The sequence below is a fragment of the Pseudarthrobacter sp. MOO14 genome (assembly GCF_058267675.1).
This window is the reverse complement of sequence record NZ_CM177849.1, coordinates 1647349-1705019: the sequence shown is the minus strand read 5'-3', so window position 1 is coordinate 1705019 and position 57671 is coordinate 1647349. Positions and strand designations below refer to the sequence as shown.

The following is a 57671-nucleotide window of genomic DNA, read 5'->3' as shown; positions in this document are numbered from 1 at the left end:
GCCCGCTTTTGCCGGCCAGCCACGGTTCGCCGTCGCAGACCAGGTGGTGACGGACTGGCCGCACCGTTACCTCGCGGCGGAAGCAGCCGCCGGCCGCCTGGACAGCCGCGCCGTGGCGGCCGTCTTGACCCATGACCCCAAGTTCGATCTTCCGCTGCTGGAGGCCGCGCTGGCCCTGGACCTCGCCTACGTGGGCGCCATGGGATCGCGCCGCAGCCACCTCCAGCGGGTCGAGGAACTCCTCAGCGCCGGGGTCCTGCCGGAACGGATTGCCCGGCTGCACTCACCCATCGGACTGGACCTCGGCGCCACTACCCCCGCCGAGGTGGCGGTCTCCGTCACCGCCGAGCTCATCGCCGCGCGCAGCCGTGACGCCACGTGCGCGCCGCTGCGCGACACCACCGGCACCATCCACCACCGCGCGCCGGCGCCGGCGCCCACAGACCTTACCCCGCAGGAGATCGCATGGACATGAACACCATCGAGGCGGTGGTCCGCACCACCGACCCCGCAGATTGGCGAGACGGCGACGCCTGGCTGGCCGGCGGAACGGTCCTCTTCTCCTACGGCAGTTACGCCTTTGGGCCTCAACCCCTCAAGCGGCTGCTGGACCTCGGCTCAGCCGGCTGGACTCCCATAACCGTCAGTGACGACGGCATCGACCTCGCCGCCACCTGCACCATTGCCGAGCTGTACACCCTGCCGGCCGGCGCCGGCGCGGACGGCCGCGGCTGGCCGGGGCTGGACCTGGTCCGGGCCTGCTGCGATTCCTTCGTGGCTTCGTTCAAGGTGTGGAACATGTCCACGGTGGGCGGCAACCTGTGCACGTCCCTGCCCGCCGGGCCCGTCATCTCGCTCTGCGCCGGACTGGACGGCGTTGCCACGGTCCTCGCACCAGGCGGCGGCAGCCGCACCGTTCCCGTGGCGGACTTCGTGACCGGTGACGCCACCAACTGCCTGGCACCGGGCGAGCTGCTTCGCAGCGTCCACCTCCCGGCGTCGGCCCTTTCTTCCCGGGTGGCGTTCCGCCGGCTGTCGCTGAGCAACCTGGGCCGGTCCGGGGCGCTCCTGATCGGACGGCTCGACGCCGCTACCTCCCTGGTCCTGACCGTTACCGCGGCCACCAAGCGGCCCGTGCAGCTCCGGTTCGACGGCCTGCCCGATGCCGACCGGCTGGCAGCTGCCTTGGACGACGCCATTCCCGCGGACCATTACCACGACGACATCCATGGCCTGCCCGCCTGGCGCCGGGACATGACCTACCGATTGGCCGAGGAAATCCGCGCCGAGCTCGCTGCGCCGGCGGGAACGCCCGGGCTGCCCGTGTCCGGTGACTTCTGGCCGCCCCGGAGCGATTCCGCTCCCGTTTCCACAGCACTTCCGAAAGGGGCCTGAGCATGGCCATCGAGATCAACGGCACCGCGTCCGGGGCGGCTCCGCGCCCCGGCCAATGCCTGCGGACGTTCCTGCGGGAGCAGGGCAACACCGGCGTCAAGAAGGGCTGCGACGGCGGCGACTGCGGCGCGTGCACGGTACATGTGGACGGCACGCCCGTTCACAGCTGCATCTATCCCGCCGTCCGGGCCGAGGGGCGCTCGGTGACCACCATTGAGGGGCTGGCCGGTACCGCCGGCGGCCCCCTGCATCCGGTGCAGCAGCAGTTCATGGAGCGGCAGGGGTTTCAGTGCGGCTTCTGCACGGCCGGCATGGTGATGACGGCGGCCTCGTTCGACGACGCCCAAAAGGACAACCTGCCCCGGAACCTCAAAGGCAACCTCTGCCGGTGCACGGGCTACCGCGCCATCGCCGACGCCGTCTGCGGGCACCCCGGGCACCCTGATCCCGGGGGGCCGGGCTCCGGCATCGCAGGGGAGGGGCAACCGGATCCTGCGCCGGGCCGGCTGGGTGACGACGTCCCGGCTCCAGCCAGCCGCGCCGTAGTCACGGGCGCTGCCCGCTACACCCTGGACCTGCCCAAAGAGGAGCAGCAAGGGCTGCTGCACCTGAAGATCCTCCGTTCCCCGCACCCGCACGCCCGGGTGCTTTCCATCGCCAAGGACGCAGCGCTGAACGTGCCAGGCGTGGTGGCGGTCTTCACCTCCGAGGACGCCCCGGAGCAGCTGTTCTCCACCGCCCAGCACGAACTCTTCACTGACGACCCGGACGATACCAGGGTGCTCGATGACGTGGTGCGGTTCATCGGGCAGCGGGTGGCCGCCGTCGTGGCTGAATCGGTGGCCGCCGCGGAAGCCGGTGTCCGCGCACTCCAGGTGGAATATGAGGAACTTCCCGCCGTCTTCTCGCCGCAGGAAGCGCTGCTGCCTGGTGCCCCCCTGGTCCACGGAGACAAGGATGCCGTGAAAGCGCGCATCTCCCGCCCGGAGCGGAACGTGGTGGCTGAACTGCACTCGGAACTGGGCGACGTCGCCGGCGGCTTCGCGGGCGCCGACTTCATCCACGAACAGGCCTATCAGACCCAGAGGGTCCAGCACGTCGCCCTGGAAACCCATGCGGCCATCGCCACCGTAGACGACGACGGGCGGCTGCAGGTCCGCACCTCCAGCCAGGTCCCGTTCCTGGTCCGCCGCACGCTGTGCCGGGTGTTCGGGCTCGAAGAGGACCGCGTGCACGTGGTGGCCGGACGCGTGGGCGGCGGATTCGGCGGCAAGCAGGAAGTCCTCACCGAGGACCTCGTGGCGCTCGCGGCCCTGAAACTGAAGCGGCCGGTCCAGCTGGAACTGACCCGCACGGAACAGTTCACCGCCACCACAACCCGGCACCCCTTCACCATCAAGCTGAAAGCCGGTGCCGCCAAGGACGGCCGGCTGACAGCCCTGCAACTGGACGTGGTGACCAACACCGGCGCCTATGGCAACCACGGCCCGGGCGTCATGTTCCATGGTTGCGGTGAATCGCTGGCGGTCTACAAGTGCGCCAACAAGAAGGTGGACGCCCAGTCGGTCTACACCAACACCGTCCCGGCCGGCGCGTTCCGCGGCTACGGCCTCAGCCAGATGATTTTTGCGATCGAGTCCGCGATGGATGAGCTGGCCGCCGGGATCGGGATGGATCCGCTCGAGTTCCGCCGCCGGAACATGGTCCGGGAAGGGGACCACATGCTGTCCACGCAGCCCCAGCCGGAGGAGGACGTCCACTACGGAAGCTACGGGTTGGACCAGTGCCTGGACTTGGTCCGGGACGCCCTGGACCGGGGCAGCGAACGCTACCGGCAGGCAGGGCTTGAGGACCTCGGGCCGGACTGGATGGTGGGCGAAGGCGCGGCGCTCTCCATGATCGATACCGTCCCGCCGCGTGGCCACTTTGCCCATGCCCGGCTCCGGCTCCTGCCGGACGGAACGTACCAGGCCGACGTCGGGACCGCCGAGTTCGGAAACGGGACCACCACGGTGCATGCCCAGCTTGCCGCCACGGCGTTGTCCACGGAGGCATCCCGGGTGGCGGTGCGGCAATCGGACACGGACCTGGTGGAGCACGACACGGGCGCGTTCGGTTCGGCCGGAACCGTGGTGGCCGGCAAGGCCACCCTTGAAGCTGCCGAAGAGCTGGCCGTCCGGATCCGGGCGTTCGCGGCCGGCATCCGCCAAACGCAGGCCTCCGCGTGCGTCCTCGACGGCGACGCCGTGGTGGTCGACGGAACCCGCGTGGCACTTGCTGAGCTGGCGCAGGCCGCCGAGGAAGCCGGCGTCGACCTCGCCGCCGAGGGACGCTGGGGCGGCACGCCGCGTTCGGTTGCCTTCAACGTGCACGGGTTCCGGGTGGCGGTGAACCGCGGCACCGGCGAGCTGAAAATCCTGCAGAGCGTCCAGGCGGCCGACGCCGGCGTGGTGGTCAACCCGCGACAGTGCCGTGGACAGATCGAAGGCGGGATCGCCCAGGCCATTGGTGCCACGCTTTACGAGGAAGTGGTGGTGAACGACGACGGCAAGGTCACCACGGACATCCTGCGTCAGTACCACATTCCGACCTTTGCGGACGTGCCGCGCAGCGAGGTGTACTTCGCGGACACCAATGACACGCTGGGGCCGCTGGGCGCCAAATCGATGAGCGAGAGTCCGTTCAACCCCGTGGCCCCGGCGCTCGCCAACGCCATCAGGAACGCCACCGGAGTCCGCTTCGCGCAGCTTCCCATCGCCCGGGACCGGATCTACCTGGGGCTGAAGGAAGCAGGCCTCGTTCCGGCTGAGGCGGGTGCGGTGCGGTAATCCAGGTGTAGCCTGTGGCCATGACGGGCGAGACAGCCATGGATGCGGGCCGGGACGGAGGCATGCCGGGCCCCGCGCCCGCCGCCACGGCCGCGGCGGACACCGTGGTCGACCGGCTGTTCTTTACGTTCAGCGGCCTCAGCTCGATCTGGTTTGCCGTGCTGCTCCTGCAGTCGAGCCTGGAATGGCCGCACATCTGGGTCCTGGTGGTCTTCTGGGCAGCGCTTGCCTACGTGGTGCTTCCCCGCCTGCACCGCATCCTCACCAGGATCTACCTGCCCGACTACTTCATTGGCCGTTCGCGCACCAGCGACGGATTGCTTGGGGACCCGGTCAACGTGGCCCTGCTTGGCCGGGAGGCCCAAATCCATGCAGCCATGCGGCAGGCCCGATGGACGCTCGCCGATCCGGTGACCTTCGCCTCAAGCTGCCGCATCATCACTTCCACGCTGACCAGGCGCAGCTATGACGAGGCGCCGGTGAGTCCACTGTTCCTTTTTGGCCGCCAGCAGGATTTCGCCTACCAGCAGGAGGTGGACGGCAACCCAGGCAAACGCCACCACATCCGCTTTTGGAAGGTACCCCCGGGCTGGCTGCTTCCCGGGGGCATCCCGGTGGACTGGCTCGCCGCCGGGACCTACGACAGGGCCGTGGGACTTTCCCTGTTCACGCTGCAGGTAACGCACAAAATCGCCCCAGGCATCGACGAGGAACGGGACTACCTGGTGGGGTCCATCCAAGCGGCTGCGCCGGAAGCGGCCGTGACGATCATCAAGGACTTCTCCACCGGCTACCACTCCAGGAACGGGGGAGGGGACAACATCATGACCGACGGCGACCTGCCCATTGTGGACCTCACCCGGATACCGGCGGCTGATCCTGGACCGGGCCGGGCGCAGGCTGCGAAGGAGCGGCGGCCACTGCCCACTCTCTTCGGGGCAGTCCTGGTCACATGCAGGGGATTCGCCGCCCTCTTCCTGGCTTTCCTGCTCCTGGCCGCCGCATCCGACGAGGCCCTGGCGCCTCCGCTCCTGGGCGGTTCCGCCGGCGACCTGGACGTGTCCGGGGCACTGCTTCCCGGGGCCATCGTCATGGGGGTCTTCGCCCTCGCTGAGTTCCTCCTTGCATGGTTCATCTCCCGGGGCGGAAACCGCGCCCGGGTAACTGCCATGACACTGGGGAGCCTTTCCATCATCACCCAATTCGCCACCACTGCCTCGGGCGGACCGCCCATCACGCTGGGCACCACGCTGGTCAGCTTGTCGCTGGACATCCTGCTGATCCTCGCACTCTCCAGCGAACGGTCCAGGACCTTCGCCCGGCGGCGGACGGGCGCCCTGGGGCACCCCGGGTCTTTGGGCGGCGTACCGGTGCCGGGCAGCTAAATTCCTTCGGAGGATTCACCCAGCTTTACGCCAAACCCATATAGTCAGGGGATGGAACAGCGGATTTTAGGTAAGACCGGACGGAACGTCTCCATCGTGGGGCTGGGCACCTGGCAGCTCGGCGCGGACTGGGGCACCGTGGACCCGGCACAGGCCCAGGCCATCCTCGCCGCCTCCGTGGAGGCAGGCGTCACCTTCTTTGACACGGCCGATGTCTATGGCGACGGAAAGAGCGAGCAGGCCATCGGGAAGTTCCTCGCGGACAACCCGGGGCACGGCGTCACCGTTGCCACCAAGATGGGCCGCCGGATGGAGCAGCGGCCGGAAAACTATTCACTGGCCAATTTCCGCCAGTGGGTGGACCGCTCACGGAAGAACCTGGGCACCGAAACCCTCGACCTGGTCCAGCTGCACTGCCCGCCAAGTGCCGTCTACAGCAACAACGAGGTGTATGACGCGCTGGACACGCTGGTCGCCGAAGGCGCCATCCGCAACTACGGTGTCAGCGTGGAACGAACGGACGAGGCGCTGGAGGCGATCCGCCACGAAGGGACCGCATCGGTACAGATCATCCTGAACGCCTTCCGGCTCAAGCCGCTGGATGAAGTCCTCCCCGCGGCCAAGGCTGCCGGCGTGGGCATCATCGCCCGGGTGCCGCTCGCTTCCGGGCTGCTGTCCGGAAAGTACTCGAAGGACACCACCTTCGCGGAGAACGACCACCGGAACTACAACCGCCACGGCGAAGCGTTCGACGTGGGAGAGACCTTCTCCGGCGTCGACTTTGAGCTGGGCCTGAAGGCCGTGGCGGAGTTCGAGCAACTGGTGCCCGCCGGGGCCACCACGGCACAGGCCGCCATCGCCTGGATTGCGGCGCAGGACGGCGTCAGCTCCGTCATTCCCGGCGCGCGCAACGTGGAGCAGGCCCAGGGCAACGCCGCCGCTGCCGGTGTAAGTGTTGGCAAGGAGTTCGACGACGGGGTCCGCTGGATCTACGACCACTACTTCCGCGAGGCCATCCACCCCCGCTGGTAATACCTGTCCGCAGGTATCGGCGTGCGTTCCGGCAGCGGCATCAAGGAGTTCGTGGCGCGGCTGGCAGCCGCGGAAACCGGACCGGCCTGCACCAACTTCTTCTCCGACGCGGTGCAGGAGAATGCGCTGCGCCGCCGGAACCTGGAGATTTACCTGCAGGAAATGCGGGACCGGCAGCCCGGCGTGCTGTTGCTGGGGGAGGCGCCGGGTTTCAGGGGCATGCGCATTACCGGCGTGCCGTTTACCAACCGGACCATCCTGGAAGGGCCGCCTAACAGCTTTGGGCTCTTTGGCCCGGGCAAGGGGTACGTTGTGCCGCCCGAAGCTGCTGGGGTAGCTGCCGAGCCAACGGCAACGGTGCTGTGGCAGGTCCTGGAAGAAGTAGATTTCCTCCCACTGCTGTGGAGTGCCTTCCCCTGGCACCCGCACCAACCCGGAAAGCCGTGCTCCAACCGCACGCCCAAGCCGTCCGAAACCAAACTCGGCACGCCCTTCTGGCAGGAACTGGCCGGATTGTTTGGGATCAGCTCCATCGTTGCGGTGGGCAACGTGGCCCAGCACAGCCTGCAACGCAGCGGGGTGGCTGCGCCCAAGATCAGGCATCCGGCCCACGGCGGCCGCTCGGGCTTCAAACAAGGGCTGGAGGAATTGCTCGCCGCTGGTGGTTGAGGGCACCGGTGGTTGAGCTTGCCGAAACCGGGAGCCGGTGGTTTGGTTTGTCGAAACTTAATCTGCCTTCTTTGGGTGACCGGTTGTCGTGGCCGGCCCCTAAATCTCGGACCTTAAATGTCGTACCCCCTTGTGATGATGGGTTTATGGGGAAAGCGGCGGTGGTGGGGGCGTTGGCGGATATTCGTGCTGCCCTTGCGGTGTTGGTTGCCGAGGTGGACGGAGCGGGAGCCGAGCCGTTTTCGGTTGCTGATCCGTTGGCTGGGTTGGCGGATGGTTGCCTTGATGTTCTGGTCGGTGTCCGTGAGGTGGAGGCCCGGGTCGCTGGTTTGAGGGCGCGGGCTGCGGTGGCGTTTGCGGATGCTGCGGGTGTTGTGGCGGGGCCGGGGGTGCCGGTGGTGGCGCAGGAGATGGCGGTCGCGGCGGAGGTTGGGTGTGTGCTGGCGCTGGGTCCGCGGGCTGCGTCTTCGTTCCTGGCCACCTCGCAGGCTGTGGTCAAGGGGTTGCCGTTGACCTTGTCGGCGTTGCAGGCGGGGGTGATCTCCTGGCAGCACGCCACGGTGATGGCCGATGAAACGGCCGGGCTGGATGCTGCGGGGGCGGCGGGGTTGGAGGCCCATTTCCTGGACCCTGATGCACCGGATCCGGTGCGGGGGTGTGCGGTGGGGGAGTTGCCGGCGCACCGGTTCCGGGCCAAGGCCAGGGTTTGGCGGGAACGCCGCCATGCCGGGAGCATCGAGAAACGTCACGCCAAGGGGGTGGTGGACCGGCGGGTGGAGTTCCGGCCGGACCGGGACGGGATGGCCTGGCTCGCCGCGTATCTGCCCGCGGACCAGGCGGCAGCGGGGTGGAACCGGCTGACCGCTGTGGCCCGGGGCGTGCAGGGACCCGGCGAGGCCAGGACCCTCACCCAGCTCCGGGCCGATGTGTTTGCCGCAGCGGTCCTTACCAGCGGGCTCGCTCCCGGCAGCGCCACGGGGGGCGGTACCGGGGGCGGTGCTGAGGGCGTGGGCGGGGAGTTCGATGCCGGGACCGGGGGCGGCGGCGGGAACGGGTTTGCTGCCTTGAACCGGGTCGGGTCTGGGGCTGGTTTGTCATCTTGGGTCCGGGCGCAGGTGTTGGTGACGGTGCCGGTGTTTTCGTTGCTGGGGTTGACGGATGAGGCGGCGGTGCTGGATGGGTATGGGCCGATTCCGGCTTCGATGGCGCGCCGGTTGGTCGCTGAGGGGGCGGGCTCGTTTTACCGGGTGCTCGTGGATCCGCGGGACGGGGCACCGTTGGAGATTGGCCGGAAGAGTTACCGGGTGGGCAAGGCGATGCGGAACTGGCTCCGGCTCCGGGATGGTAAGTGCCCGTTCCCGGGCTGCAGCAACAGCTCACTGGACACGGAGGCCGATCACATCCTGGCCTGGGCCAACGGCGGGACCACCGGAATCAGCAACCTGGGACAGCCCTGCCCGAAACACCACCGCCTCCGGCACACCACCGGCTGGAAACCCACCCCGGCCAGCAAAACCGAACCACCGGGCTGGACCTCACCGGCCGGCCGCCAGTACCACAGCGAACACCAGGACTGGGAACCCACAAAGTGGCCCCATGGATGCCTTGGGGGTGCCGCAGACATTGTCCGCCACCGCGGATCTCCTTGGGAGGATGCCTTGGAGGGGTTCCTGAGCGCCCATTCCTGAGTACCTGGGTGTTTACCGGAGAAGGCGGAGCTGGTTCGGGGTGTCGATATCCTCGCCGCTGGACTGGTCACTGCAATCCACTTCATCTACGAGTTCCGGATGGATACGGAGGAAGATGCGCGCGCCGGCGTCACCGGTCACCGTTGCGGCCACCGAGGCCCGCAGCGACCCGTCGATGAGCAGTGGATGCCCGCGGCGCAGTTCCAATGACTGCCCTCCGTTGCCGCCGTGGCCGGCACTGCCATCCGGGCTGTGGGTGTCCGGCGAGCCGCCGAGCGGGCTGCCGGCGTCCGGAAGGCCACCGAGCTGGCCGCCGTCGGACTCAGGACCGCGGTAGGCTGCAGCCGTGATCCGACCCGGACGGTGGGCGGCCAACAGCCGCCGTACGATCTCAGGGGTCAGCCCTGGCTGGTCCACGAGGGCAATGAGCAGGTGGTCTTCAGGATCCGCGGTGTTGTTACCCAGCAAGAACGAGCTGCCCATGCCGGACTGCCATTCCGGATTGACCACCACGCGGCAGCAAGCGAGGGCGGCGGCAGCCTGCACCTCGGATGCTCCTGCGCCAACGACAACTACCACCTCCCGGCAGCCGCCCTTCAGCAGCTTGCCGGCGAGCACCTCCACCAGGGGCCGCCCCCGGTATGGAAGCAGGGCCTTTGGGCCCAGCCCCAGGCGGGTGCCCGCCCCCGCGGCAAGCAACACCCCCGTCACCCCCACGCCCGGCCCTCCGGATTCCTCAATGTTCTCCATAGCTGCACCCTAGCCAACGCCAAAGCAGTCGGGGCAGCTTCCCCCGGAAACTGCCCCGACTGCCGCCGACGTGGACTTAGGCGTCCCCGCCAGCCCCGCCGGTAGTGCCGGCGTTGACGTCCAGGAGCTTGTACCGGTCCATGGCGTATGACGGGGCGCCCTCCTCAACTTCCCCACGTGCCGCGAGCATCTGCAGCGCTTTGACCACGATGGAGTGGGTGTCGTTTTTGAAGTAGCGGCGGGCTGCTGCGCGGGTGTCGGAGAAGCCGAAGCCGTCGGCGCCGAGGGTGGCGAATTCGTTGGGGACGAATTGCCGGATCTGGTCGGGGATGGCTTTCATGTAGTCGGTGACGGCGACGATGGGGCCGGTGGCGCCTTCGAGTTGCTGGGTGACGAACGGGGTGCGGGCGGGTTGGCCGGGGTTGAGGAAGGCTTCTTCTTCGGCGGCGAGGCCGTCGCGGCGCAGTTCGTTCCAGGAGGTGACGGACCAGACGTCGGCGGAGACGTTCCAGTCGTCGGCGAGGATGCGTTGGGCGTCGATGGCCCAGGGCACGGAGACGCCGGAGGCGAGGATCTGGGTGCGGGGGCTGTTTTCGTTCAGTCCTGCGGCCTTCGCTGGGTTGAGCAGGTAGATGCCCTTGATGAGGCCTTCGATGTCGAGGTTTTCGGGTTCGGCGGGTTGGACGATGGGTTCGTTGTACACGGTGAGGTAGTACATGAGGTTTTTGTCCGTGGAGTCCGGCCCGTACATGCGTTCGAGGCCGGAGCGGATGATGTGTCCGATTTCGTAGCCGTAGGCGGGGTCGTAGGTGAGGACGGCGGGGTTGGTGGAGGCCAGGAGGGGGGAGTGGCCGTCGGCGTGTTGGAGTCCTTCGCCGGTGAGGGTGGTCCGTCCTGCGGTGGCGCCGATGATGAAGCCGCGGGTCATTTGGTCTGCTGCGGCCCAGAAGGCGTCGCCGGTGCGTTGGAAGCCGAACATGGAGTAGAACACGTAGACCGGGACCAGCGGCACGCCGTGGGTGGCGTAGGCGGTTCCGGCGGCGGTGAAGGCTGCCACGGCGCCGGCTTCGTTGATGCCGGGGTGGATCAGCTGGCCGGCGGGGGACTCTTTGTAGGCCAGGACGAGGTCGCGGTCCACGGAGAGGTAGTTCTGGCCGCCCGGGTTGTAGATCTTCGCGGTCGGGAAGAACGCGTCCATCCCAAACGTCCGGGATTCATCCGGCACGATGGGCACAATCCGGTCCCCGAACTTCTTGTCGCGGAGCAAATCCTTCAGCAGGCGCACGAATGCCATGGTGGTGGCAGCCTGCTGCTTGCCCGAACCGCGCATGGCAACCTCGTAGGACTTCGGCTCAGGCAGTTCAACCGCCTCATGACGGGAACGGCGCTCCGGAACGGACCCTCCCAGCGCCCTGCGCCGCTCCATCAGGTAGGCAATCTCCGGGGCATCGGGGCCAGGGTGGAAGTAGGGAGGGCGGTAGGGGTCGGCATCCAGTTGTTCATCCGAAATGGGAATGCGCAGGTAATCCCTGAAGTCCTTGAGGTCCTCGACCTTCAGTTTCTTCATCTGGTGCGTGGCATTCCGCCCCTCAAACCGTGGTCCGAGTCCGTAGCCTTTGACGGTGTGGGCGAGGATGACGGTGGGTTTGCCCTTGAATTCGGTGGCGGCTTTGTAGGCGGCGTAGACCTTACGGTAGTCGTGTCCGCCGCGTTTGAGGTTCCAGATCTGGTCGTCGGTGAGGTCCGCGACGAGGTCTTTGGTTTGCGGGGTTTTACCGAAGAAGTGTTCGCGGACGAAGCCGCCGGATTCGGCTTTGTAGGTCTGGTAGTCGCCGTCGACGGTTTCGTTCATGATTTTCACGAGTGAGCCGTCGGTGTCGCGGGTGAGCAGGTCATCCCATTCCCGGCCCCAGACGACCTTGATGACGTTCCAGCCCGCGCCGCGGAAGAACGCTTCGAGTTCCTGCATGATCTTCCCGTTGCCCCGGACCGGGCCGTCGAGGCGCTGGAGGTTGCAGTTGATCACGAAGTTCAGGTTGTCCAGGTTCTCGTTCGCGGCGAGCTGGAGCAGTCCGCGGGACTCGGGCTCGTCCATTTCCCCGTCGCCCAGGAACGCCCAGACCTGCTGGTCCGAGGTGTCTTTCAGGCCCCGGTTGTGCAGGTAGCGGTTGTTCTGGGCCTGGTAGATCGCGTTCATCGGCCCGATGCCCATGGACACGGTGGGGAATTCCCAGAAGTCCGGCATCAGCCGCGGGTGCGGGTAGGAGGACAGGGCGTGGCCGGCGCGGGACTTTTCCTGCCGGAACCCGTCGAGGTCTTCCTCGGAGAGGCGTCCTTCCATGAACGCCCGGGCGTACATGCCGGGGGAGGCATGGCCCTGGAAGAAGACCTGGTCCCCGCCGCCGGGGTGGTCCTTGCCGCGGAAGAAGTGGTTGAACCCGACCTCGTACAGGGTCGCGGCCCCGGCGTAGGTGGAGATATGCCCGCCAACACCGATCTCGGGCCGCTGCGCCCGGTGCACCATGACTGCGGCGTTCCACCGCATGTACGCCCGGTACCGGCGCTCGAATTCCTCGTTGCCCGGGAACTCCGCTTCCTGGTCCACCGGGATGGTGTTCACGTAATCGGTGGTGGTCACCATCGGCACCCCGACGCTCTGCGCGCCCGCGCGCTGCAGCAGGCTCCGCATGATGTATTGGGCACGCTCAGTGCCCTGTTCCCTGATCAACGCATCCAGGGACTCAACCCACTCGGCAGTCTCTTCCGGATCACGATCAGGCAGCTGGTTAGTCAACCCGCTGAGGATATGGGAGGTATCTTCTCCTGCAGCCATGGCAGCCTCTTTTCATCGTTGAACGCATCTGCGCATGTTTTCGTATTGTGAGAAAACATTATTGCAGTATGAGATTACTGAGGCAGGCCCGGCGGGTCAACGCGACGGCCATCACCTCGCCCTGGATGTCGCCTATCGGCGGCAACCGACCATTTGTGACCGTAGTGCGGTGGCTGCGACGCTTGACCGCCCGTGACCTGGGTCATACTCTTATTTCACTATTCAATATCTCACTTCCGCAATGTGGAATAACAGCAACGACCTCCGGTCGGACTCACCACTCGGAATCGGCCCAAGAATTGAGACCCCCATGCGAACCCCACCATCGGCGGGCGTGGACGCGGACAAGGACCTGACAAAGTCGTCAGCCGGTACTGTCCACCCGTCTGGCACTATCGAAGCCCTCTGCGATTCCGCCAGCGCGGCGTCAGGCACGAGCATCAGCCCCACCCTGTACAACACTGACCTTGCCCCGACCAAGCGCGCCGGCCGCAGCTGGACCAGCTACAGCATCTTTACCCTCTGGGCCAACGACGTGCACAGCCTGGGCAACTACGCATTCGCCATCGGACTCTTCGCCCTTGGGCTGGGTGGATGGCAGATCCTCCTTGCCCTGGGCATCGGGGCTGCACTGCTGTTCGGGCTCCTTACCCTGTCAGGATTCATGGGCGTCAAGACCGGTGTGCCTTTTCCGGTCATGAGCCGGATCAGCTTCGGTATCCGCGGGGCACAGATCGCCAGCCTCCTCCGCGGGGCCGTTGCGGTCGCCTGGTTCGGTATCCAGACGTACCTCGCATCGGTGGTCTTCCGCGTGATGCTCACAGCCATGTTCCCCTCACTTGCAGAGCTGGACAAGGACTCGATCCTGGGCCTGTCCACGCTCGGGTGGATGGCATTCGTGACGCTCTGGGTGGTCCAACTGGTGATCGTCAGCTTCGGCATGGAAATGATCCGCAAGTACGAGGCTTTCGCCGGTCCGGTCATCCTGGCCACCATGGCAGCAATGGCCGTCTGGATTTTCGTGGAAGCCGGAGGCAGCATCGCCTGGGCTTCCAATAAGGCCCTGGAAGGCCCGGAAATGTGGCTCACCATCTTTGCCGGCGGCGCGCTGTGGGTCTCCATCTACGGCACTTTCGTCCTCAACTTCTGCGACTTCACCCGCTCAGCGGTGTCGAAGAAGGCAGTGGTACGTGGCAACTTCTGGGGCATCCCCATCAACATGCTCGTCTTCGGCGCGATCGTGGTGGTCATGGCCGGTGGACAGTTCAAGATCAACGGGACCATCATCAAAAGCCCGTCGGACATCGTCCAGACCATTCCCAACACGCTGTTCCTGGTCCTGGCCTGCCTTGCGCTGCTGATCCTGACCATCGCCGTGAACCTCATGGCCAACTTCGTGGCCCCCGTCTACGCCCTGACCAACCTGTTCCCCAAGAAACTGAACTTCCGCAAGGCGACAATGGTCTCCGCCAGCATCGGCCTGGTAATCCTGCCCTGGAACCTCTACAACAATCCGCTGGTCATCGTGTACTTCCTCGGCGGACTCGGGGCGTTGCTCGGCCCGCTGTTCGGCGTGGTCATGGCTGACTACTGGCTGATCAGGCGAGGGAAGGTCAACGTGCCGGAGCTCTACACGGCATCGCCGCAGGGCGCGTACTTCTACAAGAAGGGCGTCAACCCCCGCGCGATCATCGCCATGGTACCGGCAGCCGTCCTTGCCCTGCTGATCGCCTTCGTTCCCGGCCTGGCCGCGGCGGCACCCTTTGCCTGGTTCTTCGCCGCAGGCATCGCCGCCGCGCTGTACTTCTTCATTGCCGACCGCAACCAAGTGCTGGTGGACCACGACGGCGAGGCCATCGCCGTCGCCAGCACCCACTGAATCCAGCACCCACTGACCCCAGCACCCGGCAAGGGCTGCCACCACCCTGCCGACTAAGGAACTTTCCCATGCGCATCCTCGTCGCGAATGTGAACACCACCCACTCAATGACCGACTCCATCGCGGCCTCCGCACGTGCCGTGGCTTCCCCGGGCACCGAAATCGTTGGCCTCACGCCGCGGTTCGGCGCCGACTCCTGCGAAGGAAACTTCGAGAGCTACCTGGCCGCCATCGCCGTTATGGACGCCGTCACCTCCTACCCCGGGCCGTTCGACGCCGTTATCCAGGCCGGCTACGGGGAACACGGCCGGGAGGGGCTGCAGGAACTGCTGGATGTTCCGGTGGTCGACATCACGGAGGCCGCCGCAAGCACAGCGATGTTCCTCGGCCACAAGTACTCGGTGGTCACTACCCTGGACCGCACGGTTCCGCTCATTGAGGACCGGTTGAAGCTGGCCGGCCTGGATGCCAGGTGCGCGTCGGTCCGTGCCAGCGGCATGGCCGTCCTGGAACTTGAAGAGGAACCGGAACGGGCCGTGGAAGCCATTATCAACGAGGCGCTGCTGGCCGTTACCCGGGACAAAGCGGAAGTGATTGTGCTCGGCTGCGGCGGCATGGCAGGCCTGGACGAGCAGATCCGGCAGCGGGCCGGCGTCCCCGTGGTGGACGGTGTGGCCTCGGCAGTGACCATCGCCGAATCGTTGGTGCGCATGCGCCTGTCCACCTCCAAAGTGCGGACCTTCGCTGCACCGCGGCCAAAGACCGTCATAGGCTGGCCGCTGCACCAGCCGGCCGTTCCGGCGCAGCTTTGAGCCAGGAGAACCGAATGAACACCCCACAGCCCGCCGCCCGCGTCGCCGTCGTCACCGGAGCCGGGTCCGGCATCGGCCGGGAGGTGGCGCGGCAGATGCTGGCCGACGGCTACCGCGTGGCACTTGCCGGGCGGCGGGAGGCGCTGCTGTTGGAAACGGCGGACGGCAGCCCGGACGCCCTGGTGATGCCCTGCGACGTCACCCGGCCCGACGACGTCGAGCGGCTTTTCGAGGCCGTCCGCCAGCAGTGGGGGCGCGTGGACGTCCTGTTCAACAACGCCGGGGTGTTCGGCCCGTCGGCCGGCGTTGACGACATCACCCTCGAAGAGTGGAACGCCACGGTGGCCGTGAACCTTACCGGGTCCATGCTGTGCGCGGCCGCTGCGGTCCGGACGATGAAGGCCCAGGAGCCCCAAGGCGGTCGCATCATCAACAACGGGTCCATCTCCGCCCACTCGCCCCGTCCGCGGACCGTCGCCTACACGGTCACCAAGCACGCGATGACCGGGCTGACCAAGAGCATTGACCTGGACGGCCGCGGTTACGGCATCACGTGCGGGCAGATCGATATCGGCAACACCGCCACGGACATCATGGACACCATCGGTGTCGGTTCCGGGGCGCTGCAGGCGGACGGCAGCCGCAAGGTGGAACCGATGTTTCCGGTGGCAGACGCGGCGCGTGCCGTGTTGATGATGGCCAACATGCCGGCATCGGCCAGCGTCGGTTCCGTGGTGCTCACCGCGGCCGGAATGCCGTTCATCGGCCGTGGCTAGACGATATGTAGTAGGAGGTGGCCGGCTTGGGAGGACCACCTGTCGAGCCTCTGGACCCTTCTGGAGGTCCATTGTCGCCGGACCGTTTCCGGAGCGTCCTGCTTTGTGCGATTCCCGTCGCCGATGCGGATCGGTGGACGCTCCGGATCTAGTTCCGGCGCTGATGGCCCTCTGTAAGAAGGGTCCGGAATATGTGGCCCAGGGGGCTGGAACCTCCTTTTCAAAGCAAGTCGTGGGTTGCCTGCCACACTTGGCGAACAGGTAGAGCCACATTTGAAATTTGGAGGTTCCAGCTATGTTCGAGCGTACAAGCGTCGGCTTGGATGTCCATGCCCGCACTGTTGTTTCATGCGCCCTGGACGCGCAGACCGGCGAAGTCATTTTGCACCGCATGACTCCGGATCGTGGTGAGATTCTCGCCTGGATTCTTTCCCTGCCGTCGCCGGTCAGAGTCGTTTACGAGGCAGGACCAACGGGCTTTGGCCTGGCACGGTTCCTGCTGGCCTCCGGGATCGACACAGTCGTCGCGGCACCATCGAAGCTCCAGCGCCCGTCCGGGGACCGGGTAAAAACTGACGCAAAGGACGCGCTGCATTTGGCCCGGCTCCTGAAGCTGGGTGAGGTCACCGGGGTAAGAATTCCATCGGCGGACCAAGAAGCTGCACGGGATCTGGTCCGTTCCCGGGAAGACGTCCGTGGCGATCTGATGCGTTCCCGGCACCGGATTTCCAAACTGCTGTTGCGCCAAGGCATCGTCTATTCCGGCGGGCAAGCCTGGACTGGCACTCATGAACTCTGGCTGGCACGCCAGCACTTCGAGAACCCGGTCCGGCAGCTGACCTACGAGTCCTCCCTGGAAGCGATGCATGAGATCTCAGACCGCCGGGACCGCCTCGATCAAGCGATCACAGCGATGGCGTATGCGAGCGAGTACACCCCGGTGGTCAGATCACTGCAGTGCCTGCGCGGCGTCTCGACGCTGACCGCGTTTGGACTGGCCGTGGAGATCGGCGACTGGGACCGGTTTACTGGTTCCACGATCGGCGCTTACCTCGGCCTGGTCCCGACTGAGCATTCCTCCGGGCAGTCCCGGTCCCAGGGGTCCATCACGAAGACAGGCAACAGCCACGCGCGCCGCCTGCTTGTGGAGGCCGCATGGCACCACCGCAGGCCCTATAACAACCCGTCCCGGCTCATGCGGTCCAGGTGGGAGGAAGCCACCTCCGAAGCACGAACCCGCGGCCATGCCGGCAATCGGCGCCTGCACGAACGCTGGCTCAGCTACCTCGAACGCCGCAAGCGCCCGGTCATCGCCAACGTCGCCATCGCCCGCGAACTCTCCGGCTGGTGCTGGTCCCTGGCCACAAGCACACCTCCGGCAGCCCGCTCCCCAAGATCGATCGCGTCCGTGCACTGATCAGAGACAGAAAGCCCCCGGGGAAACCCAGTTGGAAGTGGTTCCTTGCAGCGCGTGGAGTAAATCCGCGATACACCTATGGGCAACCAACAACGGCCACGCCCGTCATTGCTAGACCAGCGGTAACCTCCAGCCGAACACTTCGTCCTGCGGTAACCAACCCGCGCATATCAGTCTGACCGCGCAGTCGCCAACGACACGCTGGCCACACCCAACACCTCTTCCCAGGGCACAAAAGGAAGCGGTCCCAGGCAATCCAGCCCGAGGACCGCTTCCTCACGCTCTTGACAAACGAGACCTACATATCAGGTGTACTGCCAGGCACGCCGGGTCGCCGCGGCGGGGCGGGCGGCCGCCCAGAGCCTAGGATCGGCACATGACCGCAAACAGGGGACTTGCACTTTTCCGCTTCTGGTTCGCGCTGCTGGGGTTCGCCGCGGTGCTGTTCCAGCTGCTGCACCTGATGCAGAATGTGCCGGGGGCCAGCGCCGGAAACTACTTCAGCTACTTCACCATCGAGTCGAACATCATCGCCTTCGTGACCCTGGGGATTGCCGGCTGGTTCGCTTGGAAGGGGGCTAGCCCGCGGTGGCTTGAACTTCTCCGGGGTGCGGCCACCGTGTACATGACCATCACCGGAATCACCTACAGCCTGCTGTTGAGCGATATCGACGTCAACACCCCCATCCCGTGGGTCAATGTGGTGCTCCATTACACGGTCCCCACCGTCATGGTGATCGACTGGCTGGTTGACCTCCCGCGGGTGCGGATTCCGGTCCGGACGTCCCTGGTGTGGTTGGCTTTTCCCCTGCTGTACCTGGTCTACAGCCTGGTTCGGGGTCCCATCGTGGGCTGGTATCCCTATCCGTTCCTGGACCCTCGGACCGCCGGCTACGGCACGGTTGCGGTGATGTCGGTCCTTATTGCCGTGGCCGCTTTTGCCTTCGCCGTGGTGGCGGCGTTGTCCACGAAACTGCAGGACTCGGTCCCCCACCCGGCCCGGATTTCCTCGGCGGAGGCAGCGGAGCCCCGCACCACCGCCCGGGGCAGGCACGCGGGCGACGAGCCCGGGCTAGAGGGGCAGCAGGGACGATAGGTCTGCGCGCAGGCCAGAGGCAGCCACTTTGCCGGCAGCCACTGCGTCCGCCCACGCCACCTGGCCGGTGACCATCCCCAGCCAGGTGGCGGCGTCGCACTCAATGACGTTCGGCGGGGTGCCGCGGGTGTGCCGCGGGCCCTCCACGCACTGGGTGACGCCGAATGGCGGCACGCGCACCTCCACGGAGTTTCCCGGCGCCCGGGCGGTCACTTCCTCCAGGGAGTACCGCACGGCCGTCGCCAGGGCGGCGCGCGGCAGGGGAGCGTCCGACGGCGACTGGGCGGCTTCCAGCCACGCCTTCACTGCTGCTTTGCCTTCGTGGATGTCTATACGACGGCGGGCTGTGGCCATGCTTTCAATCTTCCTTTGGCGTCGGCAGGGGGTTTGGTGCTAGTCCAGGAGGGCGGATACCGCGGGGCCCAACCGGATTTTTCCCACTGGCCGGCCGCCCCCGAGTACCGGAGCCACCACTTTTTCCAGGGCGCTGGCGACTCCGGGAATCTCCACGGCCCCGGCGGCGGCGAGCAGGGTGAGGGCCACCAGGGAGGTTGCCCGCACGTTTCCGTCGAGGATCTTGACGGCCACTGAGACTCCCTGCGGCGTGGCCATCGCCAGGACGCCCTCTGCGCCGATCTTGGCGATGATTTCCAGCTCATCCATCACCAGGGTGTTCGCTTCACCCCGGCCTTGCACGGCCCAGGGATAGTCCAGCATGGAGGTGGCGATCGTCGCGGCCCTGGCGCTGAAGCTGTGGTCGCCGGGAGCCTTGGCCAGCTGTGAGTACGCCAGCGCCAGTCCTTTTAACGAAACGGCGGCCACGGGGGCACCGCAGCCGTCGATGCCCAGGTGCGCGATCCGCTCGCCGGTGTATTCCTCGATAACGGTGCGTACGCGCTGCTGCAGGGGGTGGTTGGGTTCAAGGTAGCTGTGCGTGTCCCAGCCGTTCTCGGTGCAGGCCCACAGGAAGGCCGCGTGCTTGCCGGAACAGTTGTAGGCCAGCCGCGACTTGCCCTTTTCGGATCGGACCAGCCAGTTCCGGGCCGTTTCGTCCTCCGGCCATGCTTCGGGGCACTGCAGCTGGTCTTCCCGTACGCCCGCTGCCTTCAGCATGCCGGCCACCACATCCATGTGGTCCAGCGAACCGGTGTGGCTGCCGCACGCGATGGCCACCTGGGCGCCCCGCAGCGGAACACCCGACTGCATGGACGCCAGCGCCTGGAAGGGCTTGAGGGTGGACCGGGCATAGATGGGGGTGTTGATGTCGCCGAGCTCGGTGACCACCGAGCCGTCGGCGGCGACCAGCACCGCGGAGCCGATGTGCCGGGACTCCACGAAGCCGCTGCGTTCTATGACGGCCAGTTCGACGGCGGAGTCAACGGTGAAGGTGGCATGCGGATTGTGCGGCATACTGCCAGTCTATGGGCCGGTCCGCGGATGGCAGGCCACCCGCGGGCCGGTCGCAGGTGGCTATTGGACCGTCACCATCACCGACTGCCAGCCTGACGCACCGTCAGGGACGGGGTCTGCGCGCTGGTCCGTCTGCACCTGCCCGGTACCGTCGGTGGCGCGGACCTTGATGTAGTGCGGGCCCGGCGTGGCATCCCATTCGTAAGACCACTGCCGCCACGTAATGGTGGAGGCTTCCGTGGAGAGAGTCGTCTCGGTCCATTCGCCGTTGTCGATCTGGATTTCAACCTTGGTGATTCCCCGGGTCTGGGCCCAGGCCGTACCGCCAACGGCGACCTTTCCGGCGGGAACCTTGGCGAACGACTTGGGAACCTCCACGCGCGCCATGGTCTTGATCGGGCCGCGTTCGGACCAGCCGCGCTCGGTCCAGTAGGCCTTGTTGTCCGCGAACCGGGTGACCTCCAGGTCCACCACCCATTTGGTGGCGGAGACGAACCCGTAGAGCCCCGGGACCACCATCCGCACCGGGTAGCCGTGCTCCAGCGGCAGCGGCTCGCCGTTCATGCCGATCGCCAGCATGGCGTCACGCCCGTCCTGCAGGACCTCCAGGGGTGTGGAGGCGCTGAAGCCGTCGATGGACGTGGAGAGCACCATGTCCGCCCCGTCCTTGGGCTTGGCCCGGGCCAGGACGTCGCGGATGGGCAGGCCCAGCCATTTGGCATTTCCGGCGAGGTTGCCGCCCACGGGGTTGGAGACGCAGGTGAGGGTGACGTGTGATTCGATCAGGCTGGCATCCAGCAGGTCCTGGAATGTGAGGGTGACTTCCTGCTCCACGAGGCCGTGGACGCGCAATTCCCAGTCGTTGACGTTGATTTCCGGAACGCTCAGCGCAGTGTCGATCCGGTAGAAGTCGGCGTTGTCCGTCAACCATGGCGTGACGCCAGGGACGGGCGACTGCACGCCGGCGGGAACCGCTGCTGCGGCTTTGGCCGGCGCCGGCAGCGTGAGCGCCTCGCGGGCCTTGGCCACGTTGTTGCGCGCCGCGCCCAGCAACCGTCCGCCGGTTGCGGCGATGCCGGCGGCCACCGCGGTGATCCCTGCCGCAGCGAAGAAACGACGACGGCTGGCGCCTTCGTTCCCCGGCCGGGCATCGGCGTCGGCTGCCTGGTCCGCCGGAGATTCGGGCCATGGCTTGCTTTCCTTCAGCCGCCAGAGCGGTGCCACCAGCAGGCGGAGGGCCACCAGGCCGGCCACCGTGCCCAGTACGGACGGGATGGCGTCAACTCCGCTGACGCCTGCACGAGTCACGACACACGCAACGATCACCGCGCCCATGAACAGGACGCCCAGGACGCCCAGGACCCATTTCCGGTAGGCCACGATGCCCAGGACGCAGGCGAGCACCGCGATGGTCAGCCCCATGCCCACGAACAGGGCAGTCTTGTCGTTGGTGCCGAAGGTGGCAATCGCAAAGTCCTTCAGCCGGGGCGGCGTGAAGTCAATGAAGGTGGACCCCAGTGCGAACAGCGGTGTTGCCCTGGCGGTGAAAAATGCGCCGAGGAGCTCCGCAACGGCAAGTACGACGGCGGCTGCCACCACACCTGCCAGGGCAGCCAGGGCGGAGGGGCCGGTCAAGCGGTTCCGAAGCTTTGTCATGGTGGTGGTTCGGAGCGGCGGGTGGTCCGGATTGACCGGGCGGGCCGGGAAGGTCACAGCTTAGGAGCGGGAAGGGTGCACAAAGTACCCTTGGAGACTGTGAAGGTACTCGTCATTGGCCCCGGAGGCCGCGAACACGCCATTGTCCGCTCCCTGCTTGCCGACCCCAACGTGTCCGAAGTCCACGCGGCGCCCGGCAATGCCGGCATCAGCAAGCTGGTACCCACCTACAACATCAACGGCAACGATCCCCAGGCTGTTGCCGAGCTGGCTGCCCGGCTCACGGTCGACCTCGTGGTGGTGGGCCCCGAAGCTCCGCTGGCCGCAGGTGTGGCCGACGCCGTCCGCGCCGCCGGCATTCCCGTGTTCGGGCCCAGCAAGGCAGCAGCACAGCTGGAAGCGTCGAAAGCGTTCGCCAAGGAGGTCATGGCGGAGGCAGGCGTTCCCACCGCCATGGCCATGGTGGCCACCAATGCCGAAGAGGCAGCGTCCGCGCTGGACACCTTCGGCGCTCCGTACGTGGTGAAGGACGACGGCCTGGCCGCCGGCAAGGGCGTGGTGGTCACCAGGAACCGGGACGAAGCCCTGGCCCACGCCCAGTCGTGCTTCGACGCCGGCGGATCAGTGGTGATCGAGGAGTTCCTGGACGGCCCCGAGGTTTCCCTCTTTGTCCTCTGCGACGGGCAGAACACCGTGGCACTCTCACCCGCCCAGGATTTCAAGCGCATCTTCGACAACGACGAAGGCCCCAACACGGGCGGCATGGGCGCCTACACACCGCTCGAGTGGGCCCCCGAGGGCCTGGTGCAGGAAGTCCTTGACCGGGTGGCGCAGCCCACCGTGAACGAGATGGCGCGCCGCGGCACTCCCTTCGTGGGCGTGCTCTTTGTCGGGCTCGCGCTCACGTCCCGCGGAACCCGCGTCATCGAATTCAACGTCCGTTTCGGCGACCCCGAGACGCAAGCGGTCCTCGCCCGGCTCAAGACCCCCCTGGGGGCGTTGCTCATGGCAGCCGCCAAGGGCGAACTGGACAAAGCGGAAGAGCTGCGCTGGTCCAAGGACGCCGCCGTCGCTGTCGTCGTGGCCTCGGAAAACTACCCTGACACGCCCCGCACCGGTGACCGCATCCGCGGGCTCAAGAAAGTGGACGCCCTCGACGGCGTGCACGTCATCCACGCCGGCACCGCCCTGGACGACGAGGGCAAGGTGGTCTCCGCCGGCGGCCGCGTCCTGGCCGTCGTCGCCCTGGGCAGTGACCTGGTGGAGGCCCGGGAAAGGGCCTACGACGGCGTTGAGCTGGTCCAGCTTGAAGGCTCCCAGTACCGCAGCGACATTGCCCGCAAGGCAGCCCGCGGGGAAATCAAGGTGCCGTACGGTGCCACCGGATCGCTGCCCGTAGTGAAAGCGAAGGCCTGACATGAGTGGAACTCCCGAGAACCGTGGCTACGCCGCGGACACCCTGGAACTGGAGGGGTGGACGCACGTCTACTCCGGCAAGGTCCGCGACCTTTACGAACCCGCCGACGAGTCGATCGTGCAACGCCTGGGCCAGGATTGCGTCCTGGTGGTGGCCAGCGACCGCATCAGCGCCTTTGACCATGTGCTCTCCAGCGAGATCCCGGACAAAGGCCGCATCCTTACCCAGCTGAGCCTCTGGTGGTTCGACCAGCTGGGCGTCGAGCACCATGTGCTCGGGTCCACGGTGGAAGACGGCGTGCCCGCGGAGGTGGAAGGCCGGGCCATGATCTGCAAGAAGCTGGACATGTTCCCGGTGGAGTGCATTGCCCGCGGCTACCTCACGGGTTCAGGACTGCTGGAGTACAAGGCCTCCGGGACAGTGTGCGATATCCCGCTCCCGGAGGGGCTGGTGGACGGCTCCCGGCTGGAGCACGCCATCTTCACCCCATCCGCCAAGGCACTGATCGGTGAGCACGACGAGAACATCACCTACGACGCCGTGGTGGCGCTCGTGGGGGATGACATCGCTGCCCGCCTGAGCGAGCTGACCCTGAAGATCTACACCACGGCGGAGAAGATCGCACGTGAACGCGGCATCATCCTCGCGGACACCAAGGTGGAATTCGGCTACGACGCCGTGTCCGGGTCCATCACCCTGGGCGATGAGGTGCTGACCCCCGATTCTTCCCGTTTCTGGGACGCTGCAACCTACAAACCCGGACAGGCCCAGCCTTCCTACGACAAACAGTACGTGCGGGACTGGCTGACTTCTGCCGCCTCCGGCTGGGACCGGTCATCCGACACCCCGCCGCCGGCCCTGCCTGCCGACGTGGTGGAACGCACCCGCAGCCGGTATGTCGAAGCGTACGAGAAGATCACCGGAAAGACATTCGCCTGAGACCCGGCCACGCCAGGTGGACCCGCCACGGCGGGTTCACCTGGCTTGCTTCAGCTGGCTTTCGCGGCCGCGGCCGCGCGCCTCTGGGCCAGCTTGATTTCAAGGATCGCGTCCAAGGCCTGCTGGACCCTGTCCTGGGCGCCTGCCGCGGCAAAGGCCTTCTGGGCTTCCTCCAGGTGCACCAGGGCTTCCTCGGTGTCACCGGCAGCCTTGAGCGACTTGCCCAGGAGGAGCGAGACCTCACCAGCCGTGTGCTTGGCGAGGCTGGCGCGCTCGGCGTGGATTTCTCGGAGTTTCTCGACGGCGGCCACAATGTCCCCGGTGAGGTACAGCCAGCGGGCGCGAATGAACGCGACCTCCAGCTGGTCTGACTTGTTGCCTCCCACGATTGACAGCGCCAGTTCAGCACGTTCGATCGCAGACAGCGTTTCCGGCTCAACGATGCCGGAGGAGAGGCGGACCGCCGCGGACGCCTTGTTGAACCGGGCCCACAGCCCGATGTCATTGGCGGGGGAGAGCAGGCGCGCCGCACGCTCGTGGTGCTTCACGCCCTCGGCGTAGTCGTGCCGCATGAAGGCGACGTTACCCACCACCCAGGCCACCTCGCCGGCGAGCTGGCTCATGGACAGTTCGTCCACGTGCTCGATCATGGCCTGGCAATACCCCCAGGCTTCATCGAGCCGCCCGCTCTCGGCCAGTGCCCCGATGAGGGCGTGGTGGGCATTGATGATGAGGGTTGATCCCTTGGGGAGCTGCTTGCACAGGTCCACGGCCTGGATTCCCTGGTCCACGGCTAGGCTCAGCTGGCCTTGGCCCTGGTAGATGCCGGCCAGCATCTGGTGTGCCCGGACGGCAAGTCCTGCCGATTCCCTGGCCATGGGATGTTCCAGCAGGTGCTCCATGATCTTTTGGGCTTCGCGCCAGTTGCCCTGCTTGATCAGGCACTCGGCCTGCATGTACGTCATGTTCCACCACGCACTGGTGTTCCGCCCCTCCAGGGCGATCTTTGCGGCCGTGGCCGCGTGGCTTGCCGCCAAGGGATAGTCGCGCAGGTCCCACGCCTGCCGGGCGTAGAGGCCGGCGAGTACATACTCGGCGTCGCTGACGGAAATGGGCTGGCTCCATGCCTCCAGGGCTTTCGGTGCCAGCTCCAGCCGGCGCGCCAGTTCCTCGATGACTTCCGCCGTCGGTTCGCGGCGGCCCGTTTCAAGCAGCGAGATGTAGCTGGGTGAGTACAGGTCCTTGCCCAGTTCGGCCTGCGTCAGTCCACGCTCAAGGCGCTCCGCGCGGAGCTTTTCTCCGAACCCGTTGCCCACGCGTATCCTCCTCTTTTGGACAAGTGGGGCTGACGGATGCTTGACAGCCCCTGTGGAAAATATTTTACAATGTGTGTCAACAAGGACAGTGCTGGCTTTGTAACGAATCCGACTCGTATTGAGGAACTTATATGTTGAAGAAGATCGCAACCGCGGCCGTCCTGGCCGGGGCCCTGGCTTTTTCCGCGGCAGCTCCGGCTGTCCTGGCCTCAGGCTCCGTCGCCGATAATTCGAGTACGTCTGTAGCAGTAGGCAACTGGCCTGACCCCGCCTCCGCAAAGGTGAAGAAGGATAAGGCCACCAGCACTACCTACACCACGTACGTGGGCAACTGGCCTGATCCCGCATAAACAGCTTCCTCACCCAGGAGGCGAGGATGGCCCCGGAGCAACAGCTCCGGGGCCATTCCTTTTAACCGGGTGGTGGCGTTAAGGCGGCGGGAGTGTCCGGCGGGGCGTCACCAAATAGAGACGCAAAAAGAGGGCCTCCGGTGGAGACCCTCTTTCCGTTATGGTCGGGATGACAGGATTTGAACCTGCGACCTCTTCGTCCCGAACGAAGCGCGCTACCAAGCTGCGCTACATCCCGATCCGCTGCAAAAGCAACTTTACAAGGATAGCCGATGGCGGGGCCCGATGCGAAATCCGGCCGCCGGTGGGCCTGGGCGGCGGCCTAGACCAAGGAATCCTTCCAAGCCCCGTGCAGGTCCGCGAAGCGGCCGCCGCCGCCGATCAGATCCTCCGGGGTGCCGTCCTCCACGATCCGGCCGTCGTGCACCACCAGTACCCTGTCAGCTGTCTCGACGGTGGACAGCCGGTGCGCGATGATCAGTGCCGTCCTGCGCGCCGCCTCCGTCCCGGCGAGCAGGACGGCCAGCCCGGCCTGCACAAGCCTTTCAGAGGGGATGTCCAGGGAGGAGGTGGCCTCATCCAGGATCAGTACTGCCGGCCGCGCCAGGAAGGCCCTGGCGAAGCTGATCAACTGCCGCTGCCCGGAGGAGACCCTGCCGCCGCGCTTGTTGACGTCGGTGTCGTAGCCCTCGGGGAGTTCCAGGATGAAGTCGTGCGCCCCAACGGCCTTGGCAGCTTCCTCAATCTCGGCACGTGTCGCTTCCGGCCGGCCCAGTGCGATGTTGTCCGCCACCGAACCGCTGAACAGGAAGGCTTCCTGGGTGACCATGACGATGTTCCGGCGGAGGTCGGTGGTGGCAAGGTCGCGGAGGTCCACGCCGTCCAGGGTCAGGTGTCCCGAGCTGACGTCGTAGAACCGGGCGATGAGTTTGGCCAGGGTGGACTTGCCGGCGCCGGTCTGTCCCACCAGGGCGACCGTTTGCCCGGCCGGGATATGCAGGTTCAGGCGGGGCACCACCACGGGTCCGTCTCCATAGCGGAACTCGACGTCCTTGAAGTCGATGCGCCCGGTGGCGTCGGGAAGCGGGACAGGGTTCTTCGGCGGCCGGACCGTGGGTACTTCCTCGAGGAGCCCGGACACCTTTTCGAGGGCTGCCTGCGCGCTCTGGAACGAGTTGTAGAACATGGCCATCTGGTCCACGGGCTGGAAGAACCGCTTGGTGGAGAGGATGAGGGCCAGGAGGACGCCGACGGCCAGGTCGCCGCCCAGCACCCGGAAGCCGCCGAACAGCAGCACCACTGCCACGCAGACGTTGCCGATCAGCACCAGCCCGGGCTGGAAGATGCCGTTCAGGTTGATGGACCGGACCGTGACCAGGCGGTAGTCCTCGGCGAGGTTGCCGTAGGTTTCGGAGTTTTCCTTTTCCTTGCGGAAGGCCTTGACCGCGCGGATTCCGGTCATGGTTTCGACGAAGTGCACGATCAGCCGGGCGGAAACCACCCGTGATTCCCGGAAGGCGATTTGGGAATGCTTCTGGTACCAGCGGGCCAGGAAGAACATGGGCACCCCGGCGGCCAGCACCAGCAGGCCGCTGCGCCAGTCCAGGGCGAAGATCGTGGCGGCGGTGAACGCCATGAAGAGCATCCCGGAAGCCAGCGAGCTGACGCCGGAATCGAGGAGTTCGCGTAACGCCTCCAGGTCCGACGTCTGGCGGGCAATGATCCGGCCGGACGTGTACCGTTCATGGAATTCCAGGCTGAGCCGCTGGGTGTGCCGGAAGACCCGGACGCGCAGGTCCAGCAGCATTGCCTGGCTGAGCCGTGCCGTGGAGGTGACGTACAGGGCGGTGAGGCCCGCCGTCGCGATGGCCGCCAGCAGGTAGGCGACGCCGGTGAACACCAGCGGGAGGTTGTCACCTGACCGGAGGGCCGGGAGGGCGTGGTCGATGCCGAAAGCGATCAGTGCCGGGCCGGCCACCCGGGCTGCCTGGGAAAGGACCACCATGGCGATGGTCAGCCAGAAGCGCACCCGTACCGGCCGGATCAGGGACCCGAGCAGGGCGATCGACCGGCGCCGGACCGCCTTGCTGTCGCTCTTGCTGAGGTGGGCGTTGTCCTCGTTGGCGGTGCCGAATGTTGCCGTGCTCATCGGGTCACTTCCTCTGCCTGGTCCTCAAGGGCGGACAGTTCGGAGTCAAGGTCGCGCGGTTCACGCTCCAGGCTGGCGATGACGTACCGGTAATGCTGGTTGCCGGCCAGCAGTTCCGTGTGAGTGCCCACGGCGGTGATACGGCCGTCTTCCAGCAGCGCCACCCGGTCGGCCAGCGCCACGGTGGACGGCCGGTGCGCCACGATCAGGGTGGTGGTGTCCTTGAGCACCTCGCGGAGGCGGGCCTCCACGAGTTCCTCGGTGTGGACGTCCAGGGCCGAGAGGGGATCATCCAGGACCAGGACACGGGGACGGGCGGCGATGGCACGTGCCAGGGCAATGCGCTGGCGCTGGCCGCCGGACAGGCTAAGCCCTTCCTCGCCGATCAGCGTGTCCACGCCCTGCGGCAGGGAATAGGAGAAATGCGCCTGCGCCACGTCCAAGGCCTCCTCCAGGATCTCCTCGGAACGCACCGGCGCGCCAAGGAGGACGTTGTCCCGGACGGAACTGGAGAACAGCGTGGTGTCCTCGAAGGCCACTCCGACAATCCTGCGCAGTTCCTCGACGTCGAAGTCGCGGATGTCCACTCCATCGATGCTGATGGCGCCGGCCGTGACGTCGTAGAGGCGGGGGACCAGCTGGATGAGCGCGCTCTTGCCGCTGCCGGTGATGCCCACCAAAGCCATGGTTTCGCCGGGCCGCACCTCGAGGTTGATGTCCTTGAGGATCGGCCGGTCCGGGGCGTCCTCGAAGGCGAACGTTGCGTTGTCGAAGCGCAGTGCGCCCGCGAGTTCGTCCGGGCGGCGCGGCTCGGCGGGGCTGGTGATGGTGTTCTGCGTATCCATCACCTCGTAGTGGCGGTCGACGGCGGTCTTCGCCGTGAGTGCCATGGCCAGCAGCATGCCGGAAAATTCCACCGGCGAGGCGATGACGGCGGCCGTTGCGAAGAACGCCACCAGGGAGCCGATGCTCAGCTGGCCGCCGGCACACAGCATGACGCCCACCACCAGGCCGGTTCCGAGCGCGAGTTCGGGGAGCAGGGTGACCACCATGGTGAAGGTGGCCTGGTGGCGGGCCTTCTCGATTTCGGTCTGGCGCAGTTCCTCGGCTTGTTCGTTGAAGTTCTCGAGGGCTTCCCGGCTGCGGCCAAACGCCTTGAGCACGCGGATGCCGTGGACTGATTCCTCCACCGTGGTGGCGAGGTCGCCGGCCTGGTCCTGGCTGCGCCGGGCCACCTTGCTGAACCGGGTGCGGAACCGGAAGCTGTTGATGGTGATGGGTACGGCGGCGGCGAGGAAGATCAGCGCCAGCTGCCAGCTCATGGCGAACATGGCCACGATCCCGATAATCACCGTGAGGGTGGTGACCACCAGCATGATGGCGCCGAAGGCCATCCACCGGCGCAGGAAGTTCAGGTCTGTCATGGCCCTGGACAGCAGCTGGCCGGAACCCCAGCGGTCGTGGAAGGAGACGGTCAGTTCCTGCAGGTGGTCGTAGAGCGAGACCCGCATCCTGGTTTCCACCGTCGTGGCAGGGTTGATGACGAACTGCCGGCGGAGCGCCACCAGGCCGGCTTCGGCGACGCCCAGCACCAGGATGACACCTGCGGAAATCCACACCCCGTCCGCACTGGCCCCCGGCTGCAGCGCCGTGTTGACCAGGACACGCAGCACCTGGGGGATGGTCAGGGCAACGATACTTGCCGCCAGCGCACAGAGAAGCCCCAGCAAAAGCCGGGGGATGATGGGCCGGACGTGCGGATAAAGACGGCTGATTGATCTGAAAAATGGAGTCTGCTTGGCCATGCCCGCTTCTCAAGCTCTAAAACGAATGTAGTTTCCTCTAGCAACTACCCTATGCCATGGCGTGAGACGATTCACAGGGGTTGCCGCCGGGGCGCCCGGCTTGCCCAGTTATTGCAGTCCGTAATGGGAGGGTCAGCCGCGGGAGGTCAGCGTCAGCAGGACTGCCTCAGGCTTGCAGGCGATCCTTACCGGGGCGAAGCGTGAGGTGCCGATGCCACCGGAGACGTTGACCGGCGTCGTACGCCCGTTGCTGGTCCAGTCGTTGAGGCCCTTTGCGCGCCACGTGGGGAGGTCGCAGTTGGCGACGACGGCACCATACCCGGGGATGCAGAGCTGGCCGCCATGCGTATGGCCGGCGAGCAGGAGGTCGGCGCCGCTTTCCGTGAAGTGGTCCAGTACCCGCTGGTACGGGGCATGGATGACCGCCACCTTGAGATGGTCGTTGGCGTCCTGGTTGACCGTGCCGCGCGGCCAGCCGGCGTAGCGCTCGCGGTTCAGGTGCGGGTCATCCACGCCGGAGAAGTCGAAGCGCATGCCGTTCAGGATCAGCGACTGGTGGCGGTTGGTCAGGTCCACCCAGCCACCCATGCCGAACCCGGAACGAAGGCGGGGCCAATCCAGGGGGGTGGGCTTCGGCGCGGCCTTGGAGGGTCCCAACAGGTAGGACGCGGGGTTCTTGAATGTGGGGGCGAAGTAGTCGTTGGAGCCCGGTACGAAGACGCCGGGAAACTGCAGCAAGGGCCGAAGCGCGGCCAGGAGGGGATCCACTGCCTTGACATGGCTGAGGTTGTCGCCCGTATTCACCACCAGGTCGGGCTGCAGGTCCGCCAAGGAGGCGAGCCACTGGGCCTTCTTCTGTTGGCCGGGCACGAAGTGGATGTCGCTCAGGTGCAGGATACGGAACGGGTTGCGTCCGGGCGGGAGGATGGCCAGGGTTTCCTCGCGAAGGACGAACTGGTTCTTCTCCCACAAGCCGTAGCCGAAGGCCGCCATCCCGGCCGCAGTTCCGGCCCCTGCGGCAACGGCAAAGCCGCGCCCGATTGAACGGGCGCGGCTTGCCAGGCTGTCGATGCTCATGCGCGCTTAGCCGTTGCCCTTGCCATTGTTGCCGTTCCCGTTGTTGCTCGGCGCCGGGGCCGGGGCCTGGGTGGCGGGCGCCTGGGTTGCAGGTGCTTGAGTGGCCTGCTGGCCGTTCTGAGCAGGAGCCGAATTGGGCGTGGTCCCGTTGATCATGTTGCTCGGCGGCGCCGGGAACGGGTTGGTCCCGTAGCCCGGAGCGATCTTGGTCATGAAGTTCGAGAACATGGGGCCGGCGATCATGTAACCGTCGATGCCCTGGTAGAACTTTCCGTTGACGGTGATGTTCTGGCCCGAACGGCCCTGGTCACCCAACGGGTCGCCGAACCAGGCGGCAGTGGCCAGGCCGGTGGTGTGTCCAACTACCCAAGTGGAACCCTGGAGGTTGGACGTACCGGTCTTCGCACCGATCGGGAAGCTGGTCTTGGTGGAAAGGCGCGGCTGGATCAGCGAGCCCGAACCCCTGTTCATGACTTCCTGAAGCGCGTAGTTCACGCCGCGGGCAACCTCCGGCTTGATGGCGTCGCGGCAGCTGCTGGACTGTGCCGGGAGCTGCTTGCCGGTGGCATCGGTCACCGAGGTGATGGCAATGGGCTCGCAGTACTTGCCGTCGTTCGCAAACGTGGCGAAGGCGCTGGCCATGGTGAGCGGCGACGTCTGGGTGGAGCCCAGCAGGTTGCCCAGTGTTGACATGTCGATCTTGGGGTGCGGATCGGTGCCATCAGCCGAGGGCAAGCCGCTGTGCAGACCCGTTGCATCCACGATTTTTTGGATGCCGCAGAAGTCCAGCTGCGCCGCGGACGCGAATGTCACGGTGTTAATGGAGTTGTAAAGGCCCTCAAGGACGCTCAGCGGCCGGTACCACTGCGGCTCGGCGTTTTGCAGGTCGTCCGCGGCGCCCAAGGACTTCTGCGCCGTGTTGTAGGCACCCGTGACCTTGCCGCAGGTGTTCTTCCAGGGGAAATTCAGCGGGTAGACGCGCTGGGCTGCGTTGACCACTGTGTTCATGGTCTTGCCCTCGTTGAGCCACTCCGCGAAGGTGAACGGTTTCATGGTGGAACCTGGTTGGAACCCGCCGACGCCGTTGAGGTCGTTCCCGTCCTTGTCCAGCTTGTCCACGTTGAAGTTCAACTGTGAATTGAAGCCGCCCGCGCCGGCCAGGAACGAGGTGTTTTGGGCCATGGAGATGATCTTGCCGGTGCCGGGCTGCACCGAGACCATGGACGCACCCCATTTATCCGGGTTGGCGCCGGCTGCGGCGTCGGCCTGCTCCTGGGCGGTGGCCTGGGCTTTGGGGTCCAGGGTGGTGGTGATGGTCAGGCCGCCGCCGTAGATGAGCCGCTGACGGTCCTTGACCTCGGCACCGTAGGCCGGGTTGTTCTCCAGCAGGTGCAGGACGTAGTCGCAGAAGTACGGAGCGGTGGCCGCGTAGGCACAACCCTGCTTGGGCTGGGTGACCTTCGGTTCAACAGGGGTGGCCACCGCAGCCTGGTATTCGTCCGCGGTGATCTTGCCCTGGTCCTTCATCAGGCCCAGCACCAGGTCCCGGCGCTGCTTGGACTTCTCCGGATTGGTGATGGGGTCGAACATGGACGGGCTGTTCACCAGGCCCGCCAGGAGTGCCGCCTGCGGGAGGGTCAGGTCCTTGGCGGTGGTGCTGAAGAAGTACCGGGAGGCGGCCTCGATGCCGTATGCGTCCCGGTTGAAGAACACGATGTTCAGGTAGCCCTCAAGGATCTGGTCCTTGGTGAACTCCTTCTCCAGGGCGATGGAGAGCTTCATTTCCCGGAGCTTGTCGCCAACGCCCTTGTTGACGCCGTTGAGCTTGATCTGGTCTTCTTCGCCGGCAGCGGCGAGGTTCGCATTGAGCACGTTGTTGACGTACTGCTGCGTGATGGTGGACGCACCCTGCTTGTTGCCGCGGGCGGTGGCGACCAGCGCGCGAAGGATGCCGGTGGTGTCCACGCCGCCATGCTCGTAGAAGCGGCTGTCCTCCACGGCAATGATGGCGTTCTTCATGTTCGGCGAAATTTGGTCCAGCGGAACCTTGGTGCGGTTCTCCGTATAGACGCTGGCGATCTCGCTGCCGTCGGCGGCCAGGATGCGGGTGGTCTGGCTGGGCGGGTCAACCTTCAGTTCCGCAGGGAGGGAGTCGAAGAAGTTGATGGAACCGCTTGCCGCGCTGCCCGAGACGGCAGCGGCGGGAACCAGAAGGCCCGCCACCAGGACACCGCAAATCGCGCTCACACCGAGGAAAAGAAGGATCTTACCCAGTGTGGTGGCAGTGTCGAATAAGGGGTTGTTGCGAGTCGCCATGTTTTCCACTTTACCGGCAAGGGCTACGCTTTCTCTCATGACCAAATGGGAGTACGCGACGATTCCGCTCATTATTCACGCCACCAAGCAGATCCTGGACCAGTGGGGGGAGGACGGCTGGGAGCTTGTCCAAGTGGTTCCCGGACCCGACGGCAACGGGCTTGTCGCCTACCTCAAGAGGGAGAAGCAGTAGCATGAGCACCCCCGCAGAAGCCGGTTCCGGCGCCGCAACGGCGCCGGCATCCGCCGTCGAGCAGCGCCTCGCGGAACTTGGCATCACGCTCCCGGAAGTCGCCGCTCCCGTGGCGTCCTACGTCCCCGCCATCGTCTCCGGCAACCACGTGTACACCTCCGGCCAGCTGCCGTTCATTAACGGCAAACTCGAAGCCACGGGCAAAGTGTCCGCCGGTACCGAAGGGTTCGCCGACGAGCCCACGGTCTCCCCGGAGGACGCCCAGAAGTATGCCGCCGTGTGTGCCGTGAACGCCCTGGCCGCGGTCAAGAGCGTCATCGGCGACCTGGACCGCATCACCCGCATCGTCAAGGTGGTCGGATTCGTCTCCTCCGACCCGTCGTTCACGGGCCAGCCCGCCGTTATCAACGGCGCCTCTGAACTGCTGGGCCGTGTCCTTGGCGACGCCGGACAGCACGCACGTTCCGCCGTCGGCGTTGCCGTTCTTCCGCTCGACTCTCCCGTTGAAGTCGAACTGATCGCCGAATTCAGCTAGGACCGGTCACTTCCCTTGCCTCACCTCGCACGACGCCTTTTTGCACTTCCCCAGGACCTTGAAGGGGCGGCTCAAAGCTGGCTCGAACACGGCGAACGGACTCCCCGGGCCGCGCGCTACGCCTCTTCCGTAGTCCTCCTGCGTGATTCCCCCACCGGCCTGGAGACCTGGCTGGGTTACCGGCCCGGCTCCTCGCCGCTGGGAGTCCTCGCGTTCCCAGGCGGCTCCCTGGACCCGGCAGACGACGACGCCATGGGCTGGCTCGGCCCCTCGCCGCAGCATTGGGCCGAGCAGATGGGAACGGCCGACGTCGGGCTGGCGCGGCGCCACGTGGTGGGCGCCATCCGGGAACTCTTCGAAGAGACCGGCATCCTGCTGGCTGGTCCGGACATGTCCAATACCGTGGAAGCCACGTCCTCGTCCGAGTGGATGCGTGCCCGCATCGCCGTTGCGGACCAGGAGAAGACGCTGGCCCAGGTCCTGGGCAAGCGCGGCCTCTCGCTGCGCACGGACCTGCTCAAATCCCTGGTCAACTGGCGCAGCCCGGATTTTGCGCACCGCCGGTTCGATACCCGGTACTTTGCCGCCACCGTCCCGCTGGGACAGGAACCCACGCTGCTCGAGGGCAAGGGCGTCTGGGGCAGGTGGGTCAATGCGGCGCAGGTGGTGCAGGAAAGGAATACCACCGCACTCGGCGACGAGGCCGGCCAGGAGAACACCGTGGGCCGTCCCTTGGGTGAGCTGCTGGTCCCCGGCTCGGAGATCATGATCGAAAAGATGGCGGCCGCCAACGGCTGCATCGCCTACCTGAGCTACAAGCGCAAGCCCCACGTGTACCAGCCGGTCCTGGTGGAGGAAGACGGCAAGCTGATGCTTGAGGTCGAGGCCGCCAAGACCGTGGCAGGGGACCACCAGCGCGAACGCTGAAGCCAGGCAGTTGAGCTTGTCCCAACCACCGCATTGTTCCCGGGCACGAAAAAGGCCGCCCCTCGGGGCGGCCTTTTTCGTGTGTCCTAGCGGGAGCGCTGGCGGAGGCGCTGCATGTCCAGGATGACCACGGCGCGGGCTTCGAGGCGGAGCCAGCCGCGCTGGACGAACTCGGCGAGGGCCTTGTTGACGGTTTCGCGGGACGCGCCCACCAGCTGCGCCAGTTCCTCCTGGGTCAGCTCGTGTGCCACCAGGACGCCGTCGGTTGCCGGCCGGCCGAAACGGTCCGCCAAGTCCAGCAGGGCCTTGGCCACGCGGCCCGGAACGTCCGAGAAGACAAGGTCGGACAGGGAGTCGTTGGTGCGGCGCAGGCGGCGGGCCAGGGCCTGCAGCAACTGGGCGGAAACCTCGGGGCGGGTCCGCAGCAGGGTGTTCAAGCTCTCGTTCTTGAGCCCGGCCAGCCGGGTTTCCGACACCGCGGTGGCGGTGGCGGTGCGGGGGCTGGGGTCGAACAGGGCCATCTCGCCGAAGAGTTCGCCCGGGCCGAGGATGGCGAGCAGGGATTCCCGGCCATCCGGGGACGTGCGGCCGAGTTTCACCTTGCCGGAGACGATGAAGTAGAGCTGGTCGCCCTGGTCGCCCTCACGGAACACGGATGCGCCGCGGGAAAGGTCCACCTCGGTGAGCTCGTCCGTCAGCAGACGGAATGCGTCGTCGTCGAGCGTGGCGAAAAGGGGTGCTCGGCGCAGTACCTCGATGTCCATGAAATCTCCTGAGTAAAAGTATCGGCTGTGGCGCTTGAGCCATTGTTTCAGAATTTTCAAGGTTCTGTGACGAACTTGGCAGCCGAAACGCCCGTGAACAACCGGATCCGGGTCAATGGGAGGGCGTTGAAGCCCACAGAAGTTTGTCAGTGTCCGCCACTAGAATGGGGGTTCAACTGTTTAATAAGGAGCCTTTGTGGTCGGCTTGACTGTCCTGGACCTCGTCCTGATCCTGGCGCTGCTGTCATACCTGGTTTACGGCCTCCGCAATGGTTTCCTGGTCACGGTCGGCGGCCTGGCCGGTTTCGCGGCCGGCGCCGTCGCGGCGTTCTTTGCCGTCCCCCTGGTCAGCACCTTCGTTCCGGACTCCGGGTGGAGGCTGACCGCCATCATTGCTGCCGCCGTCGTCCTCATGGCCCTGGGCCACGGGCTGGGCACCATGGTGGGCCGGCAAATCCGCGGCGCCATGCGGATCCGGCCGCTGCGTGCCGTGGACCGGGTGGTGGGCGGGGCCCTGAACCTGGTGGTGTCCGCGCTGGTGATGTCCATGCTGGCCTTCAGCGTCAGCTCCCTGGGCGTGCCGGTCGTGTCGCAGCAATTGGCTGAATCCAAGGTGATCCGGTTCATCGACGGGCTCACGCCCACCCCGGTCAAGGCGACCATGGCGGAGCTGCGGTCCACGGTGATCGGCAACGGGATCCCCACGTTGTTCGAAGGGCTGGACCAGGGCCAGCCGGTCCAGGTGCCCAACGCGAGCACCAACACTCCGGCCTTGAACCAGGCCGCCCAGTCGGTCCTGAGGATCGCCGGCACGGCGTATGAATGCGGCCAGAACCAGACCGGCACCGGGTTCGTGGTGTCCCAGGGCCGCGTGGTCACCAACGCACACGTTGTGGCGGGCGTGTCGCAGCCCGTCGTGGAGATGCCCGACGGCGGTGCGATGCCGGGGCGCGTGGTCTACTTCGACACCAAACGGGACCTGGCCGTCCTGGCGGTGGACAACCTGCCGTCCCAGCCGCTGCCGCTGAGCCGCGACCTGCCCGGCGGCAGCCAGGCCGCCTTCGCCGGGTACCCCCACGGCGGGCCCTTCCAGTCCAAGCCGGCCACTGTGCAGGACATCGCCACCGTGCTGGTGCCGGACATTTACGGAAACAACCCGTCGCCGGAAGACATCTACCGCCTGGCGGGGGACGTGCAGCCGGGGAACTCGGGCGGCCCGCTGCTGACCACCGACGGCCAGGTGGCCGGGGTGATCTTTGCCAAGGCAACCTCGGACGCAGAAGTGGGATTCGCCATCACCATGAGCGACCTGAACCCCGTGGCCCAGCAGGCGCCCACACTGTCCGCGCCCGTCTCCTCCGGGCAGTGCATCCAGAAGTAGGGCTGCAGCAAGCCAGGCCGCTCAGAACCAGGGCTGCCGGCTACAGGACCTCGGCCAGGTAGTCGATGGCGAGTTTGTAGCCGAATACGCCGGCGCCCACGATCACCGCGGCACATACCGGAGACAGGTACGAGTGGTGCCGGAACTCCTCCCGCTGGTGCACGTTGGTGATATGCACCTCGACGGCGGGCAGCTGCACCGCAGCCAGGGCGTCACGGAGCGCCACGGACGTGTGCGTGAAGGCGCCGGCGTTCAGCACAATTCCTGCGGCAGCTCCCCGGGCCGCGTGGATGGCATCCAGCAGGACACCCTCATGGTTGGACTGCACGCACTCCACCGCGAAGCCGTGCTTGGCGGCGGCAGAGGCTGCCAGCTGCTCCACGTCCGCGAGGGTTGAGGTGCCGTACTTCTCCGGCTCCCGGGTGCCCAGCAGGTTCAGGTTGGGGCCGTTGATAACGAGGATGGTGCCGCGGCCGGCTTCGACGGTGGAGGAGGCTTCAGTCATGCCTGCAAATCTATAGGTTGGTGCTGCCCGCCGCGCATTCTTACGTTGGTGAGGGCGGCGGGCAGCGGGCCCATAGCAGCCGCTAGAGGGCCGTGACCTTGAACAGCAACGCGTGCTCCGGGTTCAACATGGGCATGGGCAGCCCCACTTCGGCGAGGAACCGTCCGTTGGCAACCGCGCCGCCTGCAAGCCAGGCCGGGGGCTGGACCTGGGTGAAGGTGTGGGCGTAGTCGGCGTCCACCGGTGTGGGGAAGACGGCCTCCACCCGGTAGCTGCGCTCCCCGTCCAAACCGGGAACGCCCATCCTGCCGGGGGTCTCGGGCGCCGAGGTGCGCATGCCCACGACGGCGAACAGCGCCGCCGTCGCGCCTTCAACGGGTGCGGGAGCCACCACGCCGTACAACTGGAACGCGTCATCGGCGAGGTCTGCGTGGACCGGCAGCCCGCTGTGGATCAGGTCCCGGTGTTCCTTGTACAGCCCCACCAAGCGCCGCAACTCTTCCCGCTCCTTGCCCTGGACGCCCCGGACATCCCATTCCATCCCAAAGTGGCCGAACAAGGCAGTAATGGCCCGGAACGAGAGATCGTGGGTCCGGGCGGTGGTGTGCGAGGTGGTGGGCCCGATGTGGCTGCCCACCAGCTCGGGCGGGACCACCAGGCCGGTCCAGCGCTGGATGGTCTGCCGCTCCAGCGCGTCATTGCAGTCCGAGGCCCAGATACGGTCGGTCCGCCCCAGGATGCCCAGGTCCACGCGGGCGCCACCGGACGAGCAACTCTCGATTTCGACGCCGGGGTGGGCCTTGCGGAGTTCATCGAACAGCCGGTACGCAGCAAGGGTCTGCTCGTGGACGGAGGGCCGGCCCGCATGGCCGTGTTCCACGAGGTCGCGGTTCTGGTCCCATTTCAGGTAGCTGATGTTGTTGCCGGACAGGAGCGCGGAGATCCGGTCGAACACGTAGTGCCAGGCCTCCGGGTTCACCAAGTCGATGACGTGCTGGTTGCGCCACTCCAGGGGCAGCCGGCCGCCGTCCTTGTGCGCCGCGGCGGAAGGACTCACGATCCAGTCCGGATGTGCACGGGCAACGTCCGAATCCAAGTTGACCATCTCCGGCTCCACCCACAGGCCGAACTCCATGCCACGGGAGGTGACGGCGTCGATCAGCGGGGCCAGGCCGTCCGGCCACACCGTCTCGTCGACGTACCAGTCGCCCAGCCCGGCGTGGTCGTCGCGGCGCCCGCGGAACCAGCCGTCGTCGAGCACGAAGCGCTCCACGCCAAGGTCCGCCGCGGAATCAGCCAGCTCGACCAGCGTGTCCAGGTTGTGGTCGAAATACACTGCCTCCCAGGTGTTCAGCACCACCGGGCGCGGCTTTCCGGCCGGCAGCCCTGTGGAGGCGGCCGGCAGCACATGGTGCGGCCGGGAACGGAACCAGCTATAGAACGCCTCGCTGATGCCGTCCAGGCCGTGGGCGGAGTAGGCGGCGAACAGGGCCGGCGTGGTGTACCCGGCACCCGGTTCGAGGATGACTTCGGCCGGCCCCAGCAGCTCCGAGCCGCCGATCACGGTCCGGCCATCGCCGATGGTGTCCGCGAACTGTTCGTGGTTGCCGCTCCAGGCCAGATGGGTCGCCCACACCTTGCCGTGCCGGTTGCCGAAGCCCTCGGTGCCTGCGGCGAAGATCAGTGACGAGTCGTGCCCGGTGCGGCCGTGCCGGCCGGTCCGGACCCAGGTGCCCTGCTGGATGCGCTGCCGTTGCGGGTGGCGTTCCCGGCACCAGCGGCCGGTGAGGTCCAGGAGTTCGACGGCGTCGGGGGCCACCGGGAGGACGGTTGCCAGCTCGTCCACCTGGAACGGGGTGGTGCCGTCATTGGTGACGGTATGGCGCAGTTCCAGCAGGCCGCCGTCGTGCAGCGTGAGGGAGGTGGAGACGCTGATGCCGGCGTCGGCGTCGGCCTGGCCGATCGTGGCGGTGCGGCCCTCGGCGTTGGCGGACGTGACGCGGAGGCGGGTGGAAAAGTCGAAGCCGGAGCCGTCGCCGGTGATGCGGTGCCCGCGCAGGGCGGGGCGGCCGCGCCACGAGGAGGACGCCTGGGGGAGCAGGGCGGACGGTACGCGCGCGTCGACCGAAGAGGGACCGATGGGTCCGGCCAGGAAGCCCAGGTTCGGCAGCTCCGCGCCCAGGTCCGCGCCCCAATGGATGACCTCGGCCTCCCCGCTGTCGAAGCTGATCAGCAGGCTGGTGCCGGCGGAACGGAGGTACAGGGGATCCATAGGAGGTCTCTTTCAGTGTTCAGCGTTGCGTCTTAAGTTACGCACAGGAGGGAAATCCGGAAAGGGGTGGCCGGGCGCCGCCGCCGCCGCGAGGAGGAGGACGGCGGCGCCCGGGCCGGTGGCTGCGACCACATACGCAGCCACGTTGGAGGGGTTACTTGAACAGGGCGTTGACCTGGTCGTTGGCCTGGGTGAGGGAGCTGGCCTTGGCCTTGCCGGATACCACGGCGTCCATGGCCGGCTTCATGATGCCGTCAACCTTGGCGGCGTTGTCCGCGATCGGGTAGAGGAACGTGGTGCCGTCCTTGACCTGCTGGCTGAACGGGGTCACGTCAACGCCCTTGGCCTTGAACGCTTCCACTGCCTTGTCGGCGGAGGTCTTGATGGCGGGGAAGACAACGGCCTTGGCAGCCACCACGTCCTGGCAGGCTGCGGAGCCCAGGTATTCCACCCACTTGATGGCGGCCTCCGGCTTCTTGGTGCCGGCGTAGATGGAGTCCGCCAGGCCGTTGTACATGCTGGCGCGCTTGCCGTCGACACCCTTGGGCGTCGGGGCGATGCCCACCTTGACGTCCTTGTAGCCGGTGTACTGGCCGATCATCCACGAACCGTTGGCATTGATGACGGACTTGCCGGCGGCAAAGGTGTCCGCCATGCTGGAGCCCACCGTGGTTTCAAGTTTCGGCATGTAGCCCTTGTCCACCAGCCCGGCGAACCAGTCGATGCTTTCCTGGAACTTGGGGTCGTCGTAGTTGAAGTGCTTGCCCCACGGGTTCTTGTCCGTGTGCGTCCAGCCGGTGGTTCCGGTCAGGTAGCTCCACTCGGTCTGGCCCTGGCCCGAGCCGGAGCCGTTGAGCCCGAGCCCGTAGACGGCCACGTTGTTCTTGTCGAAGCCGGCTTCGTCGCCGCGCTTGCCGTTCTTGTCCACGGTCAGGTGGGCGATCGTCTTTTCGTAGGTGCCGCCGTCGTGGGGGTTCCAGCTCAGGTTGGCCATCTGTTCGGGGGTGACGCCGGCGTCGGCCGCGAGCTTGGTGTTGTAGAACAGGGCGATGGTGTCCCAGTCCTTGGGCAGGCCGTACCGCTTGCCGTCCTGGCCAACCCAGAGGTCCGCGAGCCCGGAGTTGTAGATGCCGGTATCGATGTTGTCCTTCTTGACGGCGTCATCAAGGGCGAGCAGTTGCTTGTTCTTGATGAATTCCGGGTACTTGCCCAGGTGGTCGGTGAAGACGTCCGGGGCGGTGCCCGCCACGAAGCCGTTGGTGAGGGTGCCCCAGTAGTCGTCCCAGCCGCGCTGGGTGACCTTGACGGTGATGTCCGGGTTGGCCTTATGGAAGTCGTCGGCGCACTGCTTGTACGCCGGGAGCTGGTTGGCATCCCACAGCCAGTAGTTGATTTCGCCCTTGCCGGCCTCGGCGGATCCGCCGCCTCCGCAGGCCGACAGTGCCAGGACAGCGGCTGCCGCTGCGGCGAGGGAGGTGAGTGCTTTCTTTTTCATGGGTGTTCCTTTCACAGTGCTTCCGGGCAGGCCGCCATGGCCCGGCGCCGGGGATGGGACGGGTGGGTTACGCGGGAAGGGGACTTACTTGATGCCGGAGAAGCCGATGGAGTTGACGATTTTCTTGCCGAACGCAGCGAACAGGATCAGGACCGGCAGGGCGGAGACAAGGGTGGCGGCCATCAGCCCGGACCAGTCCGGCGCGCCCTGCGGCGACTGGGATTTGAAGACGCCCAGGCCCACCGTGAGGACGCGGACGGATTCGTCCTGGCCCACCAGCAGCGGCCAGAAGTACTCGTTCCACTGGCCGATGAAGGTGAGCAGGGCAAGCGTGGCGATGGGGGCTGCGGCGTTGGGCAGGATGATCTGGAAGAAGATCCGAAGGTGCTTGGCGCCGTCGAGCATGGCCGCTTCCTCCACCTCGCGGGACATGTTCAGGAAGAACTGCCGCAGGAAGAAGATGGCGAACGGGGTCATGAAGATGTAGGGGAGTACCAGGCCCGCCAGGGTGTTGAGCAGGCCCAGGTTCTTGATGAGCAGGAAGTTGGGCAGTGCAGTGAAGATGGGCGGCACCATCATGGTGGCCAGGAAGAGGCTGAACACCAGGTTCCGTCCCCGCCACCGCAGCCGGGCGAACGCGTAGGCGGCCATGGCGCTGAAGAACACGGCCCCGGTAGTAGTGATGGAGGCGAAGAGCACGGAGTTGCGGAGGTAGCTCCAGAAGTCGATCTGGGCGCCGGATCCGCCTTCGGCGACAGCTTCCTCGGGCGATTGCAGGCCGAAGACCCGTTTGAAGGCGCCCAGGTTGAAGTCGGCCGGGAGCAGGTTGGTGGCGTTGCCGGCAAGGGATCCGTTGGTGGACAGCGCCGTCCGCAGGATCCAGTAGAACGGGAGGATTGAGACGGCGACTGCGAGGGCAACGAGGGCCCAGGCGGCGGCGCGGCGCCAGTTGAACGGACGACGGCGGGCGGCGGGCCGGGTAGGGGCGGAAACTTTTGCGGTGGTCATGGAAGTGTCCTTAGTCCAGGTCTGATTCGTTGCCCTTGAGGAACTTCATCTGGATGAAGGCCACCAGGGCGAGGATGACGAAGAGGATGACTGCCAGGGCGGAGCCGTATCCGAAGTCCGATTCCGTGAAGGCCTTTTGGTAGATGTAGAACTGCAGCACCCGGCTGGCGTTGACCGGGCCGCCCATGGTGGTCACGGCCACGGTGTCGAAGACCTGGAAGGAGCCGATGACGGTGACGATCAGGACCAGGACCAGGACGGGACGCAGCAGCGGCACCGTGATTTTGCGGAACGTCTGCCACGGGGAGGCGCCATCCAGGTTGGCCACCTCGTAGACATGGTGGGGGATGGACTGCAGGCCGGCGAAGAGCAGCAGCGCTGTGTAGCCCATGTGCCGCCATGTGTTGATGAGCGCCTGGGTGGGGATGGCCCATTCCTCGCTGCCGAAAAACGCCACTTTGGGCAGGCCGATGAATTCGATGAGGTAGTTGACGATGCCGATCTGGTAGTCCAGGAGCCAGAACCACAGGAGGGCGGCGATCACGTTGGCCATCAGGTACGGCAGCAGGAGTGCGCCGCGGATCCAGGTTGACTTGGCCACCCGGTGCATCAGCAGGGCCAGTCCCAGGGCCAGTGCGGTCTGCAAGACGATGTTGATCAGGACGTACTGCGAGGTGACCGCCAGGGCGTTCCAGAACAGGGGATCTTTGGCGATTGCCTGGTAGTTGGCGGTGCCGATCCACGTGGGGTCCCCGAGGATGCTGTATTCGGTGAAGCTGAGGTAGATGCCGCGAAGCGTCGGCACCAGGTAAAAGACGAGAAATCCGATCATGGCGGGAGCGATGAAGAACAGCGCGATCTTCAGGTCACTTTGTCCCCGGCGCTTCAGCGGCCGGTGCACTGTGTGCTCTGCCGGGCTGGCGTTCCTGGTAAGGGTGGTCATCATCGACCCTTTCCTGATTGTGATGGAAGTAACAGGCTGCGAGACAATCTACACGAGTAGATATAGGGGTGGCAAGAGGTTAATTTCCGCCTAACTTCATGGAGTTTTGTCCGATTTACGGATATTGACTCGAGTAGAAAGTGATGTAAGACTCAGGTACCTCCCTGATGAAAGGCATGACAATGACGTTCTCGATCGGCATCGTGGGCGCGGGCCAGTTCGGCTCCCAGTTCGCGCACCTGTTCAACCTGCACCCCGGTGTCCACGCCGTCTACGTGGCAGATGAGCGCCCGGAACGTGCGGCCGAGGCCGTCGAACGGTACAACCTGGCGGGGCAGGAAGCGGACTTCGACGCCGTGCTGGCCTCCGACGTCGACGCCGTTGCCATCTTCACCCAGCGCTGGACCCACGGCCCCCTGGTGGAACGGGCGCTCCGCGCCGGCAAGCACGTCTACTCAGCCGTTCCCATGGCAGTCTCGGAAGCGGAAATCGCCCGCATCATCGACGCCGTCCGGGAAACCGGAAACGTCTACATGATGGGTGAAACCAGCTACTACAACCCCGCCACTGTCTATGCCCGCGAGCAGAACGCTGCCGGCAAATTCGGCAGGGTCTTCTACTCCGAGGGCGACTACGTCCACGACATGGACCTGGGGTTCTACGACGCCTACCAGTACAGCGGCGGCGAGCGGTGGAAAGAAACCGCCAGCTACCCGCCCATGCTCTACCCCACGCACGCGATCGGCGGCGTACTCGGGGCCCTTCCGGCACATGCCGTCAGCGTCAGCTGCGTCGGGGTCAGGGACCAGCGGAACGACGGCGTCTTCGACAAGGACGTCAGCATGTTCGGCAACGACCTTTCCAACGCCACCGCGCTCTTCGAACTGAACGACGGCGGCGCCATGCGCACCAACGAAATGCGCCGGGTGGGCTACCCCTCCCACATCCGCGAATCCAGGTTCCGGTTCTTCGGCACCGAGGCCAGCTTCGAACAGCTCGCCAAGGTCACCGTGTGGCAGGACAAACAAGACGTCCACGACATCTCCGAACAGATGGAAACCCGGCCCAGCATTCCGCTGGACGATCCGTCGCTGGCCAACGTCGCCCCCGAACTCCGGGACGCCTTCGTGTCGGGACTCGCCCCGGTGCACGACGCAGCACGGCTGCCCGCGGAGTTCCACGGCGCACCCAACGGGCATGAGGGCAGCCACCATTTCCTGGTGGACGACTTCGTCACCGCGGTGAACAACCGCTCGCTGCCGCCCGTTAATGCCTGGGTTGCCGCCCGGTTCACGCTTCCCGGGATCGTGGCCCACGAATCGGCACGGCAAAACGGCGCGCGGCTGCCCATCCGTGACTTCGGCGACGCGCCCGCCACCTGGTAGCTAGCATGTACTCCATGACCACTTCGGCTGTGCCGTCCCCGCGCGGGCCGGTGACGCGCAAGGATGTTGCCCGGTTCGCGGGCGTCAGCACCGCCGTCGTCAGCTACGTGGTCAACGGAGGTCCCAAGAAGGTGGCCCCCGCCACCGAAGCCAAAGTCCAGGACGCCATCCGCGTCCTCGGCTACCGGCCCAATGCCGCTGCCAGGGCGCTCAAGCTGGGGTCCAGCGAGACGCTGGGGCTCATTGTCCCGGATATCGCCAACCCCTTCTTCTCGTTGTTCTCCCACGCGGTGGAGGACGCGGCCGCCGCCCTTGGCTATGCCCTGGTCCTGAGCAACTCGGACGGGAACCTGGCCAAGGAGCGGCGGAACGTCCGCAACCTCGCCGCCCGGCAGGTGGACGGGGTGCTGCTCGCCAGCGTCCTCTTCGAACCGGACCTTGAAGTCCTGGAGACCGCGGACATCCCGGCGGTGCTGTTGAACCAGGAGCGCGATGCGCCCGGGTTCAACAGCGTCGGCGTGGATCTGGCAACAGGAGCCAGGATCGCGGTGGAACACCTTATCGGCCATGGGCACACCAATATCGGGCTGGCGATGGGCACCAACGTCTCCGGCTCCACCGACGGCCGCGAACTGGGCTGGCGCGAGGCGCTCCAGAAGGCAGGCCTGCCGGAAGGCCCCATCGCCTACAGCGCCTTCACCAGGCCGGGCGGGTATACCGCCGGGCAGCGGCTGCTGGCATCGGTGAACCGGCCCACCGCCATCTTTGCCACGTCCGACATGCAGGGCATCGGACTCCTCCGCGCCATCCACGAGGCGGGCCTCTCGGTTCCGGGCGACATCGCCATCGCGTCCTTTGACGGATCGGCGGACTCGGAATACTCCTGGCCGCCGCTGACCACCGTGGAGCAGCCGGTGGTGGCCATGGCCGAAGCCGCCGTCGGGGCGCTGCTGGAAGCCGGCCGCGGCGGGAAACCGCGGCACCGGATCTTCCCCACTACGCTGCGCATCCGCCAGTCCTGCGGCTGCCCGTAGGAGCTAGGCCGGCGCAGCGATCCGCAGCCGGCTGACGCTCTCCTGCAGGATCCGGCGGGCGTCCGCGCTGAGGCCGGCATCACTGATGACCTCGTCCGCTTCCTCCAGCGCGGCGATGGTGCTCATGCCCTGCGTACCCCACTTGGTGTGGTCCGCCACCACCACCAGCTTCCGGGACGCCGCCACGAAGGCCCGGTCGGTCTCCGCCTCCAGGAGGTTGGGAGTGGTGAATCCTGCTTCCGGATCCATGCCGTGCACGCCCAAAAACAGCAAGTCCAGATGCAGCTGTTTCAGTGCCGCGGTGGCAATCGGCCCCACCAGGGCGTCCGACGGCGTGCGCTCGCCCCCGATCAGGATCACGGTTGAACCGTAGCGGGCAGCCCCGGAAGCGGCCCCGTGGTGGAACAGGTCCGCAATGCGCACGGAGTTGGTCACCACCGTGATCCGTGGCCCCTTGGCCAGTTCCTGGGCCAGCGCCCAGGTGGTGGTGCCGGCGCTGAGGCCCACCGCCATGCCCTCATGCACCATCCGCGCGGCCTCGGCCGCAATGGCGCGCTTCTCGGCCGGCAGCTGGGTCGACTTCAGTTCAAAGCCGGGCTCATGGGTGGTTGCACCGCCGGGGAGCTTGGCACCGCCGTGGATCCGCTCCACCCGGCCGCCCTCCTCCAGCAGCTCGATGTCCCGCCGGACCGTCATGAGCGAGACACCCAGTTGGTGGGCGAGGTCTGACACACGGACCACCCGCTCCCGCTGGACGGCGTCCACGATGGCCTGGTGACGTGCTGCGGGAAGCATGGAGTTCCTTTCGGGCGGCTAAGGGAGCGGTGTCCCGTTCACGTTCCATCTTTGCCTACCCCTTGCTGGAACCAAGAGTCAGCCCCGCCACAAACTGCCGCTGCAGGAGCAGGTAGATGATCAGGGTGGGGATGACGGTGATGACCGCACCAGCCGCCAGGAGGTTGTAGTTGTTCAGGAACTGGCCCTGGAGGTTGTTGATGGCGGTGGTGATGGGGAGGCGGTTGCCGCTTTGGATGAAGAGCAGGGGCCAGAAGTAGTCGTTGTAGATGAAGATGACTTCCAGCGTCCCCAGGGCGGCGAACGCCGGCCGGCACAGGGGCAGAATGATTTCCCTGTACTGCCGCCAGATGCCCGCCCCGTCCACCAGCGCCGCTTCGGTCAGGTCTGCGGACAGCGCCTTCATGTAGTTGGACAGCACGAACGTGCAGAACCCCATCTGGAAGGCCGTGTCCACGGCGATCACGATGATGTAGGTGTTGAGCATGTTCCCGGAATCGCTGAACGAGTAGGGCACCGTAAGGTGCTTGGCCATCTCGAACAGGGGCGCGGCGAGGACCTGCGGGGGAAGGAGGTTGCCTGCGGTGAACATGATCAGCAGGGTGATGTTGAACTTCCAGCTGACCCGGCTCACGGCGAAGGCCATAAGCGAGGCGAGGAACAGGGTGAGCAGTACGGCCGGGACCGTGATGATCACCGAATTCCAGAAGTAGGTGGAAAACCCGCCCTGCGTCCAGGCCTGGATGAAATTGTCGAAGTTGAACGCGCCGGCCAGGCTGAAGTACCCATACTGGTTGGTGGAGGCCACCGGCCTGAGCGCGGTGAAGACGGACCAGCCAAGCGGGACCAGCCACATGATGGCCATGATGGTCAGGAAGATGTGGGTCCCGTAGTGCCGCTTGGGGCGGCTCCCTGACCGGGTTCCGGCATCTGCGGGAACCGGCCGGGGCCGGGCTGCAACATTGCTCATGCTCTGTTCTCCTTGCCAAAGGTGCGGCTGAGGTAGAAAACGATGGGGACAAGGGAAATCACCAGCAGGACCACGGCCAGCGCGGAGCCCACGCCGATCACCTGGCCTTCGCCCACGAGGTTCTGGATGACCAGCGCGCTGAGCATTTCCAGGCCGTTGGTGCCGCGGTTGATCACGTACACCACGTCGAAGGCGCGGAGGGACTCGATGATGGTGATGACCACGATGACGATGTTGATCGGCCGCATGGCCGGGAAGACCACGCGGAAGAAGGTTTGCGTGGCGGAGGCGCCGTCGATGGCTGCCGCTTCCTTCAGGCTGGGGTCCACGCCCTTGAGGCCGGCCAGGTAGAGCAGCATGACGTAGCCGGCATGGCGCCAGGTTGCGGCGATCATGGCGGCCCAGATGTTGACGGACGAATCGCCGAACCAGTCCACAGCCTGCGGCGTCCCCGCCGTTCCCAGGATGAAGTTCAGCAGGCCGTTGTCACGCTGGTAGAACAGTTGCCAGATGATGCCGATCAGGGCGAGGGACAGCATGACCGGGGCGAAGAAGATGCTCTGGTAGATCTTGCTGCCGCGGATGTTCTGGTCCAGGAGTACGGCCAGCAGCAGGCCCAGCGGGGTGGCGATGAGGGCCAGGAACAGCAACCACAGCATGTTGTGCTGGACCGCGGGCCAGAACGGCGGGTAGTCCTGTGTGATGAACTGGTAGTTGTCGGTGCCGGCCGGGCGGAGGTCGGCCAGGTCCAGGCCGTTCCAGCGGGTGAAGCTCAGCCCGACGGACATCAGCATGGGCAGCCAGACCAGCATCAGTTCAATCAGGGTGGGTATCCCCACCATCAGGGCCAGGACCAGCTTGTCCCGGCTGGACAGGCGGCGAACCCGGCCGCGCCCGGGCCGCCGCTTCGCGGGCGCTCCGGCCGGGTCCCTGGACTCCGGCGGAATCAATTCTTGTGCGGTGCTGCTCATGGGATTCTTCCCCTTGCTTGGTCCGGATGCAGGAGGGGGAACGACGACGGCGCACGCCAAGCGCCGCCGTCGCCGTTCCGTGGGCGGAACTACTGCGCTGCGTACAGCGTCTTGGCCTGGGCCTCAAGGTTTTTGACGTCCATGGTGCCGTCCTTGATGAACGTCTGCAGGGCCGGAATCATCACGTTGTTGGCCATGGCCGGCAGCGCATCGCGGTCAAAGAACTGGCTGATGTTCTTCGCACCCGCAATGGTGTCGGCACATTTCTTGTTCAGGGGCGTGAACGATGAAGTGTCCGCGCCCTTGGCGGTGGCGATGTTTGACGAGTCCACCTTGGCGTACGCATTCTGCGCCTCCGGTGTGCCGAGGAACGCAAGGAAGTCGCGGGCTGCCTTGTTGTCCCCGCCCTTCTTGGACAACAGCAGTCCGTCGATGGGGGCTTCGACAGAGTCCCTGCCTTCCATGGCGATCTCGGGGAAAGCGAAGAAATCGATGTCGGCCAGGACCGTGGGGTCGGTGAACTGCTGGGTAACGAAGGAACCAAGCAGGTACATCCCGGTTTTCTTCTCCCCCAGGGCCTTTGCGGCGTCCTGCCAGGTCTGGCCCAGGGCTCCCGGGTCCTGGAACGGCAGGAGTGCCTTCCAGGTGTCAAAGACGTCACTGACTTTCTTCTGGTCCCAGGACTCCTTGTGGGCGCAGAGGTCCACGTGGAACTGGTACCCGTTGAGCCGCATGTTGATGTAGTCGAACGTGCCCATGGCCGGCCAGCCGTCCTTGTCGGCAAAGCCGATGGGAATCAACCCGTCAGCCTTCATTTTCGTGGCCAGCGCCTTGAGGTCATCGAACGTTGCCGGTACCTGGTAGCCCTTTTCGGTCCAGAGGCTCTTCCGGTAGAAGAACCCCCACGGGTAGTTGTAATTCGGAACGAAGTACATCTTCCCGTCAGGGCCGGTGGACGCCTTTTTCAAGGCGTCCGAATAGTTGGCACCGACGGTCTGCCAGACATCGTCGATAGGTGCCAGCAGTCCCTTGCCCGCGTAGTACTGCATCCGGTAACCGGCGAACCAGGTGAATGCATCGTCGGGGGAGCCCTGCAGGTAGGAGTTGATCTTGTTCTGGAAATCGTTGTGGGGAACCACGTTGGTGGTGACCGTCTTGCCGGTCTTGGCGGTGAAAGCGTCCGTCACGGCCTGGTAGGCGCGCTTGGGCACGTCGTCCGAGGACCCGGAGCCGAAAGTGAGGCCGGAGGATTCCGACCCCGTTGCCGACGGTGCGCTCCCGCCGGTGCAGGCGGCGAGGAACGGGATGCCGGCCAGGCCAACCGCTCCTACGCCGACCGTCTTGAGGATGGTCCGCCTGCTCGGAAATGCGGTGGCGGACGCATCAAACTGTGAAGCCATGTTCTCTCCCTTGAAAAATAGCCGCGTGTGAGGCACCTCACATACGCTGACTATAACCTCGCAAAAGCGAACATGGAAGAACGGTAAATAACATTTTGCGCGTTGATTTTTTTGAATCGTCACAAATGCGGACGGCCCCGCCTTCCCCGTGATGGCGGGGGAAACGGGGCCGTCCGATGGTTCCCGGCTCGATGCTAAGCCAGTGTTACTTTCTGAGCGACTGCGCGATCTGCTGCATGATCGTGGGGTCGGAAAGCGTGGTGGCGTCACCCGGGTCGCGGCCTTCCGCGACGTCCTTGAGGAGGCGCCGCATAATCTTCCCGGATCGGGTCTTGGGCAGCTCGGGGACCACCAGGATGTTCTTTGGTTTGGCGATCGGGCCGATTTCCTTGCCCACATGGTTGCGCAGTTCCTGGACGGTGGCATCGCCGTTGTTCACGGCATCGCCGCGGAGGATGACGAACGCGACGACGGCCTGGCCGGTGGTCTCGTCCGAGGCGCCCACGACGGCGGCCTCCGCCACGGCGGGATGGGACACCAGGGCGGACTCGATCTCCGTGGTGGAGAGCCGGTGCCCGGAGACGTTCATGACGTCGTCCACCCGGCCCAGGAGCCAGATGTCCCCGTCCTCATCCTTCTTGGCCCCGTCCCCGGCGAAGTACATGTTTTCAAACCGGGACCAGTACGTGTCCTTGAACCGCTCGGGGTCCCCCCAGATGCCACGCAGCATGGATGGCCAGGGTTCGCGGATTACCAGGAAGCCGCCGTGGCCGTCGGGAACGGACTGGCCCATCTCGTCCACCACGTCCACGGCAATGCCGGGCAGCGGGACCTGGGCCGAGCCGGGCTTGGTGGCGGTGACACCCGGCAGCGGAGCGATCATCTGGGCGCCGGTCTCTGTCTGCCACCAAGTGTCCACAATCGGCGCCTTGTCCCCGCCGATCACCTTGCGGTACCACATCCAGGCCTCGGGGTTGATCGACTCGCCCACCGAGCCCAGGACGCGGATCGAGGACAGATCGTACTTGCCCGGGATCTCGGCGCCCCACTTCATGAAGGTGCGGATGGCGGTAGGGGCGGTGTAGAGGATGGAGACCTTGTACTTTTCCACGATCTCCCACCATCGGCCCTGGTGCGGGGAGTCCGGGGTGCCCTCGTAGATGACCTGGGTGGCGCCGTTGATGAGCGGGGCGTAGGCAACATACGAGTGGCCGGTGATCCAGCCGACGTCGGCCGTGCACCAGTAGACGTCCGTTTCGGGGTGCAGGTCGAACACGGCCTTGTGCGTGTATGCGCCCTGGGCGAGGTACCCGCCGGTGGTGTGCAGGATCCCCTTGGGCTTCCCTGTGGTCCCTGAGGTGTACAGGATGAACAGCGGGTGCTCGGAATCGTGGCCCACCGCGGTGTGTTCCGCGGACGCGGCGCCCACCGTATCCGCCCACCAGTGGTCCCGTCCCTCGTGCCAGTCCACGTCCTGGCCGTTGCGCTTGACCACCACCACGTTCTGCACGGTGTGGCCGTCGTGGGCCAGGGCATCGTCGACGGCCGGCTTCAGCGGGCTGGGCTTGCCGCGCCGGTAGGTGCCGTCAGCGGTCACCACCAGCTTGGCCTCGGCGTCGTCGATCCGGGAACGGAGCGCCTCGGCCGAGAAACCGCCGAACACCACCGAATGCACCGCGCCGATCCGGGCACATGCCAGCAGCGTGATCACGGCCTCCGGGATCATCGGCAGGTACACCGCCACCCGGTCACCCTTGGCAACGCCCAAGGACTCGAAAGCGTTGGCCGCCTTCTTCACCTCTTCGGTCAGCTCCGCATAGGTGTACGCGCGGGCGTCGCCGGGTTCACCCTCGAAATGGATGGCCACCCGGTCACCGTTGCCGGCCTCCACGTGCCGGTCCAACGCGTTGTACGCGGCGTTGATTTCGCCGCCAACGAACCATTTCGCGAACGGCGGATCAGACCAGTCCAGCGCCTGCGTGAAGTCCTTGGACCAGGTCAGCAGCTCCCGGGCCTTCTTCGCCCAAAACGCCGGCCGGTCCGCGTTGGCATCGTCGTACTCGGCTGCCGTGGCGACGGCACCGGCTGCAAACTCGGCGCTGGGAGGGAAGGCCCGGGTCTCGTGCAGCAGGTTCGCGAAAGCGTCACCCTGCTGGCCGGACTGGGCTGCGGCCGGGGCGGAATCCGACGGAACCGTGGCCGTGGAGCTGGGGGTGTCCTGGGACATATGAACCTCATCATTCATCGATCGTCGCCGCGGGATGCCGTCACCGCAGGGCCCGCCGTTGGCGCGGCACTGGGCTCCAGCCGGGACGGACATACCGCAAAGAGCTGTTCCGCAACCAAGCCTAATGCTTGCCGCGGACCCAATGTGCCCGCCGTCACAGATGCGCCAGCGAACGGCATTTGTTAAGCGGTGAATGGTGTGCAGGCCACTCCGGCGGCCCTGTGCCAGCTAGTGATCAGCTTGGCTGTTGACTAGGCTGAGATGGAATTGTGACTTCACTTCGGACCGCTCCGGCCAGGCATGGACCGTGCCGGGCCGGAGCCGGACCGCATGTCAAGACGGCACAGTTTTCGGGTCCGCACGGGCCCGGTGCCGCCACGCTAAGGAGAGCAGAATGAACCAGCAGAGCTTCGGCCAGCGAACGGCCCCGCACACCCAAGCGGGACCCGGCGGCTCCGGGTCAGCCGGGGGACCAGGCAACCAAAACCTTGCCGGCAGCACCGCTGCAGCTCAGAAGGCGGCCGCGGGGAAGATTGACCCGAACGCCAACCAGGCAGTGCTCGGTCCGTTCACGGTACGCGACCTTGCAGTTTTCGCCGGCACCCTGATCCTTTTCGTCGCATCCCTGCTGCCACTGTTCGGCGCCCGCTACAACCTGTGGAACCTCAACAACCTGTTCTTCCTGGGGCTGGGCATCATCCTGCCGCTGATCGCCAGCGCGCTGTTCGCTGCACGCCGCCTGGTGCCGGGCACTAAAATCCGGGTGGGGTCGCTGTCTATCGACCAGTTCGCCTCGGTAGTGGCCTCCTTCGCCGTCGCCTTTTTCTTCCTGTCGGTTGCCGGCGCCTATGCCACCAGCCTGCTGGTGGGCCTGATCGGCTCCCTCGTCCTGTTCGCCTCCACGGTCCTCGGCCGCTTCATCCCCTACCTCGCCGGTGATTTCAAAGGCCGGGCCGATGAACCGGCCCATATCGTGGCGCGCGAAGCCGCTGTGCCGGTGCGGAAGCCCCGCGCCCCCAAGCCAGCAAAGCCGGAGTCCGGCTCCGCCCAGTCCAAGACCGGGTTCGGACTCAAGGGTGCAGGCGTCTTTGGCAGCGGAGGCGCCGGGTCATCCGCGATCCAGCCGGGAGGCGCCAGCCACGAACCTGCCGGCAGCGGGCAGCCGCCCGCCACGGCCGCCGTGCCCGCCTCGGCTGCTGCAGCGCCTGCCCCTGCTCCTTCCGGCTCGGCACCTGCTCCTTCCGCGCCGGCATCCTCCACTCCGGTGTCCACCGCACCGGAGGTCTTGGACCGTACCCCCGAGGTGGATGCCGGGCCGCCCACCCAGGCAGCCGACGTCGTCCGTCCTGCTGCGACGCCCGCGGCGGAGGAAACCCAGGCAGCCGACGTCGTCCGTCCCGCAGCGACGCCCGCGGCGGAGGAAACGCGCGCAGCCGCTGCTCCGGCGGCGGGTGCCCCGCAGCCGGCCTGGGAGCCACCGGCCGCCACCGCGGTGCACCAGCAGGTCCGGCCCGAAGAGCCCATCGGCGCAACCGTGGACCCCACTGCCCGCCACGACGAGGCGGACGCACAGCCTGCCCACGAGGCCTTCTGGTTTGCCGTGGCGCAGCACCGCACCGCCTTTGATCCCCGGACCGGGGCGCCTGCCTTCGTCATCGAACCCGGCGGGTGGGTGCTGGCACTGGAAGACCGCGGACACGAGTTCCTGGTCCAGCACACTGACGGCCGGCTGGGTATCCTGCGCGACCTCAGCAACATCGAGCGCGGCTGACGCCCATGGCCGGGCTGCCTGCGGCCATGCCCGGCGGGAACGACCCCGCCGGGCAAACCGCGAACAAAGACCAGGTTCCCGGCATGCCCGTGGTCCCGGCCGAATCCTTGCTGGCACTGAAACGGCGGGCGCGGCGCATCCACAAGGCGCTGGCGGAAAAATACCCCTACGCCCACGCGGAGCTCGATTTCCGCAACCCCTTCGAACTGCTCGTGGCAACCGTGCTGTCCGCCCAGACCACGGATGTCACCGTCAACCAGGTCACCAAAGTGTTGTTCGCGCGCTGGCCTGACGCCCGTTCCCTGGCGGAAGCGGATCCGGTGGAGCTGGAAACCATCCTTAAGCCCACCGGATTCTTCCGGGCCAAAGCCAAGAACGTCCTCGCGCTGTGCACGCGCCTTGTGGACGACTTCGACGGCGAGGTTCCGGGCCGCATGAAGGACCTGGTCACATTGCCCGGCGTCGGACGAAAGACGGCCAACGTCGTGCTGGGCAACGCCTTCGGCGTCCCGGGTATCTCCGTGGACACCCACTTCGCCCGCCTCACCAAGCGGTTCGGCTGGACGCAGTCGGAGGATCCCGTACAGATCGAACAGGACGTGGCAAGGCTCTTCGAGCGCAAGGACTGGACCATGCTGTCCCACCGGGTCATCTTCCACGGCCGGCGCGTATGCCACGCCCGCAAGCCGGCCTGCGGTGCCTGCCCCGTGGCCAACTGGTGCCCCTCCTACGGCATGGGAGAGACGGACCCGGCCAAGGCCGCCAAGCTCCTGAAATATGAGCTGGCGCCCGGCAGCGAAGCCCTGCTGGAGCAGTACCTGTCAGAGCAGCACCGGGCCGCCGAGATCCGGATGGCGTCCCAGGTGAGGACCCCGTGAGCGCGCGCGAAGACCTCGCCAGGCTGGTCCGGCAGGCCGAATCGGGAACCGCCGGCCCCCCGGACCCGCGCTGGGCGGCGCTGACCGTGGATGTAGAGCGCGCCCGCAGGGCCGCCGTCCTCATGCTTTTCGGCGTGCTCGACGACGTCCCCGCGGCGTCCGGCAAGCCGTTGGCCGCGGCCGACCTGGACGTCCTTCTCCTGGAACGGGCCCATACCCTGGGGTCCCACCCGGGGCAGGTGGCGTTCCCCGGCGGCAGCATCGACCGGGACGAGACACCCGTGGCGGCTGCGCTGAGGGAGGCCGAGGAGGAAACCGGGCTGGACTCGGCCGGCGTGGAGGTCCTGGGCACCCTCCAGGAGTTGGGCCTGGCGCACAGCAACTTCCTGGTGACGCCGGTCCTCGCCTGGTGGCATGCTCCGTCGCCGGTCCGGGTGGTGGACTACGGTGAATCAGCCCAAGTGTTCCGCGTCCCGGTCCGGGACCTGCTGGACCCCGACAACCGGGTGATGGCCACCGTCCACCGGGCAGGCCGCACGTTCGACAGCCCGGCCTTCACCGTCAACGGCGTGCTGGTATGGGGGTTCACCGGCATTGTGCTCAGCGGGCTGTTCGACCAGCTCGGCTGGTCCGTCCCGTGGGACCGGAACCGGCTGCACCCGGTAGCGGTTTAGGCGTCAGGCCTGCCGGCGCAAGTCCACGACAATGCCCGTGGCGGCATTCTCCCGCATTGCCTTGATGCCGTCCCGCAGCGTCGTCAGGGATGGAAAAGTCGGAGAAACCGCGACGATATTCCCTTCGGCGTCTGTAAGCCGCAGCCGGTAGGACTCGTCCCCAACACGGTGTATTTCAAATCTTCCCGCCATGGACGGGGACCTCCCTGGTATGCGTCGTTGCATCAGTGACCGGATCTGCTTCAGCCATTTTGACTGTAACCGCCGTCACCGCACCCGTCGAGCTACCGCCCGGTAGGTTACTTTGCGTCTCAAAGGCGTGTTTTTGCCGAACCTCAGGCGACCTATTTGGCACGGTCGTAGGAATCCACCACGGCAAGGCTCACCGGAAACTCCACCGGTATTGGGCCAAACAACAGTTCCCTGGCGGCGCTGGCCGCTTCCTCGATGGCGGCGATGCACGCCTCCACCCGCCCTGCCGGCGCGTGCACCATCACTTCGTCGTGGAGGAAGAACACCAGCTCGGGCCGGCCGGCCCCGCTCCCCACCGCGCCGTCAGCCCGCAAGGTGCGCAACCGTCGTCGTAATTCCGCCAGCCAGCACGCCGCCCAGTCCGCCGCCGAGCCCTGGACCACGAAGTTCCGCGTGAAACGGCCCCGTGACCGGGCGATCGACTCAGCCCGCCGTTGCTCCTCCGCTGTCGACGAACGCTGGCTTTGGTACCAGCGCTCGGACGGGGGAGGGCTGCTCCGGCCCAGCCTGGTAGTGACCGTTCCACCGGCTTCGCCCGCACGTGCAGCCCGCTCCACGAAGTCGACGGCGCGGGGATAGATGCGCGCCAGCTGCGGCATCAGCCGGCCTGCTTCACCGGACGTGGCACCATACATTGCGCCCAGCAGCGCCATCTTCGCCTTGGCCCGGTCCCCGCCGAATCCCTTGGCGGCAATGCCGGCATAGAGGTCCTGGTCCCGGGCCGCTTCCGCCATGGACGAGTCCTGTGCGAGGGCCGCCAGAACCCGGGGTTCGAGCTGCGAGGCGTCCGCAACGATGAGCTTGTGGCCGGGATCGGCGTGCACGGCACCGCGGACCTGGCGTGGAATCTGCAGGGCGCCGCCGCCGCGGGAAGCCCAGCGGCCCGAGACCACGCCACCCACGACGTATTCCGGCCGGAACCGGCCGCCGTCCACCCAGGCATCCAACCAGGACCAACCGTTGGCCGTGTGCAGCCGGGACAGGCTCTTGTACTCCAGCAGCGGCTCAATGACCGGGTGGCTGGACTCCCTCAGCTCCCATTTCCGGGTGCTCTTCACCTCGATTCCGTTGCGGTGCAGGGCCCGCATCAAGTCCTGCGGCGAATCCGGATTGAGTCCGGGAGCGTTGAGCAGGCCACGCAGTTCCGCCGCCAACGCTTCGAGCCTGGGCGGACGCTGTCCGGCGGCGGGCCGGGGCCCCAGGTGGCCTGACAGGATGTGTTCGTGCAGGTCTTCGCGCCAGGGGACGCCAGTATGCTGCATCTCCGCAGCCACCATGGCGCCCGCTGACTCCGCCGCCAGCAGCAGCTGGAGCCGGTTCCGGCGGTTTTCCGCCGTGTCCACCGCAGCCATGGCGGCCTGCTGGGCCGAGTATTCGGCTCGTAGCTCTTCCAGGGACACGCCGGGCGCGGCACCGGCGTTGGGGTCTTCGAACAATGCGCCCTGGTCCGCCGGGGGACGCGGCGGCAGCAGTGCCTTCGGGGGCAGCATCGGATCCTCCACGGGGACCCGGTCCGTGTTCCGGGCATACTCCGTGTGCGCGCTGAACTGCGAAAAGGCCAGGATGTTGCCGCAGAGGCTGACGTCATAGCAACGCTCCACCTCCACCCCGGATTTGAGCAGTGCCGGATACCAGTCCTGCGTCCGGTGCCAAATCCAGCGGGGCGGCTGGCCGCCGGGGCGCCGGGCTTCCAGGTCGCGGACGACGGCGGCAAGGTCCGTCAGTGCCACGGGCCGGGGTTCCGGGTTGGCCGGTTCGGGATGTCCCGCCTGCGTCAGTTGCTGGAGTACCGCGCCGCGGGAATGGGCGGCGAGCAGCAGGTACATGCTCCAATTCTGCCCTGTCCGCGGAGCTGCCCCGACGCACGTTGTCCACATACAGGATTTCCTGCCTACTCCACGGGTCGGGATGTGGACAGAGTGGCTCCATGAGCAGGCACCAGCTGAACGCACCCCGGTCCGGCCCGGGACATTCCGGGGCACCTTCGCGGCGGCCGCCGGACGGGGAAGCAGGCCCGACTGTTGGGTCAGCCGATGGGAGGGACGTACGAGGCGCGGCCTGGCTGCCGGATGGGTCCGGTGAAGTATTGCTGGTCACCGCCTCCGGGGTACTGCGTTCCGAGGTGGAGCGCATCGTGGCGGCCGCGGGGGCGCACTTGCGTGTTGTCCCCGATGCCGTCGAAGCCGGGCGGCACTGGGATACCGCGGCAGCAGTCCTTGTGGGCAGCGATGTGCGGGAACTGCCGCCGCGCAGACGCACGCCGGCGGTCATGGTTGGCCTGGACGGTGAAGGGGAC

Annotated in this window: 48 protein-coding genes and 1 tRNA gene (2 of these 49 only partly in view); 25 read left to right on the top strand and 24 right to left on the bottom strand. The window is 66.4% G+C overall.

From position 1 onward, the window contains the following. The 7 genes from AC4EEV_RS08015 to AC4EEV_RS07985 all read left to right on the top strand — a co-directional run. On the top strand, positions 1-475 hold the 3' end of the coding sequence (locus AC4EEV_RS08015; protein ID WP_491330602.1) for an XdhC family protein. Its footprint begins 749 nt before the window's first position; 475 of the gene's 1224 nt are visible here — the last part of the coding sequence; its start codon lies beyond the left edge, outside the window; its stop codon occupies positions 473-475. Next, positions 466-1395, top strand: coding sequence for an FAD binding domain-containing protein (locus AC4EEV_RS08010; RefSeq protein WP_491330601.1), 930 nt, complete (start codon positions 466-468; stop codon positions 1393-1395). Before AC4EEV_RS08015 ends, AC4EEV_RS08010 begins: the two co-directional genes overlap by 10 nt. Before the next feature lie 2 nt (positions 1396-1397). After that, positions 1398-4223, top strand: coding sequence for a molybdopterin-dependent oxidoreductase (locus tag AC4EEV_RS08005; RefSeq protein ID WP_491330600.1), 2826 nt, complete (start codon positions 1398-1400; stop codon positions 4221-4223). A 20-nt stretch (positions 4224-4243) separates the two neighbouring features. Beyond that, positions 4244-5608, top strand: a complete 1365-nt coding sequence (locus AC4EEV_RS08000; RefSeq protein WP_491330599.1) for an LssY C-terminal domain-containing protein — start codon at positions 4244-4246, stop codon at positions 5606-5608. A 51-nt stretch (positions 5609-5659) separates the two neighbouring features. Then, positions 5660-6640, top strand: a complete 981-nt coding sequence (locus AC4EEV_RS07995) for an aldo/keto reductase (RefSeq protein WP_026264396.1) — start codon at positions 5660-5662, stop codon at positions 6638-6640. Positions 6641-6661: 21 nt separating this feature from the next. Further along, the gene (locus tag AC4EEV_RS07990) at positions 6662-7309 is read left to right on the top strand and encodes a uracil-DNA glycosylase (RefSeq protein WP_491330598.1); all 648 of its coding nucleotides are present in this window, start codon (positions 6662-6664) and stop codon (positions 7307-7309) included. Positions 7310-7455: 146 nt separating this feature from the next. Then, positions 7456-8997 (top strand): HNH endonuclease signature motif containing protein, encoded by a 1542-nt coding sequence (locus AC4EEV_RS07985; protein WP_491330597.1) that lies wholly within the window; start codon positions 7456-7458, stop codon positions 8995-8997. Between the two features lie 12 nt (positions 8998-9009). On the opposite strand, the gene AC4EEV_RS07980 is transcribed toward AC4EEV_RS07985, so the two are convergent. Then, positions 9010-9747, bottom strand: coding sequence for a nucleotidyltransferase family protein (locus AC4EEV_RS07980; protein ID WP_491330596.1), 738 nt, complete (start codon positions 9745-9747; stop codon positions 9010-9012). A 76-nt stretch (positions 9748-9823) separates the two neighbouring features. After that, positions 9824-12580: a pyruvate dehydrogenase (acetyl-transferring), homodimeric type gene (gene aceE / locus AC4EEV_RS07975; protein ID WP_491330595.1), complete on the bottom strand. Its 2757-nt coding sequence runs from the start codon at positions 12578-12580 to the stop codon at positions 9824-9826. A 310-nt stretch (positions 12581-12890) separates the two neighbouring features. Here aceE and AC4EEV_RS07970 point away from each other — a divergent pair, with 310 nt between their 5' ends. The 5 genes from AC4EEV_RS07970 (at position 12891) to AC4EEV_RS07950 (ending at position 18560) form a co-directional block, all read left to right on the top strand. Beyond that, positions 12891-14459: an NCS1 family nucleobase:cation symporter-1 gene (locus tag AC4EEV_RS07970; RefSeq protein ID WP_491330594.1), complete on the top strand. Its 1569-nt coding sequence runs from the start codon at positions 12891-12893 to the stop codon at positions 14457-14459. A 68-nt stretch (positions 14460-14527) separates the two neighbouring features. After that, positions 14528-15271: an aspartate/glutamate racemase family protein gene (locus tag AC4EEV_RS07965; RefSeq protein ID WP_491330593.1), complete on the top strand. Its 744-nt coding sequence runs from the start codon at positions 14528-14530 to the stop codon at positions 15269-15271. Between the two features lie 14 nt (positions 15272-15285). Then, positions 15286-16047 (top strand): SDR family oxidoreductase, encoded by a 762-nt coding sequence (locus AC4EEV_RS07960; RefSeq protein ID WP_285319596.1) that lies wholly within the window; start codon positions 15286-15288, stop codon positions 16045-16047. A 295-nt stretch (positions 16048-16342) separates the two neighbouring features. Next, positions 16343-17464, top strand: coding sequence for an IS110 family RNA-guided transposase (locus tag AC4EEV_RS07955; protein WP_109864391.1), 1122 nt, complete (start codon positions 16343-16345; stop codon positions 17462-17464). A 376-nt stretch (positions 17465-17840) separates the two neighbouring features. Next, entirely contained in the window at positions 17841-18560 is a 720-nt protein-coding gene (locus tag AC4EEV_RS07950; protein ID WP_109045142.1) for a Pr6Pr family membrane protein, read from the top strand. Here AC4EEV_RS07950 and AC4EEV_RS07945 read toward each other — a convergent pair. Genes AC4EEV_RS07945 through AC4EEV_RS07935 form a run of 3 tightly spaced genes read right to left on the bottom strand, consistent with a single transcriptional unit; the run spans position 18537 to position 21626 of the window. Further along, positions 18537-18914 carry a sterol carrier family protein gene (locus AC4EEV_RS07945; RefSeq protein WP_018761871.1) on the bottom strand — a complete coding sequence of 126 codons (378 nt, stop codon included), beginning with the start codon at positions 18912-18914 and terminating at the stop codon, positions 18537-18539. The two genes, AC4EEV_RS07950 and AC4EEV_RS07945, sit on opposite strands and share 24 nt — an antisense overlap. 39 nt (positions 18915-18953) lie before the next feature. Continuing rightward, positions 18954-19970 carry an asparaginase gene (locus tag AC4EEV_RS07940; protein WP_109045143.1) on the bottom strand — a complete coding sequence of 339 codons (1017 nt, stop codon included), beginning with the start codon at positions 19968-19970 and terminating at the stop codon, positions 18954-18956. A gap of 60 nt (positions 19971-20030) precedes the next feature. Next, positions 20031-21626 (bottom strand): molybdopterin-dependent oxidoreductase, encoded by a 1596-nt coding sequence (locus AC4EEV_RS07935; RefSeq protein WP_133830682.1) that lies wholly within the window; start codon positions 21624-21626, stop codon positions 20031-20033. Positions 21627-21725: 99 nt separating this feature from the next. Between AC4EEV_RS07935 and purD the strand changes: the two genes are divergently transcribed. Both purD and AC4EEV_RS07925 read left to right on the top strand, forming a co-directional pair. Then, positions 21726-23042, top strand: coding sequence for a phosphoribosylamine--glycine ligase (purD, locus tag AC4EEV_RS07930; protein ID WP_018761868.1), 1317 nt, complete (start codon positions 21726-21728; stop codon positions 23040-23042). Position 23043: 1 nt separating this feature from the next. Next, entirely contained in the window at positions 23044-23982 is a 939-nt protein-coding gene (locus AC4EEV_RS07925; protein ID WP_491330592.1) for a phosphoribosylaminoimidazolesuccinocarboxamide synthase, read from the top strand. A 50-nt stretch (positions 23983-24032) separates the two neighbouring features. On the opposite strand, the gene AC4EEV_RS07920 is transcribed toward AC4EEV_RS07925, so the two are convergent. After that, positions 24033-25298 carry a helix-turn-helix domain-containing protein gene (locus tag AC4EEV_RS07920; protein ID WP_018761866.1) on the bottom strand — a complete coding sequence of 422 codons (1266 nt, stop codon included), beginning with the start codon at positions 25296-25298 and terminating at the stop codon, positions 24033-24035. A 131-nt stretch (positions 25299-25429) separates the two neighbouring features. Between AC4EEV_RS07920 and AC4EEV_RS07915 the strand changes: the two genes are divergently transcribed. Then, positions 25430-25648, top strand: a complete 219-nt coding sequence (locus AC4EEV_RS07915) for a hypothetical protein (RefSeq protein WP_018761865.1) — start codon at positions 25430-25432, stop codon at positions 25646-25648. A 161-nt stretch (positions 25649-25809) separates the two neighbouring features. Here the strand turns inward: AC4EEV_RS07915 and AC4EEV_RS07910 are convergent. The 5 genes from AC4EEV_RS07910 to AC4EEV_RS07890 form a co-directional block, all read right to left on the bottom strand. Beyond that, positions 25810-25886, bottom strand: a tRNA-Pro gene (locus AC4EEV_RS07910). Positions 25887-25970: 84 nt separating this feature from the next. After that, on the bottom strand, positions 25971-27797 hold the full coding sequence (locus AC4EEV_RS07905; protein ID WP_491330591.1) for an ABC transporter ATP-binding protein: 1827 nt from the start codon (positions 27795-27797) through the stop codon (positions 25971-25973). Next, positions 27794-29602 carry an ABC transporter ATP-binding protein gene (locus AC4EEV_RS07900; protein ID WP_491330590.1) on the bottom strand — a complete coding sequence of 603 codons (1809 nt, stop codon included), beginning with the start codon at positions 29600-29602 and terminating at the stop codon, positions 27794-27796. The genes AC4EEV_RS07905 and AC4EEV_RS07900 overlap by 4 nt, the downstream gene beginning before the upstream one ends. Positions 29603-29734: 132 nt before the next feature. Further along, positions 29735-30679, bottom strand: a complete 945-nt coding sequence (locus AC4EEV_RS07895; protein WP_109045147.1) for a metallophosphoesterase — start codon at positions 30677-30679, stop codon at positions 29735-29737. Between the two features lie 6 nt (positions 30680-30685). Beyond that, entirely contained in the window at positions 30686-32995 is a 2310-nt protein-coding gene (locus AC4EEV_RS07890; protein ID WP_133830632.1) for a transglycosylase domain-containing protein, read from the bottom strand. A gap of 37 nt (positions 32996-33032) precedes the next feature. Between AC4EEV_RS07890 and sp36 the strand changes: the two genes are divergently transcribed. The 3 genes from sp36 to AC4EEV_RS07875 are packed head-to-tail and all read left to right on the top strand — an operon-like array spanning position 33033 to position 34650. Next, entirely contained in the window at positions 33033-33188 is a 156-nt protein-coding gene (sp36, locus tag AC4EEV_RS07885) for a Sp36 family protein (RefSeq protein WP_009359196.1), read from the top strand. A gap of 1 nt (position 33189) precedes the next feature. Further along, positions 33190-33723 (top strand): RidA family protein, encoded by a 534-nt coding sequence (locus AC4EEV_RS07880; protein ID WP_018761859.1) that lies wholly within the window; start codon positions 33190-33192, stop codon positions 33721-33723. Between the two features lie 15 nt (positions 33724-33738). Then, positions 33739-34650 carry an NUDIX hydrolase gene (locus AC4EEV_RS07875; protein WP_285246960.1) on the top strand — a complete coding sequence of 304 codons (912 nt, stop codon included), beginning with the start codon at positions 33739-33741 and terminating at the stop codon, positions 34648-34650. Positions 34651-34736: 86 nt separating this feature from the next. Here the strand turns inward: AC4EEV_RS07875 and AC4EEV_RS07870 are convergent, their stop codons facing one another. Continuing rightward, the gene (locus AC4EEV_RS07870) at positions 34737-35414 is read right to left on the bottom strand and encodes a Crp/Fnr family transcriptional regulator (RefSeq protein WP_013602309.1); all 678 of its coding nucleotides are present in this window, start codon (positions 35412-35414) and stop codon (positions 34737-34739) included. 196 nt (positions 35415-35610) lie between these two features. Between AC4EEV_RS07870 and AC4EEV_RS07865 the strand changes: the two genes are divergently transcribed. Further along, positions 35611-36795: a MarP family serine protease gene (locus tag AC4EEV_RS07865; RefSeq protein WP_491330589.1), complete on the top strand. Its 1185-nt coding sequence runs from the start codon at positions 35611-35613 to the stop codon at positions 36793-36795. A 40-nt stretch (positions 36796-36835) separates the two neighbouring features. Here AC4EEV_RS07865 and aroQ read toward each other — a convergent pair whose 3' ends face one another. The 5 genes from aroQ to AC4EEV_RS07840 all read right to left on the bottom strand — a co-directional run bounded on the left by aroQ (position 36836) and on the right by AC4EEV_RS07840 (position 43018). Then, entirely contained in the window at positions 36836-37300 is a 465-nt protein-coding gene (aroQ, locus tag AC4EEV_RS07860) for a type II 3-dehydroquinate dehydratase (protein ID WP_018761856.1), read from the bottom strand. An 82-nt stretch (positions 37301-37382) separates the two neighbouring features. After that, positions 37383-39572: an alpha-galactosidase gene (locus tag AC4EEV_RS07855; RefSeq protein ID WP_491330588.1), complete on the bottom strand. Its 2190-nt coding sequence runs from the start codon at positions 39570-39572 to the stop codon at positions 37383-37385. 154 nt (positions 39573-39726) lie between these two features. Next, a complete protein-coding gene (locus AC4EEV_RS07850; protein WP_491330587.1) occupies positions 39727-41067 on the bottom strand; it encodes an ABC transporter substrate-binding protein in 1341 nt (446 codons plus the stop codon). An 84-nt stretch (positions 41068-41151) separates the two neighbouring features. Next, positions 41152-42075 carry a carbohydrate ABC transporter permease gene (locus AC4EEV_RS07845; protein WP_109045154.1) on the bottom strand — a complete coding sequence of 308 codons (924 nt, stop codon included), beginning with the start codon at positions 42073-42075 and terminating at the stop codon, positions 41152-41154. Between the two features lie 10 nt (positions 42076-42085). Next, a complete protein-coding gene (locus AC4EEV_RS07840) occupies positions 42086-43018 on the bottom strand; it encodes a carbohydrate ABC transporter permease (protein ID WP_491330862.1) in 933 nt (310 codons plus the stop codon). 182 nt (positions 43019-43200) lie between these two features. Between AC4EEV_RS07840 and AC4EEV_RS07835 the strand changes: the two genes are divergently transcribed. Both AC4EEV_RS07835 and AC4EEV_RS07830 read left to right on the top strand, forming a co-directional pair. Further along, positions 43201-44403 carry a Gfo/Idh/MocA family protein gene (locus AC4EEV_RS07835; RefSeq protein WP_491330861.1) on the top strand — a complete coding sequence of 401 codons (1203 nt, stop codon included), beginning with the start codon at positions 43201-43203 and terminating at the stop codon, positions 44401-44403. 5 nt (positions 44404-44408) lie between these two features. Then, positions 44409-45437, top strand: a complete 1029-nt coding sequence (locus AC4EEV_RS07830; RefSeq protein ID WP_491330586.1) for a LacI family DNA-binding transcriptional regulator — start codon at positions 44409-44411, stop codon at positions 45435-45437. A 3-nt stretch (positions 45438-45440) separates the two neighbouring features. Here AC4EEV_RS07830 and AC4EEV_RS07825 read toward each other — a convergent pair whose 3' ends face one another. The 5 genes from AC4EEV_RS07825 to acs all read right to left on the bottom strand — a co-directional run bounded on the left by AC4EEV_RS07825 (position 45441) and on the right by acs (position 51800). Then, positions 45441-46232: a DeoR/GlpR family DNA-binding transcription regulator gene (locus AC4EEV_RS07825; RefSeq protein ID WP_018761849.1), complete on the bottom strand. Its 792-nt coding sequence runs from the start codon at positions 46230-46232 to the stop codon at positions 45441-45443. 55 nt (positions 46233-46287) lie between these two features. Beyond that, complete coding sequence (locus tag AC4EEV_RS07820) at positions 46288-47202, bottom strand: carbohydrate ABC transporter permease (protein ID WP_109045156.1); 915 nt, start codon at positions 47200-47202, stop codon at positions 46288-46290. Then, positions 47199-48173, bottom strand: coding sequence for a carbohydrate ABC transporter permease (locus AC4EEV_RS07815; protein WP_491330585.1), 975 nt, complete (start codon positions 48171-48173; stop codon positions 47199-47201). Before AC4EEV_RS07815 ends, AC4EEV_RS07820 begins: the two co-directional genes overlap by 4 nt. An 89-nt stretch (positions 48174-48262) precedes the next feature. After that, complete coding sequence (locus tag AC4EEV_RS07810) at positions 48263-49573, bottom strand: ABC transporter substrate-binding protein (RefSeq protein ID WP_133830623.1); 1311 nt, start codon at positions 49571-49573, stop codon at positions 48263-48265. 205 nt (positions 49574-49778) lie between these two features. Next, entirely contained in the window at positions 49779-51800 is a 2022-nt protein-coding gene (gene acs, locus AC4EEV_RS07805) for an acetate--CoA ligase (protein WP_491330584.1), read from the bottom strand. A 394-nt stretch (positions 51801-52194) separates the two neighbouring features. On the opposite strand from acs, the gene AC4EEV_RS07800 reads away from it, so the two are divergent. The 3 genes from AC4EEV_RS07800 to AC4EEV_RS07790 all read left to right on the top strand — a co-directional run bounded on the left by AC4EEV_RS07800 (position 52195) and on the right by AC4EEV_RS07790 (position 55123). Then, positions 52195-53571: a hypothetical protein gene (locus AC4EEV_RS07800; RefSeq protein ID WP_491330583.1), complete on the top strand. Its 1377-nt coding sequence runs from the start codon at positions 52195-52197 to the stop codon at positions 53569-53571. An 83-nt stretch (positions 53572-53654) separates the two neighbouring features. Next, complete coding sequence (gene nth, locus AC4EEV_RS07795) at positions 53655-54449, top strand: endonuclease III (RefSeq protein ID WP_491330860.1); 795 nt, start codon at positions 53655-53657, stop codon at positions 54447-54449. Then, positions 54446-55123, top strand: a complete 678-nt coding sequence (locus tag AC4EEV_RS07790; RefSeq protein ID WP_109045161.1) for an NUDIX hydrolase — start codon at positions 54446-54448, stop codon at positions 55121-55123. The genes nth and AC4EEV_RS07790 overlap by 4 nt, the downstream gene beginning before the upstream one ends. A gap of 3 nt (positions 55124-55126) precedes the next feature. Here the strand turns inward: AC4EEV_RS07790 and AC4EEV_RS07785 are convergent, their stop codons facing one another. After that, positions 55127-55315, bottom strand: a complete 189-nt coding sequence (locus AC4EEV_RS07785; RefSeq protein ID WP_491330582.1) for a YegP family protein — start codon at positions 55313-55315, stop codon at positions 55127-55129. A 152-nt stretch (positions 55316-55467) separates the two neighbouring features. After that, positions 55468-57201 (bottom strand): bifunctional 3'-5' exonuclease/DNA polymerase, encoded by a 1734-nt coding sequence (locus AC4EEV_RS07780; protein WP_491330581.1) that lies wholly within the window; start codon positions 57199-57201, stop codon positions 55468-55470. A 101-nt stretch (positions 57202-57302) separates the two neighbouring features. Here AC4EEV_RS07780 and ssd point away from each other — a divergent pair, with 101 nt between their 5' ends. Beyond that, a protein-coding gene (gene ssd / locus AC4EEV_RS07775) for a septum site-determining protein Ssd (protein ID WP_491330580.1) crosses the window boundary here: on the top strand, positions 57303-57671 show its 5' end (the start). 831 nt of this gene lie beyond the right edge of the window; the window shows 369 of its 1200 coding nt (coding positions 1-369); it begins with the start codon at positions 57303-57305; its stop codon lies beyond the right edge, outside the window.

Coding starts and splice junctions, on each gene's coding strand:
- AC4EEV_RS08010 (WP_491330601.1), top strand. CDS start 466: ATGGACATGAACACCATCGAGGCGGTGGTCCGCACCACCGACCCCGCA.
- sp36 (WP_009359196.1), top strand. CDS start 33,033: ATGACCAAATGGGAGTACGCGACGATTCCGCTCATTATTCACGCCACC.
- AC4EEV_RS07855 (WP_491330588.1), bottom strand. CDS start 39,572: ATGGATCCCCTGTACCTCCGTTCCGCCGGCACCAGCCTGCTGATCAGC.
- AC4EEV_RS07945 (WP_018761871.1), bottom strand. CDS start 18,914: ATGGCCACAGCCCGCCGTCGTATAGACATCCACGAAGGCAAAGCAGCA.
- AC4EEV_RS07995 (WP_026264396.1), top strand. CDS start 5,660: ATGGAACAGCGGATTTTAGGTAAGACCGGACGGAACGTCTCCATCGTG.
- AC4EEV_RS07965 (WP_491330593.1), top strand. CDS start 14,528: ATGCGCATCCTCGTCGCGAATGTGAACACCACCCACTCAATGACCGAC.
- AC4EEV_RS07890 (WP_133830632.1), bottom strand. CDS start 32,995: ATGGCGACTCGCAACAACCCCTTATTCGACACTGCCACCACACTGGGT.
- AC4EEV_RS07905 (WP_491330591.1), bottom strand. CDS start 27,797: ATGAGCACGGCAACATTCGGCACCGCCAACGAGGACAACGCCCACCTC.
- AC4EEV_RS07940 (WP_109045143.1), bottom strand. CDS start 19,970: ATGCCGCACAATCCGCATGCCACCTTCACCGTTGACTCCGCCGTCGAA.
- AC4EEV_RS08000 (WP_491330599.1), top strand. CDS start 4,244: ATGACGGGCGAGACAGCCATGGATGCGGGCCGGGACGGAGGCATGCCG.
- AC4EEV_RS07870 (WP_013602309.1), bottom strand. CDS start 35,414: ATGGACATCGAGGTACTGCGCCGAGCACCCCTTTTCGCCACGCTCGAC.
- AC4EEV_RS07835 (WP_491330861.1), top strand. CDS start 43,201: ATGACGTTCTCGATCGGCATCGTGGGCGCGGGCCAGTTCGGCTCCCAG.
- AC4EEV_RS07840 (WP_491330862.1), bottom strand. CDS start 43,018: ATGACCACCCTTACCAGGAACGCCAGCCCGGCAGAGCACACAGTGCAC.
- acs (WP_491330584.1), bottom strand. CDS start 51,800: ATGTCCCAGGACACCCCCAGCTCCACGGCCACGGTTCCGTCGGATTCC.
- AC4EEV_RS07780 (WP_491330581.1), bottom strand. CDS start 57,201: ATGTACCTGCTGCTCGCCGCCCATTCCCGCGGCGCGGTACTCCAGCAA.
- AC4EEV_RS07960 (WP_285319596.1), top strand. CDS start 15,286: ATGAACACCCCACAGCCCGCCGCCCGCGTCGCCGTCGTCACCGGAGCC.
- AC4EEV_RS07800 (WP_491330583.1), top strand. CDS start 52,195: ATGAACCAGCAGAGCTTCGGCCAGCGAACGGCCCCGCACACCCAAGCG.
- AC4EEV_RS07980 (WP_491330596.1), bottom strand. CDS start 9,747: ATGGAGAACATTGAGGAATCCGGAGGGCCGGGCGTGGGGGTGACGGGG.
- AC4EEV_RS07935 (WP_133830682.1), bottom strand. CDS start 21,626: ATGACAAAGCTTCGGAACCGCTTGACCGGCCCCTCCGCCCTGGCTGCC.
- AC4EEV_RS07825 (WP_018761849.1), bottom strand. CDS start 46,232: ATGCTTCCCGCAGCACGTCACCAGGCCATCGTGGACGCCGTCCAGCGG.
- AC4EEV_RS07915 (WP_018761865.1), top strand. CDS start 25,430: ATGTTGAAGAAGATCGCAACCGCGGCCGTCCTGGCCGGGGCCCTGGCT.
- AC4EEV_RS07830 (WP_491330586.1), top strand. CDS start 44,409: ATGTACTCCATGACCACTTCGGCTGTGCCGTCCCCGCGCGGGCCGGTG.
- AC4EEV_RS08005 (WP_491330600.1), top strand. CDS start 1,398: ATGGCCATCGAGATCAACGGCACCGCGTCCGGGGCGGCTCCGCGCCCC.
- AC4EEV_RS07895 (WP_109045147.1), bottom strand. CDS start 30,679: ATGAGCATCGACAGCCTGGCAAGCCGCGCCCGTTCAATCGGGCGCGGC.
- aceE (WP_491330595.1), bottom strand. CDS start 12,580: ATGGCTGCAGGAGAAGATACCTCCCATATCCTCAGCGGGTTGACTAAC.
- AC4EEV_RS07950 (WP_109045142.1), top strand. CDS start 17,841: ATGACCGCAAACAGGGGACTTGCACTTTTCCGCTTCTGGTTCGCGCTG.
- AC4EEV_RS07970 (WP_491330594.1), top strand. CDS start 12,891: ATGCGAACCCCACCATCGGCGGGCGTGGACGCGGACAAGGACCTGACA.
- AC4EEV_RS07810 (WP_133830623.1), bottom strand. CDS start 49,573: ATGGCTTCACAGTTTGATGCGTCCGCCACCGCATTTCCGAGCAGGCGG.
- AC4EEV_RS07785 (WP_491330582.1), bottom strand. CDS start 55,315: ATGGCGGGAAGATTTGAAATACACCGTGTTGGGGACGAGTCCTACCGG.
- AC4EEV_RS07820 (WP_109045156.1), bottom strand. CDS start 47,202: ATGAGCAATGTTGCAGCCCGGCCCCGGCCGGTTCCCGCAGATGCCGGA.
- AC4EEV_RS07880 (WP_018761859.1), top strand. CDS start 33,190: ATGAGCACCCCCGCAGAAGCCGGTTCCGGCGCCGCAACGGCGCCGGCA.
- AC4EEV_RS07850 (WP_491330587.1), bottom strand. CDS start 41,067: ATGAAAAAGAAAGCACTCACCTCCCTCGCCGCAGCGGCAGCCGCTGTC.
- AC4EEV_RS07955 (WP_109864391.1), top strand. CDS start 16,343: ATGTTCGAGCGTACAAGCGTCGGCTTGGATGTCCATGCCCGCACTGTT.
- nth (WP_491330860.1), top strand. CDS start 53,655: ATGCCCGTGGTCCCGGCCGAATCCTTGCTGGCACTGAAACGGCGGGCG.
- aroQ (WP_018761856.1), bottom strand. CDS start 37,300: ATGACTGAAGCCTCCTCCACCGTCGAAGCCGGCCGCGGCACCATCCTC.
- AC4EEV_RS07925 (WP_491330592.1), top strand. CDS start 23,044: ATGAGTGGAACTCCCGAGAACCGTGGCTACGCCGCGGACACCCTGGAA.
- AC4EEV_RS07845 (WP_109045154.1), bottom strand. CDS start 42,075: ATGACCACCGCAAAAGTTTCCGCCCCTACCCGGCCCGCCGCCCGCCGT.
- AC4EEV_RS07985 (WP_491330597.1), top strand. CDS start 7,456: ATGGGGAAAGCGGCGGTGGTGGGGGCGTTGGCGGATATTCGTGCTGCC.
- AC4EEV_RS07900 (WP_491330590.1), bottom strand. CDS start 29,602: ATGGCCAAGCAGACTCCATTTTTCAGATCAATCAGCCGTCTTTATCCG.
- AC4EEV_RS07815 (WP_491330585.1), bottom strand. CDS start 48,173: ATGAGCAGCACCGCACAAGAATTGATTCCGCCGGAGTCCAGGGACCCG.